The sequence below is a fragment of the Lacrimispora sp. genome, assembly GCF_047605665.1.
Classification (GTDB): Bacteria; Bacillota; Clostridia; order Lachnospirales; family Lachnospiraceae; genus Lacrimispora.
Genome location: NZ_JASGFH010000013.1, coordinates 57,672 through 115,342, shown reverse-complemented (window position 1 = coordinate 115,342; position 57,671 = coordinate 57,672). Strand labels below are relative to the sequence as shown.

Annotated in this window: 50 protein-coding genes (2 of these 50 cut by a window edge); 5 read left to right on the top strand and 45 right to left on the bottom strand. The window is 47.2% G+C overall.

Annotated elements, in window-relative coordinates:
* From dprA to QM657_RS12180, 4 genes are all read right to left on the bottom strand, one after another.
* Nucleotides 1–822 carry the 5' portion of a DNA-processing protein DprA gene (dprA, locus tag QM657_RS12195; protein WP_415066938.1) on the bottom strand. Its footprint begins 279 nt before the window's first position, so 822 of the gene's 1,101 nt are visible here — the first part of the coding sequence; its start codon is at nucleotides 820–822; its stop codon lies off the left edge, out of view.
* Complete coding sequence (locus tag QM657_RS12190; protein WP_415066937.1) at nucleotides 809–2,365, bottom strand: YifB family Mg chelatase-like AAA ATPase; 1,557 nt, start codon at nucleotides 2,363–2,365, stop codon at nucleotides 809–811. Before QM657_RS12190 ends, dprA begins: the two co-directional genes overlap by 14 nt.
* A 206-nt stretch (nucleotides 2,366–2,571) precedes the next feature.
* Nucleotides 2,572–3,351 carry a TIGR03915 family putative DNA repair protein gene (locus QM657_RS12185; protein ID WP_415066936.1) on the bottom strand — a complete coding sequence of 260 codons (780 nt, stop codon included), beginning with the start codon at nucleotides 3,349–3,351 and terminating at the stop codon, nucleotides 2,572–2,574.
* Entirely contained in the window at nucleotides 3,348–4,673 is a 1,326-nt protein-coding gene (locus tag QM657_RS12180; protein ID WP_415066935.1) for a putative DNA modification/repair radical SAM protein, read from the bottom strand. Before QM657_RS12180 ends, QM657_RS12185 begins: the two co-directional genes overlap by 4 nt.
* A gap of 231 nt (nucleotides 4,674–4,904) precedes the next feature.
* On the opposite strand from QM657_RS12180, the gene QM657_RS12175 reads away from it, so the two are divergent.
* The 4 genes from QM657_RS12175 to QM657_RS12160 all read left to right on the top strand — a co-directional run bounded on the left by QM657_RS12175 (nucleotide 4,905) and on the right by QM657_RS12160 (nucleotide 9,135).
* On the top strand, nucleotides 4,905–5,795 hold the full coding sequence (locus QM657_RS12175) for a hypothetical protein (protein WP_415066934.1): 891 nt from the start codon (nucleotides 4,905–4,907) through the stop codon (nucleotides 5,793–5,795).
* Nucleotides 5,796–5,854: 59 nt separating this feature from the next.
* Nucleotides 5,855–6,406, top strand: a complete 552-nt coding sequence (locus tag QM657_RS12170; RefSeq protein WP_415066933.1) for a nitroreductase family protein — start codon at nucleotides 5,855–5,857, stop codon at nucleotides 6,404–6,406.
* 153 nt (nucleotides 6,407–6,559) lie between these two features.
* The gene (locus tag QM657_RS12165; RefSeq protein WP_415066932.1) at nucleotides 6,560–8,233 is read left to right on the top strand and encodes a S8 family peptidase; all 1,674 of its coding nucleotides are present in this window, start codon (nucleotides 6,560–6,562) and stop codon (nucleotides 8,231–8,233) included.
* Nucleotides 8,234–8,376: 143 nt separating this feature from the next.
* On the top strand, nucleotides 8,377–9,135 hold the full coding sequence (locus QM657_RS12160; protein WP_415066931.1) for an AIM24 family protein: 759 nt from the start codon (nucleotides 8,377–8,379) through the stop codon (nucleotides 9,133–9,135).
* 34 nt (nucleotides 9,136–9,169) lie between these two features.
* On the opposite strand, the gene QM657_RS12155 is transcribed toward QM657_RS12160, so the two are convergent.
* The 39 genes from QM657_RS12155 to QM657_RS11965 form a co-directional block, all read right to left on the bottom strand.
* Nucleotides 9,170–10,195 (bottom strand): LCP family protein, encoded by a 1,026-nt coding sequence (locus QM657_RS12155; protein WP_415066930.1) that lies wholly within the window; start codon nucleotides 10,193–10,195, stop codon nucleotides 9,170–9,172.
* A gap of 155 nt (nucleotides 10,196–10,350) precedes the next feature.
* A complete protein-coding gene (locus QM657_RS12150) occupies nucleotides 10,351–11,004 on the bottom strand; it encodes an HAD family hydrolase (protein WP_415066929.1) in 654 nt (217 codons plus the stop codon).
* A gap of 201 nt (nucleotides 11,005–11,205) precedes the next feature.
* Nucleotides 11,206–13,134: a fructose-specific PTS transporter subunit EIIC gene (locus tag QM657_RS12145; protein WP_415066928.1), complete on the bottom strand. Its 1,929-nt coding sequence runs from the start codon at nucleotides 13,132–13,134 to the stop codon at nucleotides 11,206–11,208.
* Nucleotides 13,134–14,051 carry a 1-phosphofructokinase gene (gene pfkB, locus QM657_RS12140; protein WP_415066927.1) on the bottom strand — a complete coding sequence of 306 codons (918 nt, stop codon included), beginning with the start codon at nucleotides 14,049–14,051 and terminating at the stop codon, nucleotides 13,134–13,136. The genes QM657_RS12145 and pfkB overlap by 1 nt, the downstream gene beginning before the upstream one ends.
* Before the next feature lie 260 nt (nucleotides 14,052–14,311).
* Nucleotides 14,312–15,166, bottom strand: a complete 855-nt coding sequence (locus QM657_RS12135; protein ID WP_415066926.1) for a MurR/RpiR family transcriptional regulator — start codon at nucleotides 15,164–15,166, stop codon at nucleotides 14,312–14,314.
* A 29-nt stretch (nucleotides 15,167–15,195) separates the two neighbouring features.
* Nucleotides 15,196–16,776 carry a metallophosphoesterase gene (locus tag QM657_RS12130; protein ID WP_415066925.1) on the bottom strand — a complete coding sequence of 527 codons (1,581 nt, stop codon included), beginning with the start codon at nucleotides 16,774–16,776 and terminating at the stop codon, nucleotides 15,196–15,198.
* Between the two features lie 115 nt (nucleotides 16,777–16,891).
* A complete protein-coding gene (locus QM657_RS12125; RefSeq protein WP_415066924.1) occupies nucleotides 16,892–17,449 on the bottom strand; it encodes a 4'-phosphopantetheinyl transferase family protein in 558 nt (185 codons plus the stop codon).
* Nucleotides 17,450–17,454: 5 nt separating this feature from the next.
* The gene (locus QM657_RS12120) at nucleotides 17,455–18,114 is read right to left on the bottom strand and encodes an MBL fold metallo-hydrolase (RefSeq protein ID WP_415066923.1); all 660 of its coding nucleotides are present in this window, start codon (nucleotides 18,112–18,114) and stop codon (nucleotides 17,455–17,457) included.
* A 101-nt stretch (nucleotides 18,115–18,215) separates the two neighbouring features.
* Nucleotides 18,216–19,511 (bottom strand): phosphopyruvate hydratase, encoded by a 1,296-nt coding sequence (eno, locus tag QM657_RS12115; protein WP_415066922.1) that lies wholly within the window; start codon nucleotides 19,509–19,511, stop codon nucleotides 18,216–18,218.
* Nucleotides 19,512–19,530: 19 nt separating this feature from the next.
* A complete protein-coding gene (locus QM657_RS12110) occupies nucleotides 19,531–21,168 on the bottom strand; it encodes an FAD-dependent oxidoreductase (RefSeq protein ID WP_415066921.1) in 1,638 nt (545 codons plus the stop codon).
* Between the two features lie 13 nt (nucleotides 21,169–21,181).
* Entirely contained in the window at nucleotides 21,182–21,745 is a 564-nt protein-coding gene (gene ahpC, locus QM657_RS12105; protein ID WP_415066920.1) for an alkyl hydroperoxide reductase subunit C, read from the bottom strand.
* 274 nt (nucleotides 21,746–22,019) lie between these two features.
* Complete coding sequence (gene trpS, locus QM657_RS12100) at nucleotides 22,020–23,111, bottom strand: tryptophan--tRNA ligase (RefSeq protein WP_415066919.1); 1,092 nt, start codon at nucleotides 23,109–23,111, stop codon at nucleotides 22,020–22,022.
* A gap of 31 nt (nucleotides 23,112–23,142) precedes the next feature.
* Nucleotides 23,143–25,581 (bottom strand): homocysteine S-methyltransferase family protein, encoded by a 2,439-nt coding sequence (locus QM657_RS12095; RefSeq protein ID WP_415066918.1) that lies wholly within the window; start codon nucleotides 25,579–25,581, stop codon nucleotides 23,143–23,145.
* 21 nt (nucleotides 25,582–25,602) lie between these two features.
* The gene (locus QM657_RS12090) at nucleotides 25,603–26,247 is read right to left on the bottom strand and encodes a vitamin B12 dependent-methionine synthase activation domain-containing protein (RefSeq protein WP_415066917.1); all 645 of its coding nucleotides are present in this window, start codon (nucleotides 26,245–26,247) and stop codon (nucleotides 25,603–25,605) included.
* Between the two features lie 73 nt (nucleotides 26,248–26,320).
* Nucleotides 26,321–27,178, bottom strand: coding sequence for a methylenetetrahydrofolate reductase [NAD(P)H] (gene metF / locus QM657_RS12085; protein ID WP_415066916.1), 858 nt, complete (start codon nucleotides 27,176–27,178; stop codon nucleotides 26,321–26,323).
* Between the two features lie 36 nt (nucleotides 27,179–27,214).
* A complete protein-coding gene (locus QM657_RS12080) occupies nucleotides 27,215–28,186 on the bottom strand; it encodes a hypothetical protein (protein WP_415066915.1) in 972 nt (323 codons plus the stop codon).
* Between the two features lie 14 nt (nucleotides 28,187–28,200).
* Nucleotides 28,201–28,527, bottom strand: a complete 327-nt coding sequence (locus QM657_RS12075; protein WP_415066914.1) for a hypothetical protein — start codon at nucleotides 28,525–28,527, stop codon at nucleotides 28,201–28,203.
* Between the two features lie 69 nt (nucleotides 28,528–28,596).
* Nucleotides 28,597–29,925 (bottom strand): cell division protein FtsZ, encoded by a 1,329-nt coding sequence (ftsZ, locus tag QM657_RS12070; RefSeq protein ID WP_415066913.1) that lies wholly within the window; start codon nucleotides 29,923–29,925, stop codon nucleotides 28,597–28,599.
* Between the two features lie 118 nt (nucleotides 29,926–30,043).
* Nucleotides 30,044–30,772 carry a cell division protein FtsQ/DivIB gene (locus QM657_RS12065; protein ID WP_415066912.1) on the bottom strand — a complete coding sequence of 243 codons (729 nt, stop codon included), beginning with the start codon at nucleotides 30,770–30,772 and terminating at the stop codon, nucleotides 30,044–30,046.
* Nucleotides 30,769–32,019 (bottom strand): UDP-N-acetylglucosamine 1-carboxyvinyltransferase, encoded by a 1,251-nt coding sequence (gene murA, locus QM657_RS12060; protein ID WP_415066911.1) that lies wholly within the window; start codon nucleotides 32,017–32,019, stop codon nucleotides 30,769–30,771. The genes QM657_RS12065 and murA overlap by 4 nt, the downstream gene beginning before the upstream one ends.
* 257 nt (nucleotides 32,020–32,276) lie before the next feature.
* Entirely contained in the window at nucleotides 32,277–33,428 is a 1,152-nt protein-coding gene (locus tag QM657_RS12055; RefSeq protein ID WP_415066910.1) for an FtsW/RodA/SpoVE family cell cycle protein, read from the bottom strand.
* Nucleotides 33,429–33,477: 49 nt separating this feature from the next.
* Nucleotides 33,478–34,830 (bottom strand): UDP-N-acetylmuramoyl-L-alanine--D-glutamate ligase, encoded by a 1,353-nt coding sequence (gene murD / locus QM657_RS12050; protein ID WP_415066964.1) that lies wholly within the window; start codon nucleotides 34,828–34,830, stop codon nucleotides 33,478–33,480.
* Between the two features lie 3 nt (nucleotides 34,831–34,833).
* The gene (mraY, locus tag QM657_RS12045) at nucleotides 34,834–35,802 is read right to left on the bottom strand and encodes a phospho-N-acetylmuramoyl-pentapeptide-transferase (protein ID WP_415066909.1); all 969 of its coding nucleotides are present in this window, start codon (nucleotides 35,800–35,802) and stop codon (nucleotides 34,834–34,836) included.
* A gap of 80 nt (nucleotides 35,803–35,882) precedes the next feature.
* On the bottom strand, nucleotides 35,883–37,643 hold the full coding sequence (locus QM657_RS12040) for a peptidoglycan D,D-transpeptidase FtsI family protein (protein ID WP_415066908.1): 1,761 nt from the start codon (nucleotides 37,641–37,643) through the stop codon (nucleotides 35,883–35,885).
* Between the two features lie 69 nt (nucleotides 37,644–37,712).
* Nucleotides 37,713–39,854 carry a peptidoglycan D,D-transpeptidase FtsI family protein gene (locus QM657_RS12035; protein ID WP_415066907.1) on the bottom strand — a complete coding sequence of 714 codons (2,142 nt, stop codon included), beginning with the start codon at nucleotides 39,852–39,854 and terminating at the stop codon, nucleotides 37,713–37,715.
* Nucleotides 39,855–39,894: 40 nt separating this feature from the next.
* On the bottom strand, nucleotides 39,895–40,377 hold the full coding sequence (locus QM657_RS12030) for a cell division protein FtsL (protein ID WP_415066906.1): 483 nt from the start codon (nucleotides 40,375–40,377) through the stop codon (nucleotides 39,895–39,897).
* Nucleotides 40,378–40,393: 16 nt separating this feature from the next.
* Complete coding sequence (gene rsmH, locus QM657_RS12025) at nucleotides 40,394–41,332, bottom strand: 16S rRNA (cytosine(1402)-N(4))-methyltransferase RsmH (protein ID WP_415066905.1); 939 nt, start codon at nucleotides 41,330–41,332, stop codon at nucleotides 40,394–40,396.
* Nucleotides 41,329–41,754, bottom strand: coding sequence for a division/cell wall cluster transcriptional repressor MraZ (mraZ, locus tag QM657_RS12020; protein WP_415066963.1), 426 nt, complete (start codon nucleotides 41,752–41,754; stop codon nucleotides 41,329–41,331). The genes rsmH and mraZ overlap by 4 nt, the downstream gene beginning before the upstream one ends.
* Before the next feature lie 277 nt (nucleotides 41,755–42,031).
* Nucleotides 42,032–42,949, bottom strand: coding sequence for an ABC transporter permease (locus QM657_RS12015; RefSeq protein WP_415066962.1), 918 nt, complete (start codon nucleotides 42,947–42,949; stop codon nucleotides 42,032–42,034).
* A 17-nt stretch (nucleotides 42,950–42,966) separates the two neighbouring features.
* Entirely contained in the window at nucleotides 42,967–44,055 is a 1,089-nt protein-coding gene (locus QM657_RS12010; protein WP_415066904.1) for an ABC transporter permease, read from the bottom strand.
* A 3-nt stretch (nucleotides 44,056–44,058) separates the two neighbouring features.
* Nucleotides 44,059–45,624 carry an ABC transporter ATP-binding protein gene (locus QM657_RS12005; RefSeq protein WP_415066903.1) on the bottom strand — a complete coding sequence of 522 codons (1,566 nt, stop codon included), beginning with the start codon at nucleotides 45,622–45,624 and terminating at the stop codon, nucleotides 44,059–44,061.
* A gap of 81 nt (nucleotides 45,625–45,705) precedes the next feature.
* Nucleotides 45,706–46,797: a BMP family protein gene (locus tag QM657_RS12000; protein ID WP_415066902.1), complete on the bottom strand. Its 1,092-nt coding sequence runs from the start codon at nucleotides 46,795–46,797 to the stop codon at nucleotides 45,706–45,708.
* 248 nt (nucleotides 46,798–47,045) lie between these two features.
* A complete protein-coding gene (locus QM657_RS11995; protein WP_415066900.1) occupies nucleotides 47,046–47,783 on the bottom strand; it encodes a response regulator transcription factor in 738 nt (245 codons plus the stop codon).
* The gene (locus QM657_RS11990; RefSeq protein WP_415066899.1) at nucleotides 47,761–49,620 is read right to left on the bottom strand and encodes a cache domain-containing sensor histidine kinase; all 1,860 of its coding nucleotides are present in this window, start codon (nucleotides 49,618–49,620) and stop codon (nucleotides 47,761–47,763) included. The genes QM657_RS11995 and QM657_RS11990 overlap by 23 nt, the downstream gene beginning before the upstream one ends.
* 196 nt (nucleotides 49,621–49,816) lie before the next feature.
* Nucleotides 49,817–50,653, bottom strand: a complete 837-nt coding sequence (locus tag QM657_RS11985) for a MerR family transcriptional regulator (protein ID WP_415066898.1) — start codon at nucleotides 50,651–50,653, stop codon at nucleotides 49,817–49,819.
* Between the two features lie 121 nt (nucleotides 50,654–50,774).
* Nucleotides 50,775–51,266, bottom strand: coding sequence for a GNAT family N-acetyltransferase (locus QM657_RS11980; protein WP_415066961.1), 492 nt, complete (start codon nucleotides 51,264–51,266; stop codon nucleotides 50,775–50,777).
* Nucleotides 51,267–51,436: 170 nt separating this feature from the next.
* Nucleotides 51,437–52,132 carry a DUF2461 domain-containing protein gene (locus QM657_RS11975; RefSeq protein WP_415066897.1) on the bottom strand — a complete coding sequence of 232 codons (696 nt, stop codon included), beginning with the start codon at nucleotides 52,130–52,132 and terminating at the stop codon, nucleotides 51,437–51,439.
* Nucleotides 52,133–52,148: 16 nt separating this feature from the next.
* A complete protein-coding gene (locus tag QM657_RS11970; protein ID WP_415066896.1) occupies nucleotides 52,149–52,991 on the bottom strand; it encodes an RNA polymerase sigma factor in 843 nt (280 codons plus the stop codon).
* A 104-nt stretch (nucleotides 52,992–53,095) separates the two neighbouring features.
* Nucleotides 53,096–53,965 carry a GNAT family N-acetyltransferase gene (locus QM657_RS11965; RefSeq protein WP_415066895.1) on the bottom strand — a complete coding sequence of 290 codons (870 nt, stop codon included), beginning with the start codon at nucleotides 53,963–53,965 and terminating at the stop codon, nucleotides 53,096–53,098.
* 191 nt (nucleotides 53,966–54,156) lie between these two features.
* Between QM657_RS11965 and QM657_RS11960 the strand changes: the two genes are divergently transcribed.
* A complete protein-coding gene (locus QM657_RS11960) occupies nucleotides 54,157–54,324 on the top strand; it encodes a hypothetical protein (protein WP_415066894.1) in 168 nt (55 codons plus the stop codon).
* A gap of 59 nt (nucleotides 54,325–54,383) precedes the next feature.
* Here QM657_RS11960 and QM657_RS11955 read toward each other — a convergent pair whose 3' ends face one another.
* Nucleotides 54,384–55,127, bottom strand: coding sequence for a GNAT family N-acetyltransferase (locus tag QM657_RS11955; RefSeq protein WP_415066893.1), 744 nt, complete (start codon nucleotides 55,125–55,127; stop codon nucleotides 54,384–54,386).
* A gap of 506 nt (nucleotides 55,128–55,633) precedes the next feature.
* On the bottom strand, nucleotides 55,634–57,671 hold the final stretch of the coding sequence (locus tag QM657_RS11950) for a DUF4073 domain-containing protein (RefSeq protein ID WP_415066892.1). The gene runs 4,088 nt beyond the window's last position; the window shows 2,038 of its 6,126 coding nt (coding positions 4,089–6,126); its start codon lies off the right edge, out of view; its stop codon occupies nucleotides 55,634–55,636.

Below are 57,671 nucleotides of genomic sequence, written 5' to 3'. Positions count from 1 at the left end.
GATCAGCCGGTTACAACCTGCACTTAAGGGGTCTGTCACCCTGCCCGGAAGGGCAAAAATTTCCTTTCCCTGCTCCAGTCCTAAGTTGGCTGTAATCAGGGAACCGCTCTTTTCCCTGGCCTCAATCACCAGCACTGCATCAGCAAGACCGCTGATAATCCGGTTCCTCATGGGAAAATGAAAGGGCTTTGGCGCTTCCTTTGGCATAAATTCCGTCAGCACACCTCCCTGAAGCGCCATGCGCTCATACAACCCGTAGTTTTCCCTCGGATAGCAGATATTGATTCCGCATCCCAGCACTCCGTAAGTATCTCCTCCCGTCTCCAAAGCTCCCATATGCCCGGCTCCGTCTATTCCTTCCGCCAGACCGCTGATGATCTGTACTCCTGCCCTGGAAAGTTCTCCGGCTATATGAGCAGCCATCTGCTTTCCGTAGCCGGTACAGCTTCTGGCTCCGATGATGGCTGCCGACGGCCGCTCTTCTTTGGGAAGCTTTCCTTTTACAAAAATCCCCATAGGATATCCGTGAATTTCAAGAAGGCGCCGGGGATATTCCTCATCATGGGAAGTGATGAATAAAATCCCTCTCTTTTCCAGTCCCTCCAATTCTTTCCTGCATTTTTCCAGTTCCTTTTTATATCCGTCAAAAAGACCTGCCTCCTTTTGATTTAATATTCCAAGCTCTTCCAGTTGTCTTCCTTCTATATTATATATCCTTTTATAACTTTCCACGTAGTCATGTAGCTTTTTGATTTTCACCGCTCCCAGAAATCCCACATGGCAAAGCCAGTACAAATACTCCCGTTCCTCATGTCTGTCCATAAATGCCTCCCCAATACTTTCCTTCCATGCTTCGCAGGCCTGACGCCTCCACAAGATGTTCCTTCCTTATTCTGGAAGCCCCTTCTAAATCCGCTATGGTCCTTGAAATCTTCAATATCTTTTCATAACCTCTTACGCTTAAATTCATCCTGTCATAAATCTTCTTTAAAACCTCTTTTTCTTCATTTCCGAGAATACAGAATTCTTCCATCTGTCCCTTGCTCATAACGCTGTTAAAATAATTTCCCTGACCTTTAAACCGCGCCTTTTGAATTTCCCTTGCCGCCTCCACTCTCCTGCGGATGGATTCAGAAGACTCCCCTTTCTTTCCTGCTCTTAACTCCTCATAGGGAATTGCGCTTGCCTCGGCACAGATGTCAATCCGGTCCAGCAAAGGCTTCGATATCCTGCCCAGGTACTTTTTAACCTGCTGTTCCGAACATCTGCACCGGGTCCTGTCCGGGTAAAATCCGCATGCGCAGGGGTTCATGGAAGCGGCGATCATGAAGTCAGCCGGAAATTCATAAGCGCCAAACACTCTCGATACGGTGATCTTTCTCTCCTCCAGAGGCTGTCTTAAAATTTCCAGTGTATTTTTTTGAAATTCGGGTAATTCATCCAGAAACAGAACGCCTCCGGAGGCCAGGGAGATTTCACCCGGCTTTGGGATTCTTCCCCCTCCGGCCAGAGCCTGGGGGCTGATGGTGTGATGAGGGCTGCGAAAAGGCCGTCTGCACATGACGGGATTTTCCTGGGACAAAAGGCCGCATACCCCATAAATCTTTGATATGTCTATGATTTCCTCCAGAGATAAGGAGGGCATGATGGTGGGAATCCGTCTGGCGATCATGGTCTTTCCAGTTCCAGCAGGACCGATGTAGAGGATGTTGTGCATGCCTGCTGCCGCCACTTCCGTGGCCCGGCGTAAGAGGAGCTGGCCTCCCACCTCAGAAAAGTCCACATCGTAAGGTTCTGGCTGCCAAAGAGGCAGCTCAGGCTTAAGGCTTTCCGGCTTTTGCCCGCCCGGTTCACCCCAGGAACTGAGCTGATCCGACAATTCTTTTAAACTTTTTACCCCTGTGATTTCAATTCCTTCTATTATCATGGCCTCCCGGACGTTTTCCATGGGAAGGAAACACCGGTCCATTCCTGCCTTTTTCGCTGCCGCAGTAATGGCCAGGGCTCCTTTTAAGGGTCTGATCTCCCCGTTTAAGCCCAGTTCCCCGGCAATCACACAAGCTTTCAGCATAGAAGGCTTTACCATAGATGACGCCGCTAAAATTGCGACAGCAATCGGTAAGTCAAAGGATGTTCCTGCTTTGGGGATGCCGGCAGGCGACAAATTAATGGTGACTTTTTTCGCAGGAAGGCGGAAACCGGAATTTTTCAGGGCTGTTCTCACACGCTCCTGGGCTTCCTTCACCTCAGAAGACAGATATCCCACCATGGAAAAACCGGGAAGGCCGTCACTCACATCGGCTTCCACCAAAATCGGGACTCCCTCCACTCCTGTAATCCCCACACTATGAACTTTACTATACAAACCTGTTTCTCCTCTCCGTACCAGCTTTCGTTACAGTCCGGCCCATGAAATCCCTTCTCTCCGGGCAATCTATCCCCGCAGAAGCCGAATCATAACCTGTCTTTACACATTTGCTCATGGAAAATAATGCAGAAACGCATCAGAATGTTCCTGATCAGGAACCTGCTTTTATGATAAGGGAAAGGCCAAAAAAAGGCAAGCTTTTTCTAACTGTCTTTTAATCCATGAGAAAATTCAGGCATATAGGGACGGTAGCGGAGAGGCATATGATTTCTCTGACAGGCCGGATTGGTCCGTTCCCTGATGGAAATATTTTTTCTGAAACAGCGGTACAGTTCTTCGTATTCATCCTCTTCCAGGGCCTTTTTCAGCTTCCCTTCCCATTCCTCGGAGATGAGGTCCACTAAGAACCAGGGCTTTAAAGCCGGATGAAGAACTGCTTTTTTCCTGTTCTCATCGTATAAAACCCAGTTTTCCCCTGACATCCGGTCAGCAAAATGAGGGGCCAGCAAAACCAGCACATCGTTTCTGGGACCGATTTTTGATACCAGAAGCCCATCCTCCATCTCTGCAAAGCGCACAAAGCCCGTAAGCGCGTGTGTTTCATTGTCAATATAGCGGCACATCTGAAAAATATCGTAGACCTGAGGCACCTGAAGCATATTGACGATGGGAGCTCCCACGTGAAAGCCGTAAATCAGGAAGCGGTATATTTTATCCGCCCGGTCCTTTTCCCTGCTTAAAGCCGCCTTATAGACAGCGGTATAGGCTTCCTTTGAAATCTTCTCCCGGACAGCCTGTACCACCTTGCCCGCATGGACAGCATCAGGGAGAACCTCCTCATATTCGCAGAATAATTCCATGGTATTTTCGCTGTCCGCCAGCTCCAGCTTCACATTGGCATGGCCCTTTCTGCTGGTCCACGCAGTATACACGCCGCTGAGAATCCCTTCCACGCTGTCCTCGCACAAATAAACCGTCTTCATAAGCCTCCTCCTGTTCCTGTCAGGGCCGGCACCTTCATGTCATCAAACAGGGAAAGCTGGCGAAAGGTTCCTGAGGATTCAATATCCCACACCTTCCGATGCTCTTCTCCCACCAGATGACGGGTAATATAATCTTCGTCAATCTTAACCGGATACATCATCCGCCCGGAACAGGTGATGAAATAAACGGCCCGTTTTAACACCACGCCGATCTTTTTTAAGGCATCGAAATCCAGAGGCCCGCTCTTTCTGGCCGCCATGATGCGCTGGGCAGACTTCACCCCCATGCCGGGAACCCTTAACAGGGTGTAGTAATCCGCCCGGTTTACTTCTACAGGAAACAACTCCAGATGGCGCAGGGCCCAATCGCACTTGGGGTCTAAAAATACGTTGAAATTAGGCCTTTCCTCAGAAAGCAGCTCTCCGGCCCGGAATCCATAAAAACGCATGAGCCAGTCCGCCTGATAAAGCCTGTGTTCCCTCAAAAGAGGCGGACCTCCCGGAAGGGCGGGCAGGCTGCTGTCTTCATTGACAGGGACAAAGGCGGAATAAAAAACTCTTTTTAAGTCATAATTCTGGTAGAGAGCCTCTGCCACCATCATCATCTGGAAATCATTTTCCGGAGTCGCTCCCACGATCATCTGGGTGCTCTGCCCTGCCGGAACAAAGGCCGGAGCCCTCCTATACTCCATCAGCTCGTACTGGTTGACCGCAATCTTCTTCTGAATCTGCTTCATGGGAGTTAAAATCTTGCTTCTCGTCTTTCCGGGAGCCAGCTTTTTAAGGCCGTCAGCCGTAGGAAGCTCCAGATTGATGCTCATACGGTCTGCTAAAAAGCCGGTCTTTTCTATGAGAACCGGGTCTGCACCGGGAATCGCCTTTACATGGATGTAACCGTGAAAGTGATACTCCTCTCTCAGTTTTTTTAAGGTCTGGTATATGAGGTCCATGGTGAAATCAGCGCTGTAGAGGACACCGGAACTGAGAAACAGGCCTTCAATGTAATTGCGGCGGTAAAACTCAATGGTCAGGCTGCACACCTCATCAGGGGTAAAGGCAGTTCTCACCACGTCATTGGAACTGCGGTTGATGCAGTACTTGCAGTCATAAATACACTGATTGGTAAATAGTATTTTCAACAGGGAAATACACCTGCCGTCTGCTGAAAAACTGTGGCAGATTCCGGCTGCAACCGTATTCCCCAGGGTTCCCGCCTTTCCTTTCCGGTCCACGCCGCTGGAAGTACAGGCAACATCATATTTGGCGGCATCTGATAAAATCGCCAGTTTTTCCTGAACGCTTAACTCTTCCTGAATTAACATGCTTTCACCTCGAACATTTGTTCTTTTCTCTATTTTAGCACATTCCTTTTTTCTTTTCAAGTATTTTAGAATATATGTTCGACTGTCAATTTTTTCCTGTTAAGGAATTATTAAAAAACACAACATTTTATTAAGGCCTTATTTTATTTCCAAAAGTAACCGATATACTTTTAGAACGACGGATAGCCAGGAATTTGTATCCGTTTCAATAAACACATAAGGATGATTAAGATGGCGAAAAATTCAAAATCCTCTAAACAAAAAACCAAAGAAAAAGGACATCGAAAAAATAAAAAGGCATTTATTTTTCTGACAGTTCTTTTGATGGTTGTGGTTACAGGCTCAGCCGCTGCCATCACCCTGCTGACCCTTGCAAAGGAAAGCCCTTCTGCCGGAAAGGAGCCGGAAGCGCCGGCTTATTATTTTTCCAAAGAGGAAGGAATTTCTTCCGTTACGGAAGTTTTAGGCGCCAGAGATTTTGAAATTCCGGAACAGGAAGAATCAAAGGAAAGCCCGAAACCAGAAGGAGAAACCTACAAATATCTCCATGTGGAAGATGTGTCCGCAGATTTAAACACCTATAAAAAATACCTGGAAGAAGAAAAGAATTTCATCGATGTGACAGGAAACAGTCAGTCTGAGGAATCTTCCTCTTCGGAAGAGCAGGCCGAGATTTACGAGCTGGCCGGACCTTCCTCTGACTCCGGTTCCTATCTTTCCATCACCTTAGCAGCAGAACAAAAAGGATATACCGTGACCGCTCTTAAGCAGAGCCAGCCATGGAGTGCCTATTTCAAAACGATCTGGGATCAGCAGAAAAAGGAACTGGCCGATACCGGCAGTTCTTCCGAGACAAACAGCACCATAGAACAGGCTGAGAAATCCGTTTCCGTCCTGGGGCGGGAAAAGCTGGGACTGCCGGAAGCAGCAGATTCTTACGAGTATATCGCGGCTCCGGGAATCGCAAAAATAGACGGCAGCAATTATTATACCGTCAGAACCTACAAGCGCCAGGCAGACAGCACTTTGATTTACATCACCACCTATTTATCGGATTATTCCACCGGCGATGTGGCTTTTCAGTATGATGAGATCACTGGAGAGGTCACTCCCCTTCCCTGATCCGCAGCAGCGTGATTCACGTTTTCATTACTATAAAAAATTAATAAGGAGACACGACTATGGATTTTTTACAATTGGCTAAAAAACGTCATTCCGTCAGGAAATTCAGCAATCAGAAAATAGAACAGGAAAAACTGGACTTAATCCTGGAGGCGGGAAGAATTGCCCCCACTGCGGCAAATTACCAGCCCCAGCGCATCCTCGTTCTTGACAGCGAGGAGAGTCTGGAGAAATTAAAACCCTGTACTCCCTGCCATTTCCACGCTCCTTTGGCTCTTCTGGTATGCTACGATTCTTCTGCAAGCTGGAAAAGATCCTACGACAACGAAGACACCGGAATCACGGATGCCAGCATTGTTGCCACTCAGATGATCCTGCAGGCTGCCGAATTGGGCGTTGGCTGCACCTGGGTAGCTCACTTTGATCCCCAGCTCACACGGACTGCCTTTGGTCTTCCTGATTATCTGATCCCAGTTGCCTTAATTCCCATGGGCTATCCGGCAGTGGATTCGGCTCCCAACCCGACTCATGAAAACCGTTTTTCTTTAAGCCGCACTGTTTTCTTTAATTCCTTTGACGGAATTTCAAAAGGAAAACCTACTGAAAAATAAACGAAAAAACTTATCCTCCCTCTTTCCCGTGCCCAGGACTTCCTAACAGAATGGACCAATCAGCCGGAAAGAGGGATTTTTTATCTGCCTTCCCGCATACATATGGCATAGTATATAAATATACTGGGTCCAAAAGGGACAGGGGGCTTTGCCATGGAAAAAATACTGGATAACCGATATTATGACCTGATCATTCATAACTCTATGGTGCCGTCATTTGACAGCGGAAATAATATTACAACTTTAAATGAGACTCATTCCCTGCTTCATATACAAAAAAGCAGTATGGATCCTTGTGACCTGGGGCGCCAGCCTTATGACAGCTTTCCATCTCTTTTTACCCTCTCCTCCAAGGTGAGCATGGAGCGGTCAGGCATTAACACCATTCAGCGCGCTCCCCAGCTTGGCCTCTTTGGGTCAGGCATTATCATCGGTGTGGTCGATACGGGCATTGATTACCTTCATCCTGCCTTTCGAAATCAGGATGGAACCACCCGCATTCTCTCCATCTGGGACCAGACAGATGGCAGCGGAAAACCTCCCAATGATTTTACATTCGGGTCTGAATACAGTGAAAATCATATCAATACCGCTTTGAGGTCCGAAACTCCTTTGTCGATTGTGCCGACTACTGATCCCTACCTTCACGGAACAGCCATTACCAGCATCGTCTCCGGCTCTCCCAACGAACAGCACTCCTTCACCGGGATTGTACCCCGGTCAAGGCTTGTTGTTGTCAAGCTGAAGGAGGCAAAGAAAAATTTAAAGGATGTTTTTTTTGTTCAGGAAAATGCCTTATGCTATCAGGAATCGGATATTATGCTGGGAATCCGCTATCTCGTATCGGTGGCCAGGCGGCTTAGCCGCCCCATTGTCATCTGCATTGCCTTAGGAAGCAGTCAGGGAGGCCACGACGGCAACGGCCCCCTCAGCACCTACTTAAACCAACTGACAGCCATGCCTAAAACGAATGTTGTGGTGGCCGGAGGCAATGAAGGGAACAAGGGAAGGCATTATTTCCACAATTGCACAGAGCCGCCCTTTGAACACAGCTTTGAGTTAAACATAGGGCCGCAGGATAAAAAGCTTTTCATGGAAATCTGGCCCTTTCCTCTGGGAAGAATCTCTATCCAAATCACCTCTCCCACCGGAGAGACCATCGGCACCATCTCCCGGCTCACAAGCGACTGCGGAAGATTCACCTTCTCTCACATCAAAACTCTTGTCTGGATCAACAACATTTCGATGGAAGGAGACAGCGGGGATTACTTAATATTGGTGCGTTTTGACAATCCGGTTCCGGGAGTGTGGAAATTCAAACTCAGGAACATGGAATCAGACCCCTTTTCCTTTCACTGCTGGCTGCCGTCCGGCAATTTGATTTCAAATGAAACTTATTTTCATATGCCAGATCAAAACACCACCATTACAGCTCCCGGAAATGCCAGAGTTCCCCTTACCGTCGCCGCCTACAACCAGTTTGATGACACCATTTTGGAGGAATCGGGAAGGGGTTACACCCGGTTTGACCATACTGCCCCCGACATCACCGCTCCCGGCTACCGGATTCCCTGTGCTATTCCAGGCAATGAATACGGAACTATTACAGGCACCGGGGCTGCCGCAGCCCACGGGTCAGGAGCGGCGGCCATGGTGGTGGAATGGGGGTTTTGCAAGGGCAATCTCACCACGGTTACGGGAAACCAGGTCAACCGCATGATAATCCGGGGAGCCCAACGCAGCCATGAGATGATTTATCCCAATCAAATATGGGGATATGGGATTTTGAACTTGCATGAGCTGTTCAAACGGATGACGGTGCTCTAGCCAGGGGCCTAAACAGCGGGAAATGACGGAAAGATTCTCTGATGAAAATTGTGATTGTATTTTCTTTTAATTTTCTGTATAATCAATCCAAAGAAACTCAACTGTCAAAATTTTCATTTAAAGAGAAAAAAAGGAGGCCCCTTATGTTTCAGATTCATAATTTTACAGACAACGATGACATCAAAACCTTAGGTTCCTTAGGCCCTTTCACCGTAATCGAATACCTGCGGGATTTGAGTGTAATGCCTTCGGAAGCTCAGTACGCTTATTTTTGCAATGAAATGAATGTCCGCAAAAGACAGGTCATATGCGACTTATCGAAAGCCGATATCACCCTGCAGGCAGGAGCCATGCAGTGGACCGTTGGCAATGTAAATGCCACTACAGGCATCAAGGGCGTAGGGGATTTACTCAGCAAGGCGGTCCGGGGAAAGGTGACCGGAGAATCCGCCATTAAACCGGAGTACACCGGAGACGGCATTCTGGTGCTGGAGCCCACCTACCGCCATCTTTTACTGATCGATCTCAAGGAGTGGAACGGCTCCATTGTATTGGATGACGGGCTGTTTCTCGCCTGTGATTCCAAATTAAAACATAAAACTGTCCTGCGTTCCAATCTCTCCTCCGCAGTTGCAGGCAATGAAGGTCTGTTCAATCTGGGCGTGAGCGGCGATGGAATCCTGTGTCTGGAATCCTCATGCCCCCGCGAGGAACTGGTGGAAATCACGCTGAATAACGATGTTCTTAAGGTGGATGGAAACATGGCGATTGCATGGAGCGGCAGCTTAGACTTTACCGTAGAGCGCTCAGGAAAATCCCTGATCGGTTCTGCGGCTTCCGGCGAAGGCCTTGTCAATGTTTACCGGGGCACCGGAAAAGTTCTTCTGGCTCCGGTCAGCTAGTCAGCAAATAAAAAAGGCTCAAAGCAGAAACATATCATCTTCTGCTTTGAGCCTTTGCCTGAATCTGCCTGCTGATTTCCTTTACCTGCTCAGAAGGCTGGTAATCCTCCTCCTGGAATAGAAATTCATGAAGCCTTTTTACATTTTCCTCCAGAGTCACCGGGATGACACAGTCTCTTTTTCCGATCATCACGTCCTTTAAATTGGAAGGAAATCCCTCTGTTTCCGTCAAGTGAAACCGCTTCATATTTTTTATCAGAGGCAGCAAGTCCTTCATGCCCACACTGGTGGAAATCTGAGGCAGCACAACGCCCGCCATCTGATTTAAAGTGGAAAAATCCGCTTCCCTGGCCTTTTTTAACACCAAATCCGCAACCTCTCTCTGCCGCTCCGTCCGCTTAAAATCCGTATCTATTTTTCTGAGTCTGGCATAAGCAACTGCCTGGACACCGTCCAAATGGTTGAGCCCCTCTTTTTTCAGGTGATGGGACCCTACTCCGGTGGATTCCACCGTTTCTGTAATAAAGCCATTGATCAGGCGAAATTCCTCACGGCTGATATCCACATCAATGCCTCCCAGGATATTGATGGCATCTGCCACCGCCTTCCAGCTAAAGGAGGCGTAATCATCGATATTCAAATCCAGGTTTTCTTTTAAGGCTTCTATGGCCTGGTTGGGTCCTCCGTAAAAATAGGCTTCGTTGATCTTATCATATCTCCCCTTTTCATTGACCTTTAAATACGTGTCCCGGTAAACAGAAACCAGCCGGATTTCTCCTGTCTCCAGGTTCGCATTTAAAATCATCTGCATATCCGATCTGGTGCCCTTTCCCAGCTCTCCTTCTCTGGAATCCACCCCAAATACGGCTACCGTCCAGTAGCCCTCCATTTTTTCCTGGGTCTCTATGCTTATATTTGTATTCTTAACCTGGGGCATTTCCCCAACCGGAAGCCTTTGGGGCATGTGGATGATGTTCCAGCCATGGCCCAGTATAATGCCTGCCAACGCCGCCCATACAGCTCCTATGGCGATAAATCCCCATCTGTAATGATTTGCCATGATTCCTCCCATATCGTTGATCGGTTTACCGTTCAGCCATGGCATAGATAATTTGGTGGAAATGCACCATTAATTTTTCTGCATGGCTTCGTTATCGCAAAAAAAGAAGAGATAAGTGTTTCTATCTCTCCTTAATTTTCCTTATTTTCAGAATTTTATTCAAAAACCGATTTTATCTCACTGGGATGGTCAATGACATACTTTGGGTGGAAGGATTCCAGCTCTTCCCGTCCCCTGAATCCCCAGGTTACGGCCACCGTATCCATTCCCGCATTGAGCCCTGTCTTCATATCCGTATCCGTGTCTCCGAAGTAAAGGCATTCCTCAGGCCTGGCCTGAAAATGTTCAGCCGCCATCCATGCTCCGGAGGGGTCCGGCTTACACACAACGCCTTTTCCTTCCCCGATGATCAGGTCAAAATATCCCTTTTCAAAAACAGCATCCGCACATTCCACAGCCCTGTCATGGGGCTTATTGGTCAGGATTCCGATTTTGATTCCTCTTCCCTTTAGAAATTCCAAAAGCTCTGGAATGCCGTCATAAGCTTCTGCCCGGTAAAGGCTGTTTTCCTTAAATATTTCCCTGTAAACTCCCAGAGCCTCGTCATAGTGGGTCAGAGCTTCATCTCCTGAGTAAATCAGAGCTCTTTCCACCAGCTTTTTATACCCATCTCCCACAAATACCTTAGTATGAGCCACATCCACATCACCATAGCCAAAGTGATTCATGGTCAGGCTGACAGAACGTGAAAGAGAATCAATGGTATTGACAAGAGTTCCATCCAGATCAAAAATACAGCACTTATACATATTGTTCCCCTTCCTGTTTTGTGAATAACAACTTCATTCCCGATCATACTGAATCAGGAAGTCACCCGGTTTTCTGCAATCTTTCTTAAGTATAGCCCACAGCAGAGGGGTTGTAAAGCCTTTTCCCGGAATCCAAAAAATACGCCTTGATCCGGTCTGTTAAAACCGGATCAAAGCGTATCCCAAGGGTTCAGAAACTATTTATTCTGTCTCTCTGTTCTTTTTCAGAACTGCCAGCACAAGACAGCCGGCCACAGACCCGATTACAATAGCCATCAGATATCCAAAGGGATTTCCAATGGTAGGAAGTACGAAGATACCGCCGTGAGGCGCCCGCAGAGTACAGCCAAGAGCCATGGAAAGCCCTCCGGCCACTGCAGAGCCTGCGATACAGGAAGGAATCACCCTGATCGGATCAGCGGCTGCAAAAGGAATGGCACCCTCTGATATAAAGGACAGTCCCATAATATAGTTAACCAGGCCGGACTGGCGCTCTTTTTCTGTAAATTTCTTCTTGAAAAATGTAGTACAAAGGGCAATTGCAATAGGAGATACCATACCGCCTGCCATAACTGCCGCCATAATGTCAAAGTTTCCTTCTGCAAGCTGGGCTGTTCCAAATACGTAAGCTGCCTTATTCACTGGGCCGCCCATATCCACAGACATCATGCCTCCCAATACGATGCCGAGAAGAATCTTGCTGCTGCCTCCCATGCTGTTTAATCCGTTGGTCATGGCATCGTTGATGCCTCCTACGAATGGATTGATAAAGGTGGTCACAACTGCGGCCAGCAAGATACCGATCAGAGGATATAAAAGAACCGGCTTGATTCCTTCCAGAGATCTTGGAAGCTTGGAAAAAAGCTTTTTCAGCAGAATCACAATGTATCCGCCGATAAAACCGGCCAAAAGCGCTCCAAGGAAACCGGAATTCACATCTCCGCCTCCGGGATTTGCAAAGGTGGAACCCATTTTAGCAATAAGTCCGCCTACAAAGCCCACCGCCAGACCGGGACGGTCCGCAATGCTCATGGCAATATATCCTGCCAAAACAGGAAGCATCATGCCAAAGGCCTGCTCTCCCACAGTCTTTAAATAAGCTGCCAAAGGAGTGTTTTTACCGAAATTGCCGGGATCAATGGAATAATCATCGAACAGGAACGCCAATGCGATTAAGATTCCTCCGCCGATAACAAAGGGAAGCATATGGGATACACCGTTCATCAAATGCTTATAAATAGAACGGCCTATTCCATCCTGGCTTCCGCTGTTCTCTGAGGAAGAGCTGGTTCCTCCTGTGTGGTGGTAAACCGGTGCTTCCCCGCTGGAGGCCCGCTTTATCAGCTCTTCTCCCTTGTGGATTCCGTCTGAAACAGAAGCTACCACTACCCGCTTTCCGTCAAAACGGCCCATATCCACGTTCTTATCAGCCGCCACGATGATTCCATCCGCTGCTGCGATTTCATCTCTTGTCAGAGGATTTCCGATTCCTTCCGCTCCGTTTGTCTCCACCTTAACGGAGATTCCCAGCTTCTTGCCCTGCTGTTCTAAGTTCTCAGCAGCCATGAAGGTATGGGCGATTCCGGTTGGGCAGGCAGTAACGGCCAGAATCCGGTATCCGGCAGCAGCTTTTGAAGGCTCTGCTGGTTTTTCTTCCGTTTTCTTTCCGTAACGCTCTGATTCCTTGTCATCAATCAACTGGAAAAACTCTTCCTTTGATGCAGCTTTCACCAGGTCGCCCTTAAAATCAGGGTCCATAAGCAGAGTGGATAATCTGGCCAGTGCCTCCAGATGAACATCAGCTCCGTCAGCCGGTGCTGCGATCATGAAAATCAGATTGGCAAGAGAACCGTCAAAAGCTTCATAATCCACGCCCTCCGGCACCACCATGGCAGCAAGGCCCGGCTCCTTCACAGCGGCTACCTTGGCATGAGGAATGGCAATTCCATCTCCCACCGCAGTGCTGCCCTGGGCTTCTCTCGCCAAAATGCCTTCCTTGTAACCGGCCTTATCTTTCAGCCTTTTTCCGGCGTCCATCAACTCCACCAGACGGTCAATGGCTTCCCCTTTATTGGAAACCTTTACATCCAGTTCAATGCTTTCCTTTTTAAGCAGTTCCGTAATCTTCATTAAAAGCCCTCCTTTAACAATTCCTCATACAGTTTCATAATATCCTCCCTGCCTGCAAGCCCTTCTGAAAAGGCGCTGGCACTTCCTGCAGCGCTTCCAAGGCGCAGAGCATGCTCATAGCTTCCATTTTCCAGGTAACCGGCAATGAATCCTGCCACCATGGAATCCCCGGCGCCTACAGAATTCTTTACTTTACCCTTGGGAACCCCCATCCGGTAAACCTCTTTGTCTTCAGTAATGAGAATAGCACCGTCTCCTGCCATAGAGATCAGAACATTTCTAGCCCCCCGCTCCTGAAGAAGTTTTCCATAACTGATAATTTCATCTTCTCCGTGAAGCACCACTCCGAACATCTCCCCTAGTTCGTGATTGTTTGGCTTGATTAAAAATGGATGGTAAGAAAGCACATTGGCCAGCAAATCTTTCGTCGCATCCACAGCAATACGGACTCCCCTTCCGTCTAACTGCTTCATAATCCTCTCATAGATGTCATCATCAATGGATTTGGGAATGCTGCCGGATAAAATCAGTATATCTCCCTCTTTTAAACGATCCAGTTTCTCAAAAAGCAGATTTACATCCTGGGCAGTGATCTCAGGCCCCATGCCGTTGATCTCTGTCTCTTCCCTGGATTTCAGCTTTACATTGATTCTGGACATTCCCTTTTCCACCCGGATAAAATCCGACTGAAATCCAAGGCTCTTTACTCCCTGTTCGATCTCCCGTCCGGTGAATCCAGCCACAAAACCCAGGGCGGTATTTTCATACCCCAAAGCCGCCAAAACCGCAGATACATTCAGCCCTTTTCCGCCATAATAGATGTTTTCCTGCTCGGTTCTGTTGACCGCTCCCAACGTGAACTGGTCCACCTTTATGACATAATCCAGGGCAGGATTAAATGTTACGGTGTAAATCATATATCACCCCTCCTTTAATATATAAAATTTTATTTCTTATCCTGTTTATAATATAATACGATTTCTTCATTTCGTCAATACGTTTACACAAGAAAAAATATTTCTTGTGTCATTTCAGCATTTTATCCAATCCTTGAAAAGCATTCGAAAGATATCTTGCATTTTTTTATGCAAACTGCACTCTTCCCCCGGTTTTTCTGAATAAAAAAAGCTCCCTTCAAGGTCATGCTGCAGTATGCCGTACCCAGGGAGCATTTCTTTCATGTTTTATCGTCGGAAATAGTGATCTCATGGCGCCTGATGCGGTCATGGGAATCCTTTATGCTGACAGATAAAAACAAATATAATATTTCAATCACAGCAGTGGCCGTCACCCTGGAGAAACAGAATTCTCCCAGAAGAAGCTTCTCCCTTGTAGCCGTTGTAATGTGAAAGTCACACACTTTTCCAAGGGGGGAGGAGGCATTGTTTGTGATCGCTATAGTTTTTACATGGTTTTCCTTTGCCACTGCCACAAGAGTCATAAGGCGTTTGGAAAATCCGGAATTGGATATGATGATGACTGCATCCTCTGCCCTTAAATTGCAGGTATAAGCCACCTGGGTTTCCCAGATAGACCCTGACACAGCGGGAATTCCCAACTGATTGAACTTAAAAGCACCATCTAAGGCAACGGGAGTGGTATTTCCCACGGCCACGAGCTGCACCATCCTGGCCTGTTCAATCACCCTTAAAATCTTTTCCAGGTTCCCCTCCTCCATCATGGATATGGTCTGGGTCAGCTCCGCCACCTTATTGGCAAGAATATTCTGGAGGGATTGGGCAATGTTGTCACGGCTGATGTCATTGGAAACCTCAATGGAATTCCCCCGTTCCTCAGCCACTTCTTTTGCCAGATTGATTTTTAGATGATGGAAGCCGTTAAAACCGCATCTTCTGCAGAACCTGGACACCGTGGCATCGCTTGTACCGCTTGCCAGGGCCAGTTCCGCCACCGTCATGTCAATGATTTCACTCTTATGCCCTAAAATATAATCCGCAATCTTTTTTTCCGCCTCAAAAAGCGAATCATAAGATGAACAGAGAACACCGGACACGCTGATATTTTCCTGCATAAACAACATTTCCCTCATTTCATGTAATATTATTTCACCATTATATCACGATATGAAATACATTGTAAAGAGGGTTCATACTGCCACTGATTATGATCGCGCCCCGTATCCCTTAAAATCTCATCAATCTCGACAAAAAGTCTGCTGTCAGGCAGGTTTCTCTGCCACAGGCGGAACGCCTCCCCGGACCGCACTGCCTTTGCATCAACCGGAATTCCCGCACAGTAATCCCTGTTTATATCTCCGTAAAGGTCCGCCATCTTCTGCATCTGCTCCTCCGGCAGATTGCGAAGCCGGTCATATATCTGGCGGCTGACTACCTCCTTTAGAAAACCGGAAGCATATTCCTTAAAGGAAAGCAGGTTTTCATCCGAAATCCCCTGCTGTCTGGCCCAGCCCTCCACGTCTGTTTCTCTCGTTTCATAGGACAGGCCGCCGTTTTCCGTCCACTTTAACACACCGTATCTGCAGGGCGCAACCGGAAAGGCATCGGCAACCACCTCACTGATGCGAAAATCACTTTCATCCTCTCCCGGTGACAGCTTATTCCTCTTGGTTTTTCGCAGATGGAGATGCCCGCTTATATAGAGGGGAACCTCATAGCTTTCTAACAGCTCCGCCACATCATAGCTGTTTTCTAAGGTACAGTCCACCGGATAGAGAATGCTCTCCTTTAACAGGTTGTGATGGGCGATGGGAATTAAGGAAGCCCCTTCCCGCTTCGCCTCCTCCAACTGCTCTTTCATCCAGACCAGAGTCTCTTCCGTGATGCGCCCTCCCACCTTGTTCACAGGCTCATACTGGGCTGAATCCAGCATCAGGAGCCAGTTTTTCTCATCCAGCTCATAGACATAGCTTAAGGAGGCTTCATCAAGACTTCTGGCCTGGTCATAGCCAAACCGGCGGTAAATCTCATAAAACTCCTCAGGCCCGGCCATCCTGGCCTCACCCTTTTCTTTGCCGAAATAAGAGGCAGCGGCGTAATTATTGATATCGTGATTTCCGGGTATGACAAGCACCTTGACGCCCTTTTCCTCCAGAATCTTCAGCTTTTGTGCCAGGGCTTCGTGGCTTTCCAATTCTCCGTTTAAGCTTAAGTCTCCGCTTAAAATTACGGCAGAGGGACCAAGCCTTTCCATATCAGCCGTAAAGGCATCCATGAGCTGGGGAGTGTACTGGACCAGCTTTCCGTCATCCTCTTTTAACATGGTTTCAAAGGCTTCCCCGTAATCGGTCAGCGTTGGGGAAAGATAATGGATATCTGTAATCACAGCAATGACCGGAGGCTTATACACCTCCGGCTGTTCCTCTTCTGCCTCAGGAAAAGGCATTGCCGGCTTTTGGGCTCTCTCTGCCTGTTTATCCGGAGATGTCTTTCCTTCCTCATATTCTTCTCTTTTTTCCCCTTCTTCGTCCGCTTTTTCTGTCTCTTCCCCTTCCGGCCTCTCAGCCTGGCTTTCCGGCACTTCTTCCAAAAAAGAGCCGGAAGATTCCTTCCCTCCCGGCGCCGGGGAATGAAGCCTGCCAATTGCCAGCACCATGCCAAAGCATATAATGAGGGTTCCTATATAGATCAGGGCCAAAAGGCCATTCTTCTTTTGTCTGCTCATGTTGTCCCACAAAGAGTCCTTTCCACATCCTGTCAATTTTTCTCCATGGAATCATAACACGCTTTTTAAAATAGGGCAACCCTTTCTCAATGGCATCTGGTGAAGGGAAACCTTTTCATGCTTTTATAATCTGAATCTCCTCTTCCTCAAAGGTACAGACTGAGAGCACATATCCTCCCTCCAGCATTTCCTGGTGAAAAAAGGCGCTGGAATCCGAACCGGCAGAAATATCAGCCAGAGGCACAGTAATTCCGCAGCCCAAGGCTTTCACATAGCTCTCCTTTAAGGTCCACATGCGAAAGAAATAAGAATCCCGCTCCTTTTCTGGCAGCTCCTTCATACGGCGCTTTTCCGCAGACGAAAAAACCCTTTCCGCAACACTTTCCGGAAAGGGCCGTATCCGCTCCACATCGACTCCAAGGCTGCTTCCTCCCAGCCCGCAGGCCGCCAGGCCCTTTGTATGGCTGATATTATAATGAATATGGGAGAAATCCTTCAGGTAAGGCTTTCCATGCTCCCCCTTTAAAATCACAAGCTGATCTTCCGGCTCCGGGACAATCCCATACACTTCCTTAAGCCCCTGATAAAGAAGGCGTTTTCCAAGCAAATGCTCTGCCTGCCGTTTTTCTCTTCCATGGGCAGCCTCACACTGCGCCAGATAAATCCGTACCATCTGCCTTACCTCTCTGCATCGTCATTTCCGCGGCTCCAATCCCGGTTCTCCAACCGGCAGCCATGGCCGAAATATACCGTTCTGGACCCAAGGGCGCTGATCTTATCCGCACTTTTTAACATGGCTTCCCGGTCATAATAAGTCATGGAAACGCCGGGATAAAACATGTTGGTCAGAGCATCTCCCACGATCACAGCTTTTCCATCTATATCAAGCCCAATAGAGCCCCCGGTATGTCCCGGAAGCTCTATGACTCTGGCGTTGATTCCATAATCCGTCAGCCAGTCCCCCTCATTTAAGAGGATTTCCGGTGTAAATTCCGGTATGCGGTCTGTCTCCATGCTTTTAGAAGATATCTCCGCAACCACCATTCCCAGAAACCCCTGATAACATAAGGGTTCTATATTTTTATCTTTTATAAGGCTCAAGTCTGCCCTGTGCATGGCCGCAGGCACTCCCAGGACAGACTTTAAATAAGCCGCATTCTGTACATGATCCACGTGACCGTGGGTGAGCACGATCAGTTCTACCTTTGTTTTACGGCATTGGGCCAATATTCTTTCTTCAAAACCTTTCCGTCCTGTATCCACAAGAATGGCTCTTCCATGGTCCTCTACCAGATAGCTGTTGACGCTTCCGCACCTGATACGCTTTATTTCTGCCATCTTTTTTTCTCCCCTTCAAATACTTGGATTCCCTGCCGGACTGCCTCCGGCAGAAGTCTTTCCTATTCATTGTATTGAAAGAGAGTCAAGTATATTCCTTATTACCGTTTAATATGAAAGGCATCAAGGCCTGGATAAACGGCTCCCTTGCCCAGCTCTTCCTCAATTCTGAGAAGCTGGTTGTATTTTGCCACACGCTCGCTTCTGCTGGGAGCTCCCGTCTTGATCTGGCATGTATTCAAAGCAACTGCCAGGTCTGCGATGGTGGTGTCCTCAGTCTCGCCGGAACGGTGGGAAGCGATGGCTGTATAGCCTGCGCTGTGAGCCATCTTAATGGCTTCAAGGGTTTCTGATACAGAGCCGATCTGATTGAGCTTAATGAGGATAGAGTTTCCGCTTCCCTCTAAAATGCCCTTTTTCAAACGCTCTGTATTGGTTACAAACAAGTCGTCTCCAACGAGCTGAATCTTGTTTCCAAGTGCCTGGGTAAGCTTCTGCCAGCCCTCCCAGTCCTCTTCGTCAAGACCATCTTCGATAGAATAAATAGGATATTTTTCACACAGGTTTTTCCAGTGCTCGATCAGTTCCTCTGAGGTGAAATGCTTGCCGCACTTAGGAAGGATATACTCTCCCTTATTTGCGCCCTTCCACTCACTGGAAGCCGCATCCATAGCAAGGACAAAATCGCGTCCAGGCTCATATCCGGCTTTCTTAACAGCTTCAAGGATCAAGTCAATGGCTGCCTCGTCGCTTTCCACGTCAGGAGCAAAGCCGCCCTCATCGCCTACGGCTGTAGCCAGACCCTTGGATTTTAAAATGCCTGCCAGACAGTGGAATACTTCTGTACACCAGCGAAGGCCTTCCTTAAAGCTGGAGGCGCCTGTCGGCATGATCATAAATTCCTGAACGTCTACCGTATTGGCTGCATGGGCTCCTCCGTTTAAGATGTTCATCATGGGAACCGGAAGCCTGTTTCCTGTAATTCCGCCTAAGAAGCGGTATAACGGCACTCCCAGGCTGATGGCTGCTGCTCTTGCAGCGGCAATGGATACAGCCAGAATGGCGTTGGCACCCAGCTTGGACTTATCGCTTGTCCCGTCTGCTGAAATCATGGCTCCGTCAATGGCATAAATATCAGAAGCATCCATTCCAACAAGAGTGTCATTGATTACGGTGTTGATGTTGTTAACCGCCTTTGAAACGCCTTTTCCTCCGAAGCGGGTCTTATCCCCGTCACGAAGCTCCAGTGCCTCAAATTCACCGGTGGAAGCTCCGCTGGGAGCTGCTCCTCTGCCAACAGTTCCGTCGGCAAGGTATACCTCAGCCTCTACCGTAGGATTTCCTCTTGAATCAATGATCTCCCGTCCTATTACTTTCTCAATTTCCAGATAATTCATCGCTTTTTCTCCTTTTCTTTTAAATAGCTTCCAGAATAGAAAGAAGGTCCTCTACGGATTTCTTTCCAAACTCAACCGTTTCATCATTGATGATAATACAGGGAACGCTCATGATCTGGTATCTCTCTTTTAGATCAGGATACAGGGCCAGATCGTAGGTCTCGACCTTTACCATATCATTTTCAGCAGCGATCCGGCCTGCCGCCATGACCGTAGTCGGACACATGGTACAGGAAAGGGAAACCGCCACCTTGATATCGGCAGGCTTTTTGATTGCCTCTATGCGGGACTGTTCGTCCGCAGAAAGGGCCTGTCCCGGTCCTGCCACGTTATAAAGCCCTATGACAAAGGAATTAAACTCATGGCCTCCCGGAATTCCATAAAACCGGATTCCCGATTCACTGCCGTCTTCCTTGAATACGGCAATAGCCGGAAGGGTTTCATCTGCCTCAGTTTTTTCCGATTCCCAGCTGACCAGGCATTCCACCTGCTCAGAGATTCCGGAAAGCTCCTTTAAAAAGCCCTCCATCTGACCAGCCAGACTGCTTTTATCAAGCAGGGCCTTTACCGTCACCTTACTCTGGAATCTGCTGAATAAATCCTTTAGCTGTCCCTTCATCTCTGAGGAGATAAAGCCTTCCTCAGACTCCGTTTCTTCTGCCCCGGCTTCCTGAGAAACCACGGTCTCATGAACAGCCTCTCTCTGGGGAAGACCCAGCTTTTGGCTGATGTCAGAAACGTATTTTTCCAGGGAAGTGGCTGCAACTGCTCCGTCGGAAACAGCCGTCACAACCTGCCTCAAATCCTTTACACACACATCACCGGCTCCGAAAACGCCTGCCGTCTCAGTCATCTGGTTTCTGTCTGTCAGCAGATATCCATGGTCATCAAGGGGAAGCTTTCCCTTGATCCACTCCGTATCAGGCACATAACCGGCAAATACAAAGATGCCGAAGGACTGGCCTTCCAAAGCCTCATACTGCCACTCCTGCCCGGTCTGGTTGTTCCTAAACTTCGCGGACCGGAGCATCCTGTCTCCCACAGCCTCCACGATTTCCGTCTGATAGTGAATCTCGATCTTTTCGTGATTCTTGGCCTTGTCAGCCACAGCACCGGCACAGGTAAAATCTTCATCCCGGACAATGATGGTCACCTTTTTTGCATACTTGGTGAGAAAAACAGCTTCCTCAGCGGCGGCAAATCCGCCTCCGATTACAAACACATCCATTCCGGTAAAGAATTCTCCGTCACAGGTAGCGCAGTAGGCCACTCCCCGTCCTTTAAATTCCTTTTCCCCTTTAAAGCCAAGGGATCTTGGATTGGCGCCGAGAGCCAGGACGATTCCCAGGGTCTGAAAATCGCCTTTATCCGTCTTTACCAAGCGGATATCCCCGGACAAATCCAGATCAGTGACCCGTGCCACCTTAAACCTGGCCCCAAAAGCTTCCACCTGTCTGCGCATCTGCTCTGTCAGTTCTTTTCCATCGGTTTTTCCGATTCCGGGATAGTTCACAATTTCAGAAGTGATGGTGATCTGGCCGCCTATGGCTTCCTTTTCCAGCACCAACACCCGGAATCTGGCCCTTGCGGCATAAATGGCAGCGGACAGGCCCGCTGGGCCTGCTCCGACTATCACCACGTCATACAATTCATCCATTCATATCCCACCTTTACAGTAGACCTACCAAGTCCAGGCTGGGCTTTAAGGTCTTGGCTCCGGGCTGCCACTTAGCCGGGCAAACCTCGTCGCCGTGCTCATGGACAAACTGGGAAGCCTGTACTCTGCGGAATAACTCGTCTGCATTTCGTCCCACATTTCCTGCGGTCACCTCATATGCCACGATCTTTCCTTCCGGATTGACGATGAAGGAACCTCTCTCTGCCAGCCCTTCTGATTCGATCAGCACATCAAAATCTCTGGCAATAGCTCCTGTAGGGTCTGCCAGCATGGGATACTGAATCTTTTTAATGGTTTTGGAGGCGTCATGCCATGCCTTATGGACAAAATGGGTGTCACAGGATACGCTGTAGATTTCGCAGCCGATCTTTTTGAATTCTTCGTACTTATCAGCCAAATCCTCCAGCTCTGTGGGGCACACAAAGGTGAAATCTGCGGGATAGAAGAAGAATACCGCCCATTTTCCCAGAATATCCTTTTTAGTTACCTCTTTAAATTCTCCGTTTGCAAAACTCTGTACCTTAAAATCACTTACTTCTTTTCCAATGAATGACATACCATCCATCTCCTTTCCTATTTTTCGCCATGTTTTCTGGTATAATGGAATTCCCGTAGGGTGCTTCCTTTATTCCCGCCATGTTCTCAGTATAATGGAATACACGCAGGATGCTTCCTATATTATACCAGATTATTATGGTTTATTTCTACATTTTTTATGAGTTAGTTATTACTAATCCACGCATTAATCATAGCACGTTTAATTGGAAATTTCAAGAAATAATATCGATAATAATTATTGTTTTTTAACCTGAAAATTTTTAAGGGCGCATTTATTCCTGGCCTTTATACTTCTTTGCCTGTTCTTCAATGAACCCCAGATCGTCAAAGTAATTGATCTTCATGGCTTCCTTTACACCCTGAAGGGTCTGGGCTGCCACTGATTCCGCTTTCTGGCTTCCCTCCTTTAATACCTGGTATACGTAAGGGATGTTGGCCTCATATTCTTTTCTTCTTTGACGGATAGGCTCTAACTCTGCCTGGAGAACACTGTTTAAGAACCGTTTCACCTTCACGTCGCCCAGTCCGCCCCGCTTATAGTGATCCTTCAGCTCGTCTAAATTCTTGTAATCAGGAAGGTATTTTTCAAAATCCTCCTCTTTGCAGAAGGCGTCGAGATAGGTGAATACGGTATTTCCCTCCACCTGTCCCGGATCGGAAACCTGGATGTGGTTGGGGTCTGTATACATGCTCATGACCTTTTTCTTCACTTCTTCTTCTGTATCGGATAAATAGATGCAGTTTCCTAAGGACTTGCTCATCTTGGCCTTTCCGTCTGTTCCCGGAAGCCTTAAGCAGGCTTTATTATCCGGAAGGAGAATATCCGGTTCTACCAAAGCATCGCCGTAAATGGAATTGAACTTGCGCACAATTTCCCTGGCCTGTTCAATCATAGGCTCCTGGTCCTCTCCTACAGGCACTGTCGTGGCCTTAAAGGCTGTAATATCAGCCGCCTGGCTGATGGGATAGGTGAAAAAGCCTACAGGAATGCTGGTTTCAAAATTCCTCATGGCGATCTCGGACTTCACAGTAGGATTGCGCTGAAGTCTGGATACGGTCACCAGATTCATGTAATAAAAGGACAGCTCAGTCAACTGGGGAATCTGGGACTGGATGAATAAGGTGCACTTTTTCGGGTCCAGCCCGCAGGAAAGGTAATCCAGAGCAACCTCAATGATGTTCTGGCGGACCTTTTCCGGATTGTCCGCATTGTCCGTAAGAGCCTGAGCATCTGCAATCATAATAAAAATTTCGTCAAATTCACCGGAATTCTGCAGCTCCACCCTGCGCTTTAATGAGCCGACATAATGGCCGATATGAAGCTTTCCGGTGGGGCGGTCTCCCGTCAATATAATCTTTCCCATGTGTTTCTACCTCCAAGTGTATATTCAAAGTTTATTTTCCTGCAAATAATCCTTCCGCATAGTTTACGGAAGCCATGGCATCCCGGCAATACTGGTCAGCCCCTATGGTTTTGGCATATTCTTCCGTCAAAACGGCGCCTCCCACCATCACCTTTACGTGAGGCGCTTCTGCCCGAAGCTGGCGGATGGTCTCTTCCATGCTGGGAACTGTGGTGGTCATAAGTGCGCTTAAGCCCACAAGATTCACCCCATCCCTTACAGCCGTTTCCACCACGGTTTCCGGCGGCACATCTTTTCCCAGATCGATCACATCATAACTGTAATTTTCAAGAAGCACCTTAACGATGTTCTTTCCTATATCGTGGATGTCACCTTTTACCGTAGCCAGGATGATGCGGCCCTTTTTCTCCTGTGCCGTTCCGCTCATAGCCATCTGTTCCTTTATGACCTCAAAAGCAGCCTTGGCCGCTTCTGCGCTCATGAGTAGCTGGGGAAGGAACACGGTCCCCTTTTCAAAGCCCTTTCCCACCCGGTCCAGGGCTGGAATCATCTCTTCGTTAATGATGGTCAGAGGCTCTTTTTCCTTTAAAAGCTCCTTTACCGCAGCATGGGCCCTGTCTTTTAAGCCCTTGGCAATGCTTTCCGCCAGAGTGATCTCACCACTGGAAGCATTTCCCGTACCAGAACCGCTTCCCGGCTTTACAGTCTCTCCCAGAGTGGCTACCTGACCGCTGTAGACGGCAATGTAATCACTGCACTGGGGGTCTAAGTCCGCAAGAGCTCTGTAGCTGTAATAAGAGCGCATCATTGCCTCTGAATTGGGGTTAATGATGGCAGCGCTCAGGCCATTTTGCAGTGCCATGGCAAAAAAGGTGGCATTGACGATTTCTCTCTGGGGCAGACCAAAGGAAATGTTGGAAACTCCCAGAGTCGTCCTGCCGCCCAGCTCATCCCTGATCCTTCGCAGGGTTTCCAAAGTGACCAAGGCACCCTGGCTGTCAGAGCTTACGGTCATACAAAGGGCATCGATCACAATATCCTTTGGAGAAATGCCGTACTCCTCTGCATAAGCGTATATTTTCTTTGCCACCTGGATTCTGCCCTCCGCAGTCTCCGGTATTCCGCCTTCATCAAGGGCAAGAGCGATCACAACGCCTCCGTACTGCTTTACAAGGGGAAAGATGGCATCCATCACTTCTTTTTTGCCGTTTACGGAATTGATCAAAGGCTTTCCGTTGTAAATCCTCATGGCCTTTTCCATAGCTTCGATGTTGGAAGTATCGATCTGGAGAGGAAGGTCAATGATGCTCTGAAGCTCCTTTACCACTTCCACCATCATGGAAGGCTCGTCGATTTCAGGAAGTCCCACATTGACATCCAGCACATGAGCGCCGCTGTCCTGCTGGGCAACTCCCTCTCTTAAAATGTATTCCAGGTTGTGATCTCTCAAAGCCTGCTTGAATTTGGCCTTTCCCGTGGGATTGATCCTCTCCCCGATGATGACCGGATCGCGGCCGATGACAACGGCCTGGGCATAAGAGGACACCACAGTCCTGTTCTTTTTATCCGGCATTTTTGCAGTTAAATCCTTGCAGAGGGCGGCAGTCTTTTCAATGTGCTCCGGTGTGGTTCCGCAGCAGCCTCCCACCACACAGGCCCCCAGGTCCACGATCTCCTTCATGATAACAGCAAATTCATCGGCGTCAATATCATAGACCGTCCGCCCGCCTTCACTTCTTGGAAGACCGGCGTTGGGATTGACAATGACCGGCACGGAAGCCACTTTCATGATGTCGGATAAAATCCCCTTCATCTGCACCGGGCCGAGGCCGCAGTTGATTCCAAGGGCATCCACTCCGAGGCCTTCCAAAAGAGCCACTGTGGACTCCACATTTCCGCCTGTCAGAAGCTTTCCCTTTTCATCGAAGATCATGGTCACAAATACCGGAAGGTTTGAGTTTTCCTTGGCAGCCAGAACAGCCGCCTTGGCCTCATAGCTGTCGCTCATGGTCTCAACCAGCACCAGGTCCGCCCCTTCCCGTTCTCCAATCCTCACCGCCTGGGCAAACAGCTCATAAGCGTCTTCAAAGTCCAAATCTCCCAAAGGCTTTAAAAGCTTTCCCGTAGGTCCTATATCAAGAGCGACGTACCCTTTATCCTTTCCGGAGGGGTAAGAAGCCGTTTTCACCGCCTCTTTGGCATTTCTCAAAGCCCCTGTCACCACATCCTCCAAGTCAAACTCAGCGCCTGGATAGAATTTCAGGCCATTGGCTCCAAAGGTATTGGTGGTGATAATATCCGCCCCTGCCTCCAGATAGTCCCGGTGGATCTTTGTAATGATTTCCGGATGGATGACATTCCAGGTCTCCGGCAGCTCTCCCGGCTTTAAGCCATTGGCCTGGAGAAGGCTTCCCATTCCTCCGTCAAAAAATACAATCCTCTTCTTTATCTCTTCCAAAATCCCTGTCATACGTTCCTCCGTCTGTTGTTCCTAGCTTCTTCTATAAGCACAGTCTGTCTTTGCACACGCCTCGCAGCCCTTCACATCGCAGAGATGGGGCTTTTTGCTGACTCCCATCACGGCGGTGACCGACTTGGAAGGAGTCATGAGAAGGCTGTCCGTCAGCATGATTCCCACCCTCTTAGAGGTCTCTAAAACTGCTGTGATATTTCTCTGGCTTTCCAGGGGAAAATCCCCGTAGCCCGGACTGAACCTGGGCCTTAAATACAGGCCCTTTGCTTCATATTCCTGCTTTAAAAGCCTGTTTTCCTCATCGCAGTATTCCTCAATCATGGCGGCTGCCGCTGCCTGCATAATCACAGCTTTGCTCATTTGAAGCTTTGTATACTTATGGAGCAGCACATCCACACCGGCTCCCAGGGTTGCGGCAAATAAAATCACCTGATCGCAGTCCTTTAAATTCTTTGATAAGTTCCTGCTCTTTGCCTGAAATACCGTAAAATCAATTTCATAATCCGGGAGCAGCCGCAGGGGATAGACCCTGCTGATGCTTTTGGGAGAGGCTGCGGCTGTAAGTTCTTTTAAGCACTCTTCAATCAGGGCATTTACGGTTTCATCCCCTTCATTTCCCCCGTATCCTAAATATCTCCGAATTTCTCTCCGGCTGATTTCCATTGCCATTCCTCCCTGTCAGCTTTTAAAAATGGGACCGGACCCTAAAAAAGGAACCGGACCCATTTGACGTAAATCACAGTATCTCAGAGAGGTTCTCCTTGATTTTTAAAGCGATATCCGGCTTATTCAGGGAATAGACGTGGATGGCATCCACTCCGTTGGCGATGAGATCAATGATCTGCTCTGTGGCATAGGCGATTCCCGCCTGCTTCATGGCCGCCGGATTGTCTCCGAACCGGTCTAAAATCGCCTTGAACCTGGAAGGCAGATAGGTTCCGGAAAGCTGGCAGATTCTGGCGATCTGCTTTACATTGGTTACAGGCATAATTCCTGCCACCACTGGAACCGTAACCCCCTTTTCCCGGATGCGGTACAAATAATTGTACAGTATATTGTTATCAAAAAACATCTGCGTGGTGACAAAATCACATCCTGCCTCCACCTTCTGTTTTAAATAATCCATATCAATGGTCTTGCTCACAGACTCCACGTGTCCCTCCGGATAGCAGGCTGCACCGATGCAGAAATCTCCTGTCTCCTTAATATCCCGGATCAGCTCTGAGGCGTAACGGTAATCCGTGGCTACCGGGCCATTTGGGGGAATATCTCCCCTGAGAGCCAGCACATTTTCAATTCCTGCTTCCTTTAATTCCTTAAGGACCTGGCGGACCTTTTCCTTTGTGGAAGACACACAGGTCAAATGAGCCAGAGCCGTCACGTTATAATTGCGGTAAACGCCGGAGGCGATATCCACTGTATACTGGCTGGTACCTCCGCCTGCTCCGTATGTAACGCTCATAAAAGCCGGATTCAGCTTTGCGATCTCTGATGCCGCCTGTTCTACAGACTCATACTTATCCTCTGTTTTTGGAGGAAATATTTCAAAAGACAGGGTTGGCTTTCCCTGGCCCAATATTTCTTTTATCTTCATTCTGTCTGTCTCCTATTCCTTGCTTCCTTTAATTTCTCATAATTCCTGATCTTCTATTTCCACGGGAGCTCCGCATTCCACAAAGACCGACACTCCGTCTTCCTCCTGGTAAATGCTGACATAAAACAGCCCTTCTAAAACGTAACCCTCACCGTTTTCTGCAAAATCCGCCTTAGCCTTTTCCATGATGCCGGAAACGCTGCTTTCCTCTTCCGGTATGAGGGCCAGAGACTCTACAACCCTTAAAAACTCCTCCAAAAAGGCGAAAGACGCTTCCTGGCTATTAAGAAATGACGAATACTCATGAAGCTCGCCTGTGGCTGTATCGTAGTCTATGTCCGCATACTGGTACACATACTCCTCACCGCCCGCTGCTTCTCCCTCCGCCACTCCATCCTCAAAGTAAAAGCTTTCCAGAGTCTGATAATACGTGACAACGCCGGTCTCCTCTTCAAAGCCATAGTTGTCTGAATAGGCCTCTTCCCGCTCCACCTGATATTCAAAGTGGGATTCGATGAAAAAACGGTTCATGGCATCGGCAGCTTCTTTTCCGTTTACGGGAAAATGCTGGTATCCGGTACACGATATGCCGGCGGACTTCACGTCCTCCTCTTCAAATTCCAGATAGTCCGAATCTTCGTAATACCCTTCTTCCCAATTGCCCCCGATGTCCACCGTGGACTCCTTTGCAAGCATAATGCCTATAAAAAATGCAGAAACCACCAGCATAAGGAATATCCCGGCGGCTATGCCGCCATAAATATAAATCTTTCCCGGTTTTCTGGCAGCAGAAGTCCGGGACTGATTCAGAACGGGAACAGGTTTCTGCTGCAAAACAGCGTTCCTTTCCGTCTGTTTTTCTCCGTCAGAGCGCGATTCAGGGCGCATTTCATTCAAATAATAATCGGCATTGCGCATTAACGGCTGCCTCACCACCCGCCTGCATTGCCTGCAATAATTAGTATTGCCAAGCAAAGAGTCGCATACCGGACAAATCTTTTTCATCATGGACACTTCCCCCTTTATCCCAGCACCAGATGGGCCACAGCAATTTCATCGTCCTCCCGAAATCCCTGGGCGCAGACCTGGATGTCGTAAACGTATTTTTCATCGAGCCCGGTCAGGGACGCGATTGTTTCAATGCTGTTCCCCTTCTGAGCCAGGGCCAGCACCTGACGCACATCTGAAATGGTCTTTTTTAACAGCTCATCAGAAGGACTGCCTGTGCCAAACCCTTCCTCCCTGGCGTCAGACTCAGAAATAAAGTCCTCCAGAGACAGCTTCTTTTCTTCCCCATTTCCTCCGTAGTATTCCTCGGACAGTTCCCAGTCCGCTTCTTCTTTGAACATGGTCTGCCACTCCTTTCAAAAACAGGCAGGTTCCCGCGAACCTGCCTCATTATTTATTGGGTATACTTATTATCTCTTATTTCTCAAAAAATCCGGAATATTGATCTGTACTTCCTTATTCACCGTAGGACGGTAAGGCTGACCGGCTGGCTGACCAGCACCCTGTCCGCTGTTTTGTCCCTGGTAATTCGGCCTTGTATAACCGCCCTGAGCTCCGTAATTGGGGTTCTGGCCGTTGTAGCCGCCACTGTTATTATTGGGGTTATTATAAGCCGGATTGGAATAATTAGCATTTCCGTAATTAGGATTATAGTTCTGATTGTACTGAGGAGCTGCTGCCGTAGCCGCTGCTTCCTGATTTACGGCCTGGTTAGGGACCGCTTTCGGCTGTTTAAAGTTAGGATTGGAAAAATTGGTCATCACTCTGGATACAGGAGTTTCCGCCTGCTTGTCCTCTAAACCTGTTGCAATGACTGTGATGCTGGCTTCGTCATGAGCATTCTCATCGTACATGGCACCAAAGATGATGTTGGCATCATCTCCTGCCATCTCCTGAACATAGCTGGCCGCTTCATTGGCCTCGATCAGGCTGATATCGCCGGAAATGTTGATGATCACATGGGAAGCGCCTTCAATAGTGGTTTCCAGAAGAGGGCTGGATACGGCCTGCTTCACTGCTTCCAGAGCCTTTTCATCGCCTTTTGCCCTTCCGATTCCGATATGTGCAATGCCCTTGTCCGTCATGACGGTCTGAACATCGGCAAAATCCAGGTTAATGAGGCCGGGAACATTGATCAAGTCAGTGATTCCCTGAACGGCCTGCTGAAGAACTTCATCGGCCTTCTTTAAAGCATCAGGCATGGTAGTACGCCTGTCCACGATTTCCAGCAAACGGTCATTGGGGATGACAATTAAGGTGTCCACATTCTCTTTCAAACGCTCAATACCTGCAATGGCATTGGTCATACGGGTCTTTGCTTCAAAGCGGAAAGGCTTTGTCACAACACCTACTGTCAGGATTCCCATATCCTTTGCGATCTTTGCCACAACAGGGGCTGCACCTGTACCGGTACCGCCGCCCATACCGCAGGTGACGAATACCATATCCGCACCCTTCATGGTCTGAGCCAAATCGTCCGCATTCTCTTCGGCTGCCTTTTCTCCGACCTCCGGCTTAGCGCCTGCGCCAAGTCCTTTTGTCAGTTTTTCTCCGATCTGCATAGCAGTAGGGGCCTTGCAAAACTGCAACGCCTGCTTGTCCGTATTGATTCCAAGAAATTCCACACCAGCTATATTCTCATCTATCATGCGGTTGACCGCATTGTTTCCAGCACCGCCTACACCGATTACCAGAATCCTCGCGGCATTGTCCGCCTCATTTATCTTAATCTCCAACAAGATTATATCCTCCTTTAACCATAAACAGCTTACTGTATAAACCTATCTAATATAATATTTGATTTTCCAAAAAATATCAACCATTTTTTAAACAAAATTCCAAGCAAAATATGTAAATTCAGGAATCCTTCACAAACCGGTAAGAAGTGACTGTTTCCGCCTCGTTATAAGTGTCCAGATAAAGGGTTCCCGACAGCCCCTCCAAAACAGGCAATTGGTCCTTCAGCTCTGAAATTTTTCCATTCATCTGGTCATTGCTTCCAAGAACCACCCGGACCTGCCCGATGGTTAAACTGGCGTTGCCATGGGCATCATAACGGACTTCATCCACCGTGATCTCATGGGTGGACAGCATCTGGGTCAGAGTGAGGATTTCATCAAAGACCCGGCTATCTTCCACCGGCAGGGGCTGGTGGAGGGCAATGTGCCCGAACTTCAGCCCCGCAATCCATGGAATGCCCTCTAAGCGGGCGCTGAAGCTTTCCACCACGATCCCGTCCTTATCAAAATATAAGTAGCTGCCCATATAGGAAACATAGCCCACCACCGATTTTTCATAAACAATCACTTCCACTTTAAAAGGGCTTGTGAATACGATTTTATAATCCTCTACAAAAGGAATCTGCTCATGCTCCTTAAACCGGTCCCGGTAAAAACATACAGCCGCATTCCGGCTCCAGCCATCCTGAAACAAAAGGCTTTCAATCTGTTCTGCCGTGTATTTTTTATTACCGGTCACCTTGATTTCCTTGATCTGAAGGAAAAAAAACAAGACGGCTCCCAAAAGGAGCACCGATACTGCTGTCATTAATTTTGCTTTTCTTCTGCTCTTTTTTGTATCCTTCATTCCATTCCTCTGATTGCTGCCCCAAGACTGGTCAAATCCCGGCAAATATCTTCATATCCCCGCTCAACGTGATGGCATTCGTGAATTTCCGTTATTCCTTCACTGGCTAAACCCGCTACCACTAAAGCCGCACCACCCCTTAAATCCGTGGCTGTCACAAAACCGCCTTTTAAGGGATGCTGTCCATGGATGACAGCCTTTTTTTCCTTTACTATAATGTCAGCCCCAAGCCGCCGCAGCTCCTCCGCTGTCTTAAACCGTCCTTCAAAAATCGTCTCAGAAATACGGCTGGTTCCTCTGGAAACAGCCATAACAGCCATAAGCTGGGACTGAAGGTCCGTAGGAAATCCCGGATAAGGCTCTGTCACCACATCAATGCTGTCAGGCCGCCCCATCATGGATACCTCCAGATGATTTTCATACTCCCTGATCTCTGCCCCCATCTTTTCAGCAATACGAAGGGCAGACCTTAAATCCTCAGGCAGAACGCCGTTTAGTACAATACTTCCCTGTGCCGCCATAACAGCCGCTAAGTAGGTCCCGGCCACGATCCGGTCTCCTGCTACCGTAAACTCGGAATCGTGAAGCTCTTTTACTCCTGTAACCGCCAGCCTGGAGGTCCCGGCTCCGTGGATTCTGGCACCCATGTTGTTTAAAAAACTGCACAGGGACTTAATTTCCGGCTCCTTTGCAGCGCCATGGATCACCGTGACCCCTTCTGCATGAACCGCAGCCATCAGAGCATTCTCCGTGGCTCCCACGCTGGGAAACGGGAAGTAAATGTCAGCGCCTTTCAGTTTCTTTGCCGAAACAATCAGCTTATCCCCTTTTTCTTTAACTCCTGCGCCAAGGGCGCGAAAGGCCATTAAATGCAGGTCGATGGGCCTCTTTCCTATGGAACAGCCGCCGGGAAAGCTGGTGACTGCGCTGCCGGTTCTGCCAAGGAGGGGACCGGACAGGATGATAGAGGATCTCATGCTCTTTATATATTCCTCCGGAATCTCTGACTGGGATAGGGAGGCGCCGTCAATGGTCAGCTTGTGGCCGTCAAGACTGCAACTGCATCCAATGCTCTGAAGTATCCCCAGCATACAGAACACATCCTGTATCCTGGGGACGTTATGGATCACTGTCCTGCCTTTGTGAAGAACTGCCGCTGCCATTATGGGCAGCACCGCATTCTTGGAACCCTGAACTTTTATCTCACCTTCTAAAGACCGTAACCCCTGGACCTGTATGATAGACAATCCGCTACCTCCCGTGGCTTCTTATATACTATCCTATGTAAAAAGCGAGAGAATGGTTTCATATCTCATCAAAATCGTTACAGTTCGGCCATGCCATTCATAATTTGGCGGGCCTCACTTATTATCTAAATCCGAATTAATTGGCCGCCAAATTATTCATGAGGGCATTCCGCCCTATAGAACACCGTATAACTTGTGCTTAATGAGCAAGCTCATACGCTCAAGTTCCACGATGTTCTGCATGGCAGAACTTTAACTCAAACTTCCAGACGTATCTGGTTGGAAACTCCCAGGACCATGCCTATTTCCGCCATGAGGAAAAGCACTGAGGTTCCTCCGTAGCTGATAAAGGGAAGGGTGATTCCCGTATTGGGTATGGTGTTGGTAACTACTGCTATATTCAAAATGACCTGAATGGCAATGTGGCCCATGACTCCTACAACCAGAAGGGACCCCATTAAGTCCGGCGCATTGTCTGCAATGAGCATAAAACGGTAAATCATGAAGAGGAAGATCAGGATGACGGAAACCGCTCCGAACAATCCAAGCTCTTCACAAATGATGGAAAAGATCATATCATTCTGCGCCTCAGGAACAAAGCCCATCTTCTGTATGCTCTCTCCCAGTCCCCTTCCCACCAGACCGCCGGAGCCAATGGCATAAAGGCCCTGAAGCACCTGAAAGCCTCCGGTAGAGGGGTATGCTTCCGGCTCCTGCCATACTAAAATACGGCTGAGCTGGTAATCGTGGAGAAGGTTGATCTTCACCAGAAATTCGGCAATGGGCCCGGCAAATGCTAAAAGAGCCACTGCAAAAAATCCGCAGGCAAAGAACGGCCACTTCTTTTTGCAGGCCACAAACAGCATGACAAAGGCAATTCCTATAATGATGATGCCGGAACTCAAGTTATTGGCAGCTACAATTCCCGCAATGGGGACCGTAGCAAGGACCACTGACATGACTCCCTTTCTCGTATTGATATTTCTTCCCATCTGAACGATCATAGCCGCCAGCATGACGATCAGGGCTATTTTTACAAATTCTGTCGGCTGAAAGGAAAGGCTTCCCACGCCCAACCATCTTTTTTTTCCGTTCCTCTCCTGTCCCACAAGGGATACGGCGATCATGAGAACGTAAGAAAGGACGTAGGCCAGCAGGGAGAACTTAGCGTACCAATGGTAATCCATCTTGGATATGATGATCATAACAACAAAACCGCCTAAGGCGATCATGGCCTGCCTCTCCATGAAATAAGCGGCATTGCTGAATTTAATCTGGGCTGCGTAGGAACTGGCGCTGTATATCATGACCAGTCCAAAAACAGTCAGGAATATAACGGTAAACAAGAGGCTGTAGTCGTAAAAACGGCGGGGTTTATTTTTTTTCTTCACTGGCCTTCTTTCTGCCATGTCATTCCTCCTTGCCATCTTTTATTTCATTCTTCCATGCAATCCGTTTCTACAGCTTCCGGACACACTCTTTAAAGATTTCGCCCCTCTGTTCATAATCCTTAAACATTCCCCAGCTTGCACATGCCGGAGATAACAGCACATAATCGCCCCTGTTGGCATAGGATGCGCAGACTCTTACCGCCTCCTGCATATCCTCTGCATACATCACATTGTCAAAGCCGTGTCTGGCCGCACACTCTGCGATCTTCTCCCTGGTCTGGCCCAGAAGCACCATGTAGCGGACCTTTCCTTCAAAAGATTCGATCCAGGAATCGTATTCGGAATTTTTATCATATCCGCCTGCGATGAGAAGAGTCGGGCCGGGCATGGCCTTGATAGCCTGGATAGCCGCATCAGGGTTGGTTCCCTTGGAGTCATTGTAATATCTCACTCCTGCCTTTTCCGCAACAAACTCAATTCTATGCTCTACCGCCTTAAATTCACAGACAGCCTTTTGAATCACTTCCAAAGGAACTCCCATTTCCGCCGATATGGCAACGGCAGCCATAACATTTTCGTAGTTGTGACGGCCAAGGAGCTGAAGGTCGTGAACATTTACGATTTCGGTCCGTTCTCCTCCATGGCTGCGGATGATCACATCCCCATCCAAGCAGTACCCGTCATCCAGCAGTTTCGTGCTGCTGAAATATACAGCTTTAGGCTTTAAGGTTTTCCCAAAATCCCGCAAAACAGGGTCGTCGTAATTTAAAACACAGGAGTCCTGTTCTCTCTGATTTGAGGCAATGCCTTCTTTCACTTCTATGTAGCATTCCATTGTTTTATGACGGTCCAAATGGTCCGGCGTAATATTTAAGACAGCGCTGACATCAGGCCGAAAGTCTGTAATTGTCTCCAACTGAAAGCTGCTGATCTCTGCCACTGTCACGGATTCTTCCGTCGTCTTTAAGGCTTCCTCTGTATAGGGAATCCCGATATTTCCCACCACAAACACCTGATCGTAATAAGCCTTCATGATGGCCCCTGTCAGGGCTGTGGTCGTGGTCTTTCCGTTGGTTCCCGTAATTGCCGCCAGCTTTCCCTTTGCATGGTAAAACGCCAGCTGGATTTCACTCCAGACAGGAATATTTTCTTCTTTTAAAACAGAGACAAAAGGAGCCTCCAAAGAAATTCCGGGGCTGATGACGCAGAGATTCACGCCTTTTAAGTCCTCTTTCCTCAGTTCTCCCAGTAAGATTTCAACCTTACCCTCTTCCCCAAACCGGCTGCCCAGCGCATCCCTGTCCAGGGCAGCATTGCTGTCATAAAGAATCGCTTCATTTCCGGTTTCAAGAATCAGCTTAACGGCTGCTATGCCGCTTTTTCCGCTTCCTGCAACTAATATTTTCTGAGCCATAATTATCTCCTATAATCCAAGGTATGCAAACAGGCAGAGCAGGGCGGTCACAATGGCAAATACAGCCACTACCCTTGTCTCCGACCAGCCCGAAAGTTCAAAATGGTGGTGAATGGGGGCCATCTTAAAAATCCGTTTTCCGCCTGTTCGTTTAAAATAAGTCACCTGAATGATGACCGATAGCACTTCAACCAGATAAACAAATCCGATAATCGCAATAAAAATCGGAAGCTGCATCATAAAGGCGCTGGAAGCCACAAAACCTCCCAGGCCAAGGGAGCCGGTATCTCCCATAAACACCCTTGCCGGGTAGACGTTAAAGAGAAGAAAGCCCAAAAGACTTCCCACCACCGCACCGGTAATGGGGCTGATGCCGGTATTTTCCCCAATGGCTACGACAGTCAGAAACGTTGCCACCAGAATGGTCACGCTGGTGCAAAGACCGTCTAAGCCGTCTGTAAAATTCACTCCGTTGTCGGTTCCGATTACAATGAAAAACACAGCCGGCACAAAAAATATGCCCAGATTCAAATACAGTCCCGTATTAAATCCGCCTGTAAAGGGAAGGAGCATTCCCGTTCCCACGTCATTTGAATGAATCAGGTAATAAGAAAAAATTCCTGTGATGATTAACTGCCCCGCCATCTTCTGAATAGGGGTCAGCCCTTCTGAGCGCTTCATAACGATCTTGATATAGTCATCGAGAAAGCCCACAATTCCAAATCCCACGGTCACAAAGAGTACAGGTATGATCTTCGGATAGTCCCTCACATAAAACAGGGAGGTAATGATGATGCTGGTCAATATAATCAGTCCGCCCATGGTGGGGGTTCCCTGCTTTTTCAAATGGCTTTCCGGTCCCTCTTTCCGGACCTCCTGACCAAATTTCAGCCTGTGAAGAAATGGTATTACTATGGGGCAAAGTATGGCGCTGATGGCAAATGCTATGATGATCGCCAGAATGGTTTCGTTAATCATGTCACACCTCAATATTTTATGTATTGTACGTTAAAATCCCTGGTACACAATAAGTAGTATACGTCTTTTTTTCCGAATAATCAACTATAGATTCGAAAGGAGGATACAGTTTTTTCCTCTTCTGGATCAATTCCCAGGTATGGAAGAATATTCTTAAAAATGTCTCCAACCACCGGTGCAGCTATGGTTCCGCCGTAATAAATCCCCTCCGGTTCATCGATGGTAATGAGGATAATGACCTTGGGATCATTGGCCGGAGCGAATCCGATAAAGGAAGAAATATACTTTTTTAAGCTTCTTGGAAGCTTTTCAGAAGTGGCTGTCTTTCCTCCGATGCGAAAGCCCTCCACACCTGCTTTTTTACCGCTTCCTTCGGCCACTACCTGCTCCAGAATATAGCGCATGGTCTCGCTGGTTTCCTTGGAAAGGATTCCCTCCTTTACCGGGTAGTCAAAGGAATGAACCCCTTTCCCGTCAGAGGTGACCGCTTTTAAACCAAAATGAGGAGTGACCCTGTTTCCGCCGTTTACGATGGAAGAAGCTGTCGTAATGAGCTGCATAGGGGTGATCTGAAAGGACTGGCCGAAAGAAACCGTCGCCAGCTCCACAAGGCCCATATTATCCTTTTTGTGCATAATGGTAGATGCCTCTCCCGGAAGGTCGATTCCTGTCTTCCCCTTTAAGCCGAACTGCTCAAAATACTTGTAATACTGGTCAACGCCAAGACGCTGTCCCACATCGATCAGCACAGGGTTGCAGGAGTTCATCATGCCGTGGAGGAAATCCTCGGAACCATGGCCTCCCACCTTGTGACACCGGATTTTTCTGTCCTCCACAATCCGAAAGCCCGGACAGGAAAAACGGTCCTCCAGCCTCACCACTCCCGCTTCTAAACCTGCGGCGGCCGTCACAATCTTAAAGGTGGAGCCGGGCTCATACGTATCGTTGATGCAGGGGTTTCTCCACATCTGGTTTAACAGGTTCTGCCGTTCTTTTTCAGAAGCCGGAGCCGGGATATCGGCACTTAAGGCAAAAGGATCGTTTAAGTTAAATTCCGGGGCATTGACCATGGCCATAATTTCCCCGTTTTGCGGATTCATGGCAATAATCGACACCCTTTTTGCGCCCTTTTTCTCCAGGGTCTGATAGGCAGCCTGTTCGCAGTACCGTTGAATATTCACATCCAGGCTGATGTAAAGATCCTGTCCTGCCACAGGTTCAATTCTGTCCTCTGCCTCATTTTCAATTTCCACTCCCGCAGCATCGGACATGGTTAAGATTTTCCCGTTCTGGCCTTTTAAGTATTCTTCATACTTCACCTCCAGGCCGATGATTCCCTGGTTATCCCCTCCTGTAAATCCCAGGACTGTGGAAGCCAGAGTATCGTAGGGATAGTAACGCTTGTAATCCTCATCCACCTTGACCCCGGCCAGATGATACGTTCGTATCTGATCGCCTAAAGCCTTGTCTACATTTGTCTTAATAATCTCCCTGGAGCTGTACTTTTCCACCTTCTTGCGGACCTCTTCCGGTTTAAGCCCCAGTTCTCTGGAAAGAATCTCCACCACCTCATCCGGTTTCCTGATCTGGTTGTGTATGACCGATATGGTACAGACTGTCCGGTTGGTGGCAATGACCGTGCCGTTGGCATCTATGATATTCCCTCTGGCCGCCTTGATGGTTCTCTCCCTCTGGTGAAGGTCCTCCGCCATTGCGCTGTAATGCTCGGAACGGTAGACCATTAGAAAAATAAGCCGCCCCATAAGTCCTGTCACGGCAAGAAATAACAGGAAAAACAGGAGGGCTATTTTCTCTCTGTGATGAGTCTTATTTGAATTCATATGCTGCTCCGCTGTCATCATTATTACAGTATATGAATTTGCGGACTTTTTATGAGCTTTTAGAGCAGTTTACTCATGTCCCGACTGGCTTGGAAGGGCAGCCGGCAGATTGGACCCATCGTCTTCCTCATTGCGGTTTACATACTCTTCCGATGGATTTAAATACTCCTCAGGAACCTGTTCTCCATTTTCCATAGTAGGAGCCGTACTTGGGTCTTCTTCTCCCGCTGTACTCTCTTCTCCGGGAGCGTCCTGTGTCTCGCTGGTGATTCCCTCCTGATCAGGCAGTTTTGCCTCTTCCTCGGAAGGAAGCTGGGATTGTGCATCACTGTCAGGAAACACATTTAAATAAGGAAGAATGTCTGTCATGATCTTCTGGAAAATACCGCTGGCATAAGTGCTGTGAGGCTGATCATCCACGTGAGGCTCATCAACCACCACGTATACAAGCACCTGGGGATTGTCGGAAGGAGCATAGCCTAAAAAAGAAACCAGGTAGTTGATCTTATCCCTGGGAATCTTCTCCGCAGTTCCTGTCTTTCCGGCAACTTTATATCCGGTGACCTTGGCAGCGCCTCCGGTTCCGCCCTCCACATTGACCGTTTTAAACAGGGCTTCATTGATGAATCGGGAGGTGGATTCTGATACGGTTTCCCTCACCAGTACAGGCTCCGCCTTTTTCACAACGGCTCCCTGCTCATTGAGAATCTGCTTCATCACATGAGGCTCATAATAAGAACCTCCGTTTATAACAGAAGAGTAAGCGGCAGCCATCTGAATCATGGTGCTGTTAAAGTTCTGTCCAAAGGAATTGGTTGCAAGGTCTGTGGGGCCGGCTGTTTCCGCCGTATACATAAGAGCCTTGTTATCGGCCTCTCCCGGCAGATCGATTCCTGTCTTGGAACCAAATCCAAACATCTTCTGGTATTTGTAGAATTTATCCTTTCCCATCTGCTGGGCAATCCGCATCATGACCACGTTGCAGGACTTCATAAGGCCTTCTTCCACCGTGATTAAGCCGTGGCCGTAGCGGCTGGCACAGTTGATTTTATGGCCTCCCACTTCCAGGAATTTGTTGCACTCATAAGTTTCATGGCCTGTAATGGCTCCTTCTTCCAGGGCTGCGGAAACCGTAAATATCTTTTCCGTTGACCCCGGCTCATAGCCGTCACTGATGGCGAAGTTACGCCACGTCTGATTCCACGCCACCTGGGTTCCCAGGGAAATGATCTCCTCACTGCTGTAGTGGTCCGGTACTGTTTCCGGAGTCAGAGGCTGGGCATTTTTATTCTTTCTCTTGTAATCGTCAATAGCTTCTTTGATCCCCAGTTCCCGCAGCACTTGTGCAGTGTATTCAGGCCGAAGCTCACGGGGATTGTTTAAGTCAAAGGCCTTGTCATTTGCCATGGCGAGAACTTCTCCGTTATTGGGGTCCATGACCACCACGCCTACCCGCTTGCTGCCTGTCTGCTGCTCCCATTCGCTGATGTACTTTTCCACGATTTTCTGCACATTGGCATCCATGGTGGAAACCACTGTATTTCCGTTAGAGGCAGGCTTGATCACCCGTTCCAAGTTGGAGTCGTCATTTAAATAGCCGTATTCTCTTCCGTTGGTTCCCATGAGGGTGGTATTGTAAAACTGCTCAATGCCTCCGGTTCCATCCATCCCATCCCCGTTGGCAAAGCCGATGATGTTGCAGCCCATGGAATTATAGGGGTATACTCTCTTATACTCATCCTCAAACCAGATTCCCTTGATGGCTTTGCGGCTGCTCTTTAGTTCCTTTGACTTTTCTTCTTTATACTTTTCGTAATTTTCCTTATCCGTATAGGTTAACTGCTTTGCATAGCGGACATACTGCTTATCCTTTTTCTCCTGGATCAGGTTCATGATTTCCGTCCGGTCATATCCAAAGCATTCCGTCAAGGCAGCCACCGATGGCTCTAAATAGGCTTCCGCATCTGACATGATCTGCTTGGGGTCCAGGATCAGGTTGTAGACCTTTTCGCTTGTCGCCAGATAAGTTCCGTTCCGGTCTAAAATGTCCCCCCTCCGGAAGGGAATGACCCGGCTGTCATACTCCTGCTGGGATAAAACGATCTGGTTGAAATCGTCCTTTTTCTTTGTCATCAGATTATAAAGGCTCATTACCAATGCAAACAAAGCCAGCGTAATTACCAGAACAGTAATCGCCAGCTTCTCCTGCATATAACGAGGGAATACCTTATTCTTTTTATTTCGTTTTCTGTTAATGTTTCGGGATGTCCTCATTCTGTCTTACATACTCACTTTCCGTTTTATCATAGTGAAGGATCTGATCCTTATTGGCATAGACCATACCTAGTTCCTCTGTCGCCACTTTATATACGTGGTCCAGATCAACGGAAGTATTAATACTCATTTCCAATGCATCATTTTCAGCTTTCAGCTTTTCCAGCTCTGCCTCCTTGGACTCAATAACATGAATGCTGGCCGCAATGGAAGACTGCAGGTGCAGATAATGCACGCAGAAAGCCAGAGTGATAACTACGGCAAAAGTCATTAAAACAACGTAGGGAAGATCCATCTGCAAGGCTTTTTCCTGATTTCGTCTGACCTGGTGATTGACGACAGGCCGGCGGGCTTTATCTGGTGTATGTACCGGCATGGAAGCCGGCATGGCCTTACGGACAGTATTTCCCTGTACATAAGCGGTATTTCCATAAGAACGCACATTTCTTCTTGCAGCCACTTTCTTTTCCTCCCTCTCAGTTTCGTTCAAAGACGCGAAGCTTTGAACTCTTTGCTCGTTTGTTTCCTTCTATCTCTTCTTCGTCTGGTACAATCGGTTTTCTCGTGATGACCTTTCCCTTGCTCTTCTTTCCGCAGACACAGATTGGAAAGTCCCTGGGACAGGTACATGGGTCTTCATTGGTTTTAAATCTCGTCTTTACAATCCGGTCCTCTAAGGAATGGAATGTAATAATGGAAAGCCGCCCTCCCGGATTCAGTAAATCGATCATCCCGTCAATGGAACGGCTGAGAACCTCCAGCTCCTGATTCAGTTCAATCCGGATGGCCTGAAATGTTCTCTTGGAGGGGTGTCCTCCCACTGCCCTAACCTTTGCCGGAATCGCTGCCTTAATAATCTCCGTCAGCTCCCCTGTGGTCCTTATGGGGCCGGCTTCTCTGTTTTTTACAATGTGTTTTGCAATGTTCTTTGCAAATTTATCTTCTCCGTAATCTCTTATGATCCGGTACAGATCAAATTCACTGTAGGTATTGATGATGTCGGCTGCGGTCTGTTCCTTTCTCTGGTCCATCCGCATATCCAGGGGAGCGTCATCCTCCCGGTAAGTAAATCCTCTTTCCGGCATATCAAGCTGGTAAGAGGATACTCCCAGGTCTAAGTAAATTCCGTCCACCCTTTTAATCCCTAAGTCATCTAATACCGTCTGTATGTTTTCGTAATTGCTTCTTACGATTGTTACCTTATCCTTGTAATCCTTCAACCGTTCTGCAGCAGCCTTAATGGCATCCGCATCCTGATCAATTCCGATTAATCTTCCGTGTTCTCCCAGACGTCTGCATACCTCCAGGGCATGTCCGCCGCCTCCCAGGGTGCCGTCCACATAAATTCCGTCCGGCTTTACATTCAGGCTGTCAATGGTCTCATAAAGCAGCACTGACTTGTGTTCAAACATCATATACCAAGTCCTTCCATAGCTTCCGCGATTTCTTCCATATCATCATACGTATTGGCTGCCGTCCATGCATCCTTGCTCCAGATTTCAATACGGCTTCCCACGCCTACAAGCACTGCATCTTTGTCAATGCCCGCATGTTCTCTTAAAACCGATGGAAGCAGGATTCTTCCCTGCTTGTCCACCTCGCAGGAGGAAGCTCCGGCCAGGAAGAATCTGGAAAACTTTCTGGCATTGGTGTTGGTCAGCGGCAGGCTTTTTAACTTCTCTTCCAGGGCGGTCCACTCTTTATTATCATACACAAATAGACAGCCGTCCAAGCCCTTCGTCACGACGAATTCTTCTCCAAGCTGCTCTCTGAACTTCGATGGGACAATGAGACGTCCCTTTGTATCGACTGTATGATTGTATTCACCCATGAACATATCAATCACCTGCTTGTACACCGAGGGTTTAAACCACATTCCCTCCATTTTCTACCACTTCGTACCACTTTCCACCACTTGTACCTTAATTCTAGTACATTTAGGCGGAAATAGCAAGGATAATTTCAAATAAATTTCATTTTATATGGAGTATTAGAGGCTTTGTAACAATATTTTCCATTATTCCCTAAAAATGGGTAAAAAGGCACCCTTTAACCGGTTTATATGCGATTTCCGGTCAAAGGATGCCTTCTGAATTCAGTATTTAATTTTCTGTTTAATTTTCCTTGCTGTATGCCGTTCCCAGCCTGGCCGGCACGTTGAAATTCTTTCTGGACACTGTAAGAACAATGGTCAGGATATAAGGCAGTGCGATGAATAATTCATTGGGGAAATAGCTCCCTCCACCCACCGACTGCATATAGATGGCAATGGCCTCTGTAAATCCGAATACCACTGTGCCTGCCACCGCACCCTTGGGGTTCCAGTTGCCCAAAAAACAGATGGCAAAAGCGATCCAGCCGCGGCCTCCTATCATATTGGTGGTGAACATTCCCAAATATCCCACGGAATAAAAGGCACCTGCAACGCCTCCCAGCATTCCGGCCAACAGCACCGTAAAAAAGCGGACTGCATTGACGTGAATACCTGCCACATCCACTGCCTCCGGATTTTCTCCGGTGGAACGGATGGTCAGACCCAGAGAGGTCTTAAAGAGCAGAAAATAAGAGGCAGGAATGAGTAAATATACGGCGTAAGTCAATATATTCTGCTGGAAGAAAACCGGCCCCACAACAGGAATCTTACTGAGAAGCGGAATGGCAATCTCAGGCAAAGGGCTGATTTTTAAAGGCGTAGTGGGGATTCCAAAGAGCACACGCTGGAGATAAGTGCAGACCCCGGCTGCCAGCACGTTGATGGCCGTTCCAGTCACAACCTGGTGCTGTTTTAAGAAAATGCAGACCACACCGTAAACAGCCGCTGCCGTAAGCCCGGAAGCCATGGCCGCCAAAATGCCGATCAATGGGCTTCCCGTGAGATAAGTCCCCACAAATCCGCCCCAGGCTCCCATGAGAAATATCCCTTCAATGGCCGTTACCATCATGCCGGAACGCTCTGCAATCACTTCGGCAATGGAGCCCAGCAGCAAAGGAGTGCTCATCATCAGTGCGCGTTTTAATAAGCTTACGATCATAACCATTTTCGCCCTCCTTAAGGTGAATTTGCCCTGCGGGCAGAGACAGGGTTTTGCAGCTTGCGTTTCTCTCTCCTGATTTCCATATAATGCCGGAAGAAATAGGATACGATAACGAACAGCATAACAAATCCCTGCATTAAGTCCACAATGCTGGCAGGAACATTGACCCCCGGCATACGGCCCATCAGATTACCCATAACGCCCAAGGCTCCAAATAAGATGGAGGCAAAAATGATGCCGATGGGATTGGCATTAGCCAATATGGCAATACCCAGTCCCGCAGAGCCTACGCCTGTATTAAAGTCCTGAATCAGCATATGCTGCACACCGTTGACCTCGGTAAACCCGGCCATTCCCGCCAGAGCACCGCTGATAAAAAATGCCGTCACAAAAATTCTACTGGAATTGATTCCCGACATCCTGGCCGCAGAAGCATTGCTCCCCACTGCCCTGATCCGATATCCCAAAGGTGTCTTATAAAGCAGCACCCAGATTCCGATGGCAACACAGACTGCCAGGATAAATCCCGCATGGAGTCTGGTACCCTTTATAATAGAAGGAAGCCATGCAGCTTTTGTGATGGCGTCGGTCTGGGGGTACTCCCCTTTGGACTCCTTTAAAAAGGTGCGCAGCAAATAGTTCATAATGGCAAGAGCCACATAAGTGGACATCATGCTGACCAGAAATTCATTGGCCTTATACCTGGCCTTTAAAAATCCGATCAAAGCCCCTGTAAGCCCTCCGGCCAATGCCGTTGCAAGGCAGACAAGGATCAGAAGAACGGGCCCCGGAACCTTTCCGTCAAGTCTGAGGGACAGAGAAATGGCTGCAATGGAACCCATGTAAAACTGCCCCTGGGCTCCGATGTTAAACAAGTTCGCCTTATAAGTAAAAGCAAAAGCCAATGCCGTAAAAATGAGAGGTGTTGCCTTTAAAAACACTTCTCCCATGGTATACTTATCTGTAAACATGGTTTTCAAGGAGTATACAAATACTTCTGCCGGATTGATGTCCAGCAGCAGAAGCATCAATCCGCTAAGCCCTAATCCGGCGGCAATGGCAATGGCATTTGTCACGATCATATCCCTGATTTTTGCATTCATCTGCTATGCCTCCTTTTCCTCTTTGTATCCGGCCATCAAAAGACCGATCCGCTCTGTACTCAACTGGCCGTGATCGTAAATTCCCATAAAAGTCCCTTTGTAAATGACGGCAATCCTGTCACAAAGCTGGAAAATCTCCGACAGCTCTGTGGATACCAGGAGGATTCCCTTTCCATTATGGGCCTCAGCCAGGATGTTGTTGTGAATGTTATTGATGGCTCCTAAGTCAAGGCCTCTGGTGGGCTGGTCCATGACCAGTACCTTTCCTGCATTTCCCACTTCCCTTGCCAGAATGACCTTCTGCTGATTGCCTCCTGACAAACCTCTGATCTGGGCATCAGGCCCCGGTGCCTTGATGTCAAATTCTTCAATGGCTTTCTGGGTGTCATTTTGAAGTTTTTTCTTATTTAAAAAACCGTGAGTCGTCCATTTCTTATCAAAGCTGGTCTTCAGCATCATATTTTCAGCCAGAGTCATCTCCCCTACCATCGCATCCCGGTAGCGGTCAACCGGAACATATCCGATTCCTAAGTCAATGCGCTCCCTGACAGAAGTTCCTGTAATATCATCTCCGCCTAAAAACACCTTTCCGGAAGTAATCGGAAGGGCCCCGCTGATCACCTGGCACAGCTCTTCCTGGCCGTTTCCGCTGACTCCTGCCACTCCGAAAATCTCACCTTCCATGATCTGAAAGGACAAATCGCTTAAAACCGGCGTTTCTCCTTTGCGCTGTACGGTAACGGAGGACAGTTCCAGACAGACCTTTTTTTCCTTTTCAGCCTCACCCCCCAGGGGGCCCTCTCTTTGCCCTCCGGGCAAATTCACCTTGCCTCGTTCCCGCTTTGCGACGGTCAGCTCTTTTCCCATCATCAGTCTGGCAAGAGCCACTTCATCGGTATCCTTTGCAGATAAGTCTCCGGTAAGCCGCCCGCCCCGCATGACCACGATCCGGTCTGCCACCTTCATGACTTCTTTCATTTTATGGGTGATAAAGATGACGGAATTTCCCTTGGAAACGTATTCCTTGACAAACTCCATCAGCGTGTCGGCCTCCTGAGGCGTTAAAACCGCGGTGGGCTCATCCATGATCAAAAGGCTTGTCTTTAAATACAGAGCCTTGAGGATTTCCACCTTCTGCTGCACACCCACTGCCAGGTCCCCGACTTTTGCATCCACTGGAATGTCAAAACCGTACTGCCTTGACAGCTCCTCTACCTCTTTCCTGCACTGCGCATAATCAATAACGCCTTTTACATTGCCCAGAATGATATTTTCCGTCACTGTGTGGGCAGGCACCAGGGAAAAATGCTGCTGTATCATGGAGATTCCAAGAGCCATGGCATCCTTTGGGGAAGTGATTTTCTGTTCCTTCCCATCCATGAGAATCTGCCCTTCATCAGCCCGGTAAAGGCCGTAGAGAATTTTCATGACCGTACTTTTTCCCGCCCCGTTTTCTCCTAACAGCGCCAGTACCTCTCCCCTGTTTACAGAAAAAGAAATATCCTTGTTTGCCACCACTCTGGCAAAATATTTTGATACATTCTTTAATTCAAAAAACGGTGTATCCACAAAGTACCTCCTTTTTCAAAGCAAAAAGCTGCTGCAATTAAACATTTTTCTTTTTAACTGCAGCAGCCTGACCCTTATCCCTTATTTTTCAAACAGAGCCTGTAAATCAACTTTTCCTTCTTTAAATTCCTCAATTCCCTTGTCAACTGCATCTCTTATTTCCTGAGAAATGTGATCCGTATATACGGGTACAAAAATATCCTCGCTGATACCTGCCTCATGAACCCTGTTTCCGGCAAGTCCGCCTTCCATATAAAGGCCTAAAGCCCAGGTGTAGAAATTGGTAAAATCAAAGTTAACGGAAGCCACTACCGTGTCAGGATCAATGGTGGTCTGGTCGCTGGAAAAGCCGATGAACTTAGCGCCCTTTGCCTTGGCTGCTTCAATGCTTCCAAGCCCAACCTCGTTGGCGTATACGAATAAGGTGTCCGCTCCATTGTCAATCATCTGCTCTGCCATCTGCTTTCCAAGGGCAACGTCATTCCAGCTATTGGCATAAGCTCTCGTAGCCTTTGCACCGGAAATGCCCCGGCTCGCTGCAATGTCAACAGAATTCTTCTCATATACATCCATCAGATGCTCCATTGGCTCATTGGGGAATCCGCCGATGGTGGCGAAGTTTCCGTTTTCCGTCACATTTCCTGCGATGATGGAAGCGATATAACTGGCTTCATACTCTTTGGGGAAAATGGGAGCCACATTGTCTCCGTCATACTTGGAACCGTTTACCACGCAAAATGTGGTATCAGTGTAATTGGGGGCAACTGCCGCCACTGCCTCATCAAACTGGGAGCCCGCTGCCATCACCAGATCATAGCCCCGTTCTGCATACTCCCGGAAGGTTGATTCATAGTCGGAAGCCTGTACATTTTCCACGTATTCCATCTTGGTTCCCAGGTTCTCGTTGCAAGCAACAAGTCCTGCATAGTTTGTGGCATTCCAGCTCTGGTCATTGATGGGGCCTGGAAGGATCAGGACGATCTTATAATCCGCCGCGCTCTTTTTGTCTGCCGCCGCCTTTGTTTCTGCGGCCGCTTTGGTTCCTGCCTCTGCCTTTGTCTCTGCGCTCGTTCCTGCTGTAGTCTCTGCCTGCTTTGAAGAACCGCAGCCGCTTAATACGAGAGCCGCCGCCATTGCCGCTGCAATGAGTGATGTGCCAAACCTTTTCTTCATGAATAAATTCCTCCTCTTTTGGTTTACCTTCATTAATATCTGACACTTGCTTTTGATTGGTACGGTTCACCGACGTTTCCCAATCTTTGTATCAATAGATTATCATTCTTTCACATTCATCACAATTCTATCAGATTACTATTTATTCCAAAATATTATGTTCTTTGTGATTATGTATAAATAAAATAAAGACAGGAGATGATTTTTCGTCATTTTTCCTGCCTTTTGCAAAATAATATAAAGCCGGTCTACCGCCTGTTCCGGTACTCCAGAGGTGTCATCCCATACGCCTTTTTAAAGGCACTGCTAAAATATTTCGCCTCCTTATAGCCCACCATTTCCGCTACCTCCCCCACCCGGTATTCCACATGGTTTAAATATGTCTTCGCCTTTTGCATCCGGTATTCCGTCACGTATTCCATGAGATTTTTTCCCGTATGGCGCTTAAAGAGCTCGCATAGATAATTGGGGGACAGATGAAGCTCCTCCGCCATATCCTTTAAGGTAATTCTGCCCCCGTAATGGACTTCAATGTATTGAATGGCTTTCACCACCAGCAGATTTCCCACCTCATTTTCTCCGTCAGGCCTCTCATCAGAGCCTGTTTCCGCAGCTTTTGGAATCAGCTCCCGCTCCATTTCCTTTAACAGGGAAAGAAGCTCCCTTGGGTCAGTGGGCTTTAATAAATATCTGGTCACTCCCAGTTCAATGGCTTTCTGGGCATAGGAGAAATTGCTGTATCCGCTGAGGATAATGATTCGGATATTTAAACTCCTCTCCCGTATCTGGCGGATCAAATCCAGGCCCGATACCTCCGGCATCTTTATATCCGTAATGATCACATCAGCTTCCAGTTCATAAAGGTCTTTTAAGGCGGAAGGAGCATCTTCGTACACTCCAACCACCTGCCAGCCTTCCTGTCCGCTTAACAGTTTAAAAAGTCCTTTTCTGATCTTCGGCTCATCATCCACGATCATCAGTTTCATCTTTTAAACCCTCTCCCTTCTCGTCTGTAAACTGAGGCTGTCTTAAGGTGAATTTGTCCCCAGGAGAAAGAGAGGACTCCCTGGGAGGTTTGGGAATTCGCAGGCGCACCAGAGTCCCTTTCCCGTATTGGCTTTCTATGGAAACTCCGTACTGCTCCCCGTAGTGGAGGCGGATTCTCCGGTCCACATTTCTGAGTCCTATTCCCGTATGCCCTTCCTTTTCTGTGTCAGGCACTTCATCCTTTAAATGCTTAAGCTGGTCCTCAGTCATGCCGATTCCATTGTCTTCTACGGAAATAACCATGGTTTCCCCCTGATCCTCTATGCAGATGCGTACTGTTCCTTTTTTATTTCGCGGCTCAATTCCATGGGTTATGGCATTTTCTATAATGGGCTGGAGAATCAGTTTAGGAACCTTTTCTTCCATTAGACTTTCCTGGGACTCTACAGAATATTCCAGCCTGTCTTCCAGGCGGTTTTTCTGGATTTTCAAATAACAGAGCACGTATTCCACTTCCCTTTTAAGAGGAACGAAAGCATTTTCATCCTCTATGCTGTAACGCATTAATTCTCCCAGGGAAATGACGATATCGCTGATATCATATTCTTCCCGGTCAATCAGCATCCAGTTGACCGAATCCAGGGTGTTATAAAGAAAATGAGGATTGATCTGGGCCTGGAGAGCCTGAATCTCCGCATTCTTCTGTGCAATTTTTTCCTGGTAAACCTGTTTGATGAGAGTGTTGATCTCATCTAACATGTAGTTGAAAGATTCCGTCAGCTTTCCAATTTCATCTTTCCTGTTCCCCGGCACTCTGACAGCAAAATCTCCTTTCTGCACCTGCCCCATTGCCATGGAAAGCCGCTTGATCGGCCTTGCCATGGCGTAAACCAAAAGGGCAATGACGACAGCACTTCCAAAAGCGCTTCCAAGGACCACCAGCCATATGGAACTGTTCAAGGCCCGCGCCTGAGGAAACAATCCTTCTATAGGAATGACAGAGTAAGACCTCCAGCCTGTAATTCCGTTATACTGTCCGCAGACATAATACTGTTTTCCATTCCATTCCAATTCAAAACGGCGGTTTCCCCCTTTAAAACGCTGGTCAATTTCGTCCTGCCACTGGTTGTTCACCTTGGGATTGCTGCAGATCACATGACCTTTCTGATCTGCGATGAATAAGTATTGATATTGAAACAACCCCTGGTTCCCCAAAAGCAGGTTGCTGAACATGTCCGGGTCCAGTTCCATGATCACGATTCCCAGATTCTTTTCCCCGTCCCCACTCGGAACTGCCCGTATTACAGTAACCGCCTGATCCTCTTCTTCCGGCTGGGAAAACAACTTGGGCATAATGCCTGTCCACACCGCTTTATTGTTTCTGCTCCCCATGGCAGAATAATAGGTGCCCAGAACCTGTTCTGAAACTGCTTTTGGAACGGATTCTTTAAGCCCAACTGTCGTATACATCACCTGGGAAGCATTAATGATGGAAATATCAATGTCCTCTCCAACGGAGCGGATAATGCTTTTGCAGTAATCGTCAAGATAAGCCCGCGTGACGCCCCCATCCTCCTGGTCCCAGCCGGGAATACAGGCATTCTGAACGAGCTGGCTCTCAGACGCATTGTCGAGTATTTCCATGATATAGCGGACCTTTACGTTGATGTTAATATCAATGCGGTTAATGGTATCCGACATTTCCTGCTTTTTATTCTTCACAACAATGGCTTTGCTGTGGGAAAAAGAGAGGCTCCCAATAATAGCCCCTTCAATCATGGCTGCCACGATGAACACCAGCGTCAGCTTCATTTGAAACGACAAATGCTTTGTCAAAGGGTTCTCCTCCTCCCGTTTTTTTCTGTTTCTGTTTATACAAAAATAGTGTTCCCATACTTTTTATCCGTTACAGGAAACGTGCTTATTTTTCAAATTATACCATGCATATAACGGCTTTACCACATATTTTGCGAAACCTGTCTGTATTCAAAAAGCCGGAGATTCCTCCCCGGCTTGTGCTCGCTTTTTCTGACTATGATTTTGATGAATCTTCACCTTTCTTTACCGGATAGCACACCTCTGTCACGTATTCATCCGGATTCTGGGTTTCATGAGGGCTCACATGATAGATGAGGAAAGAAAGCCCTGCAAATTCATATCCATTATCCTGAATCCACTTGGCAACCGCCTCATTGACCTGCCCGACCTGCTCATAACTTCCTTTATAAACAGCGCTGGCAATTTCTACAGAGGGTATTGTTTTAAATTTCACATGCTCCGTATCCTCATATGTGCCAACAACCGATTTCTGAACCTCCACATCCACATCCTGCTCCTTGTATTCTCTGTCATGAAAAACTGCCAGTGTGTAGCAGGGGGACCCATCCTGCATATGAAGGGGCGCTGTTTCCTCCATCAGAATTCCCCACAGCATTCCTTCGTCTGCGTAAGAGGGGATCACCTTTCTCACACTTGCTGCATACCGCTTCGGCAGAGTCTTTAAGCTAACGTCATATCCCATGATATTCCCATCCTTTCTCAGCCATTCAATGGCATTGTCAAGAAGGCGTATCCTCTGATGAAGCACCTGCTCCTCGTCTTCCATTTCCTGTCTTTTGATCACAAGAAACTTCTCCATTTCCCTGGCATCTTCATATTTATCAAGGATTTCCCTGATAACAGAGAGCCCAAAGCCCAAGTCTTTTAACGCCTGAATTCTTCCGGCTAAGGGAAGCTGCCCTTCGCTGTAATGCCGGTATCCGGTCATATGGTCGACAGCAGCGGGATGGAGGATTCCGATTTCATCATAATGCCGCAGCATACGGATGCTGATTCTTGACAACTTTGAAAAATCTCCTATTTTTAACATTGGTTTCACCTCACATATATGTGTATTTCTGAGCTCAATTTCACTTTAAAGCATACCACAGTGTGAGAGTCAATCCCTCTGCCGTATATTTTTCAAATTTTATTTCGGAGGAAATGCATCATTACAGCGTATGATAATGAGGAATAATGTCCTGATAGGTTCCGTCCTTCATGAGAAAGCCTCCGGGAATGACACCGAGCTGAACGAATCCCAGCTTTTTGTACAGGCGCAGAGCTGCCGTATTGGTGCTTACCACTGCATTAAACTGCAATATCCCAAAGCCAATTTCTTTTCCCTTTTCCAGACAATGCAAAACCAGTATTTCGCCTATTCTCTTTCCTCTCTGGCCGCTTTTTACCGCATAGCTGGCATTTGAAATATGGCCGCATCTTCCCACATTATTGGGGTGCAGGATATACAGACCCACAATGGTATCCGTCTCTTCTTCAACCGCAACACCGGTAAATGACTGGCTTTCAAAAAACTCCAGGCCCGTTTCCTCATCTAAAAACTCTGTCTGAGGAAAGGCGACTCCTTCTTCAACTACCTCATTCCAAATGGCAATCATATCCTTAATATCCTTGTTTGTAAACTGTCTGACTGTAATTCCCATAACCAGCTTCATTCCTTTCGTTTGGCCCAGGCACAAAACATTATAACACCGGTTTGTCTGAGCGATTTATTCTCTTATAGCAGTAAAATACTTCTAAACGGATTATATCACATACCAAAGGAGGCAGAAAACCGTAATATAAAAATTTACCAGAATTTCTCTCGATCGAATCAGGCAGGCCCTTTCCTTTCCGGCATCTGAAAACCCTTAAGCCCGCGATTTAAGAAATTATTAAAAGGCTCCATCAGAGTAAAAATCTTTACTGCTTCACATATAAATTTATCAGCATCTAAAACCACACAATCCGGTATAGGATATTCTAAATACCAGCTTTTATTTTTCAGATATTCAGCCTGGACATGGTTCGCATCATAGCCTGACGGTACATTTTTTAATGCTTCCCCCATCACGGTAAAGTGTTTTGTGAATTCGGGGGCAGTAATTATTTCTTCAAACTCTCCACCATTTCGGGATATGTGATCCCGAATCATGGTTGTCGCTGTTTTGAACATCGGTGCAAACAAACCGCAGCCTAAAAAAGAGCGGTTATCGGGTCTGAGGAAAACAAAATATCCCACAGGTATGGGCACTCTTCCCGCTGATGATATATGCGCTCTGAAAGCGGGATTATAGGGTGATTTGTCTTTGCCAAACCGGGTGTCCCGATTGAGCTTAAATATTAAGTCTCTGGCTTCTAAATAAGCGATAGAATGGTCGACTTCTGCAACGCATAAAATCAATTCTTGAACAAGCTGAATAAAAATATCTCTTGAAATCTGATATTCCTTTTTATTCTGCGCCATCCATTCAAAAGAATTATTTTTCTCCAGATCCGAAAGGAATTTCATCATTTTTTCAATGTCCATGTAAGACCTCCGTATTTTAGAAATCCTGTATCGCCTTCATGGAAGGCGATTTTAACAATTGGCTGATAAACTCTTTTGCAGACACAGGAGACTGATAATCGGGCAGATCAGAAAAAATCATAGCACTTTCATCAAGAGCCTCCATATTTTCCATATAGCTTATTAAAGCTTCCTCATCATACTTTTTCAGCCTGCTGTACTCTAAACTTTCAGGATTAAGGCGGTTATGCTGAATTGCATATCCAATCCGGCGGTCACACGAACAGATTCCCGTCTCTGTTAATCCGCAATAGCTGGATAAAAACTCCGCCATTTTACGTCTGATCCGGCATAGCTTTTGTCTGTAATTTTCCGGCGTCATATGTAAGATTTCTCCTGCGACCCGGCTGTCAATTTTGAACATTGTACCAAGAACAAAAATACAGCGGCTTTGCGGGTCAAGGCATTGCAGCATAACGTTCGTGCATGACAACTTAAGTTCCAGAGCCAAATCCTCTCTGCTTACGCCCATAAGCAGCTCATCCGCATTTTCTACGGTGCCGGCTTCTATATCTTTTCCATAGTATTCAAAGCTCAGAGGGCGATGGGAAAACATGGATTTCTTATAGTTTATCAGATAATTAACAGCTATACGGTATACCCATGTTGTAAATTTGCTCTCTCTGCGAAAAGTGGATAGATTTGTCATCACTTTAATCAGTATTTCCTGGGTTGCATCCTCCGCATCACTGACCGTTCCCAGCATTCGCAAAGAAAGATTAAACACAAAATCCTGAATCCCTGCAAGCAACTCTTCCAAAGCAGCACCATTTCCACCGGCTGCAGGATCAATTAATTCATTTACCTTTGACAATTCCAATATTTCGTCCCCCTTGTCCTTTTACTATATTGGACAACATCTCTCTGCCTTTGTGACAGATTCTGAAAAATATTTTTTAATGCCCCGGATTTTTACCATTCTGATCAGGTATGAAAGATTTCCGGAAATATCAGCTCTTGGCCTTCAAAGATATTTTCTTTGCTTTTTAATACAAACAAAGCGTTATCGCTGTCATCCACCGGCTTGATTTTATAACTCAGGCCATCTTTTGGCGTAAATCCCAAAATCACTTCATTTATGCCCTCCGGGGCCGCCAAACGGATCATATCATTCAGATTTTTACCGCCATCGCAAAAAATCTCAAAACAGTGAAACACACTGCCCTCCTGTTCCCCTATGACAACAGCATCACATTGAGGTATGTAATATACGCTGTCTTTCATAAAAGAGCTGCAATAAAACATCAATACACTATAATTATTGACCACCTGTAAATTTGAAAAAGGATTGGATTTTAAATAATACTTTTTCAGCATCTCTCTGTCCTGCAGGCAGCTCATGTCCATTTTTCTTCTTAAGCCCGGTGCCTTATCAACCCTGGTGCTGTACCGGTACTGTTTCTCCCTTTTGAAACCAAATTTCGGGTAAAAATCCAAAACTCTTTTATTCGCAAAAAGAAAAATCGCATCACATTGAGTTTCCCAGTCTTTCATTATTTCATCCATAAGAAGCCTGGACAAACCCTGATTGCGATAAGAAACATCTGTCATAACAGTGCCTAGCTGTATATAATTGCATTTCTTTCCCTGCCAAATCAACTCCATTCTGTTAGCAGAAACATTTGCCACTGCTTTTTTACCATCAAAAAGCGTATAAGGCATATTCGTTTCTTCCCAGTATCCATCCTGATACCAGTTTTCAAATGACAGTTGAAAAGTTTTATCTGCAAGCTCGTTAAATGCCTTTCTCCTGGCATCATTGCGCATCACATCTTTGCATAGCTGATAATTCATTCTGACCACCCTTTTATATATTTTTTTGTAGTAACTTCTTAATTTTCAATCCTTTAAAATTCCGTCTTTTTCCATCCTGCTGTTTCCTGAAATATCTTTCATATATTCTCATATACTGTGACAAAATACCTATACTTAGCCTTAATCCTGTGATAAAATTAATTACTATACAACACTGAGAGGAGAAATCTATGAATAACTTTCTTAATCGTGAGTGGAGCTCCTGCGATTACAAGCTCATCACAATCATCGCTTTTTTATCAGGTATCATTATTGGGTTTATGTTCTCTCCAGTCAAAAAAGGAATTTACTGCGGAAACCACAACGGAAATACCCAGACTACTGAAAAAGACATTTAACATTCCCGGATTATTGACCGTTCTTACTGTAAAGGAGCGGTCATTTTCTTATCAAAATTTCAACGATCAGCCAGAATATAGGTTACATAGGGATGATCAAGGTGATATCCCAGTTTTTCAGCTAAAGCGACGGAGCGCAGATCGTGAGCATCCCAATCCGGATAAATATTTCTTTGCAGGCATTCTAATATCAGTTTAGCTCCGCATACTGTCGCAAGCCCCTTACGTCTGTATTCGGGTTTTGTATCTATCTCAATTTCAATACCGCCATTATATACTGCATAAGGTGAAGCTCCTGCCACCAGCTTTCCCTGATGTAAAATCGCTGTACCTATTGCCCTCTTTTTATAATCTGCGTAGTCACTAAACTGGGAACATAAGTCAACGGACCACTTTTCACTTTTTGCCATTTCAAAAATTTTCCGGTCAAACAGCTTTAGCTCATAACAATGATCCAATGCTTCTATATAATTATTCAGCTTTTTAACATCAAACACATCCGGCTCTTTTTTAATTGCATAGCGAAAAGTCCTGCTCACTCTGCTGCCATAAAAATCTTCTATTAACTTCTCCCAAGGCTCGTCTTTGGGGATCAGCAATTTTTCTCCACTTAAGGCATTCAGCAGTACATCATTGGGAACTCCTGCAAAAAAGCAAAAATCACCAATATCAATCAGTGCCGATGCAGGATTCTCCTCATCATCCAAAATGAGTTTTCCCATATGGCCTTGTAAACAGGACCATATCAACCCATCTTCCCAGCCGCGGAACAGTACGGCTGCTTTGTTTTTATCAATACTCATTCTATTTTCCCCCTTTACAGCTCAAGATCATATGATAATCACAAACTCTGCCGATTCGTATTTTTGTTCATACATAATAAACACGGCCCGCCTTAAAACATTTTCTGATTTCCAATTGTCATTTCCGGTTTCAGTTATGGCATCTATTATACCATAGGAAAACCCCTTTTGCAGACCAAATATTTATCTGACAGATTTCCGGGCAGAAATATAACAGGTGCTTAAAAAAACGGCTCAACCGGTTTTTCAGGCAAAGTTGCAAGAGGTTCCTGGATTTTTGGAGTAGGTTTTCTATTGGCTGCCGGAATATTTATTTTCATCGGAATTATATGGGATCAATGGGACCCCGGCTGGATTGTATTTCCTGTTACCGCTTTATTGTGTACTGCGATTACTGTGTGGAAAACTCAAGGGAACCGTAACATTTGGCGACAGTCATTTCATCAGGTGAAAAAAAGGCGATAAGGATTTGGGGTTATCCATTTCCTTACCGCTTTTTTGCTTATTTATTCTGTTTCTCTTTTCTTGCTGTTTGACAGGTAAATACCTGCTGTCATCAGAACTGCCAGCGCCAGCATCATATAGAACAGTCGGAATGTACCGTTATCTCCTGTTTTCGGAAGACCGGCTAATTCCTTATTGCCTGTTTTTGCACCTCTCGCAATCGGGTTGTTATCAGTAAAGTATAAAGTGGTAATTGCACCTGACGGTACATTTCCATCTGCTTTTACTCTAACCTGTACAGTGTGATTGCCGCTTAAATCGGGGGCATTTGCCGGATCATAGACAAGCCAGTTTCCGCCGTCGACGGAATATTCCATGGTGCTGTCAACATTCTTCAGCACATTGACCGTATCGTCAGCAATCACTCCTATGGCATCAATGGCTTTCGGAACTCCCGGCCCGCCGATATTAACGGTTCCTCTGGCTCTTACGCTTCCTGTACTGCCGCCACTGCCTGAACTACCGGAGTTTTTGCCGCCAGCAGGTTCCAGTTCTACATCGTAAAGCACAATATCCACTCCTACTGAGATCGGTCCGCTTGTATGCGTCACATACCCGTCTTTTGTCACAACCAGATAATAGTCCGTATCAGGATATACCATATAAGCATACTTTCCGCTTGCGTCACTCTTCTGGCTTGGGCTTAAATTATCATTAGGAGCGAAGCCGGGAATTGCAGGCAATGTCACCTTAGTTCCTGGGGTGATGCCCTTTGCTCTGTTTCTTGGCGTATCAGCATAATACAACGTCACTTCCGCATTTTTGATAGCCTCTTTGGTATTTTTATCCGTAATGGTTCCGTAGGGGTCAACCAATTCCTCAGAAATATTCAGCTCACCGTCTGCCTTCACATTCAGCTTCGCCTCTGCGACAACCAGTTCCTGGCCCTGTCCAACTTCACAGCGCACTTCCATGGTGTATGTCTGTTCGCTCAGGCCTGAGGCTGCAAAGGTACCGTGCACCGGGTCCAGAGGGAATGCCTTAGGCACACCGTTTTCCTTAACATAGTTTCCTGTTTCGTCTTTTAAGTAAACCTTCATCTTGCTGCTAAGCTCATTGCCCAGCTTGGAGGTCTGATTATTCGGCTGTTTAAAGAGCACAATACCCACTGCGGTAATGTCGGCAGGAATCTCTTGTCCTTCCATAACAAGGCCATTGGTATCTGCCTTTTGTGTGAAAGGAATAGGAGTAGACACTCCCCCGATCTTTACCTTCTTAAAATATGTAATAGTGTACTCTTCATCCCGGTTTACCGGATAACGGTATTCGCCGTTTTCATCGGTTTTTATTGTTACTGGTGTTCCGGTTTTTTCGTTCCGCACCGTAATTTCTGCGTTTGGTATGATCTCACCGGTGGTGTTGTCCCGCAGGATTCCAAAGAGTTCCGCAGGGGCTGCCAATACCTTTACTTCATTGGATTTCTTATAGGGAACTCCGGAAGGACTGGTGGCAGTGGTAACTGCCGTAAATGGATATTCCTTCTGAACTGTATCCACTACCTTCGGGGGAATCCAGGAATATTGGGCTTTTCCGTTGATATCTGTGATCGCAGTCCCAATCTCTGCACCGTCCTTGTCATAAAACTTAACCGTGGCATCCTTAACCGGTTTTCCATTTTCATCCACCAGAGTGGCAATCAACAGCGCAGGATGTTTTCCATCACCGGGCACCTTGGATGAATCTTTCGGCTCTCCCGGATCAGAAGCAGGTTTTGTTTTTAATTCAAGAGTACCTGGCAACTGGCGCGAATTCACAAAAGGCGCTTTTGCTGTCTGCTTTGTTTCGATTGTTCCTGTATATATCCGGGAAGACGGCTCTGTTATATAACCCTCAGAGGTATAATCATCTTCCGTAACAGTGTATACCGTATCTTTTAGGATATCTTTAATGGTGATGCTTTGTCCATCCTTAAGTTTAATCTTGTCTCCGGACTTGATGGTTCCTTTGGTGCCGTCCGACTTGTCATAAGCATAGCTGCCATCCTTACCGGCTCCATCAAATGCAATGGTATATTCAAAATCCTTACTCTTATCCGAACCA

What these genes read in the sequence shown, in the direction of transcription:
- QM657_RS12145 (WP_415066928.1), bottom strand. Translation starts at nt 13,134, where the DNA reads ATGAAGATTACGGAACTGCTTAAAAAGGAAAGCATTGAACTGGATGTA.
- QM657_RS12010 (WP_415066904.1), bottom strand. Translation starts at nt 44,055, where the DNA reads ATGAATGCAAAAATCAGGGATATGATCGTGACAAATGCCATTGCCATT.
- eno (WP_415066922.1), bottom strand. Translation starts at nt 19,511, where the DNA reads ATGAATTATCTGGAAATTGAGAAAGTAATAGGACGGGAGATCATTGAT.
- QM657_RS11995 (WP_415066900.1), bottom strand. Translation starts at nt 47,783, where the DNA reads ATGAAACTGATGATCGTGGATGATGAGCCGAAGATCAGAAAAGGACTT.
- QM657_RS12135 (WP_415066926.1), bottom strand. Translation starts at nt 15,166, where the DNA reads ATGCAGGAAAATATCAGCGTGTCCGGTGTTCTCTGTTCATCTTATGAT.
- QM657_RS12160 (WP_415066931.1), top strand. Translation starts at nt 8,377, where the DNA reads ATGTTTCAGATTCATAATTTTACAGACAACGATGACATCAAAACCTTA.
- pfkB (WP_415066927.1), bottom strand. Translation starts at nt 14,051, where the DNA reads ATGATTTACACCGTAACATTTAATCCTGCCCTGGATTATGTCATAAAG.
- metF (WP_415066916.1), bottom strand. Translation starts at nt 27,178, where the DNA reads ATGAAGATAAAAGAAATATTGGGCCAGGGAAAGCCAACCCTGTCTTTT.
- rsmH (WP_415066905.1), bottom strand. Translation starts at nt 41,332, where the DNA reads ATGATGTTTGAACACAAGTCAGTGCTGCTTTATGAGACCATTGACAGC.
- QM657_RS12165 (WP_415066932.1), top strand. Translation starts at nt 6,560, where the DNA reads ATGGAAAAAATACTGGATAACCGATATTATGACCTGATCATTCATAAC.
- QM657_RS12075 (WP_415066914.1), bottom strand. Translation starts at nt 28,527, where the DNA reads ATGTTCAAAGAAGAAGCGGACTGGGAACTGTCCGAGGAATACTACGGA.
- QM657_RS11965 (WP_415066895.1), bottom strand. Translation starts at nt 53,965, where the DNA reads ATGAATTATCAGCTATGCAAAGATGTGATGCGCAATGATGCCAGGAGA.
- QM657_RS11975 (WP_415066897.1), bottom strand. Translation starts at nt 52,132, where the DNA reads ATGGACATTGAAAAAATGATGAAATTCCTTTCGGATCTGGAGAAAAAT.
- QM657_RS12090 (WP_415066917.1), bottom strand. Translation starts at nt 26,247, where the DNA reads ATGGAAATCAGCCGGAGAGAAATTCGGAGATATTTAGGATACGGGGGA.
- QM657_RS12150 (WP_415066929.1), bottom strand. Translation starts at nt 11,004, where the DNA reads ATGTATAAGTGCTGTATTTTTGATCTGGATGGAACTCTTGTCAATACC.
- QM657_RS11960 (WP_415066894.1), top strand. Translation starts at nt 54,157, where the DNA reads ATGAATAACTTTCTTAATCGTGAGTGGAGCTCCTGCGATTACAAGCTC.
- QM657_RS11985 (WP_415066898.1), bottom strand. Translation starts at nt 50,653, where the DNA reads ATGTTAAAAATAGGAGATTTTTCAAAGTTGTCAAGAATCAGCATCCGT.
- QM657_RS12015 (WP_415066962.1), bottom strand. Translation starts at nt 42,949, where the DNA reads ATGATCGTAAGCTTATTAAAACGCGCACTGATGATGAGCACTCCTTTG.
- QM657_RS12110 (WP_415066921.1), bottom strand. Translation starts at nt 21,168, where the DNA reads ATGGATGAATTGTATGACGTGGTGATAGTCGGAGCAGGCCCAGCGGGC.
- QM657_RS12130 (WP_415066925.1), bottom strand. Translation starts at nt 16,776, where the DNA reads ATGAGCAGACAAAAGAAGAATGGCCTTTTGGCCCTGATCTATATAGGA.
- QM657_RS12125 (WP_415066924.1), bottom strand. Translation starts at nt 17,449, where the DNA reads ATGGTACGGATTTATCTGGCGCAGTGTGAGGCTGCCCATGGAAGAGAA.
- QM657_RS12055 (WP_415066910.1), bottom strand. Translation starts at nt 33,428, where the DNA reads ATGGCAGAAAGAAGGCCAGTGAAGAAAAAAAATAAACCCCGCCGTTTT.
- QM657_RS12065 (WP_415066912.1), bottom strand. Translation starts at nt 30,772, where the DNA reads ATGAAGGATACAAAAAAGAGCAGAAGAAAAGCAAAATTAATGACAGCA.
- QM657_RS12155 (WP_415066930.1), bottom strand. Translation starts at nt 10,195, where the DNA reads ATGGCAAATCATTACAGATGGGGATTTATCGCCATAGGAGCTGTATGG.
- QM657_RS11980 (WP_415066961.1), bottom strand. Translation starts at nt 51,266, where the DNA reads ATGGGAATTACAGTCAGACAGTTTACAAACAAGGATATTAAGGATATG.
- QM657_RS12095 (WP_415066918.1), bottom strand. Translation starts at nt 25,581, where the DNA reads ATGACAGGGATTTTGGAAGAGATAAAGAAGAGGATTGTATTTTTTGAC.
- QM657_RS12040 (WP_415066908.1), bottom strand. Translation starts at nt 37,643, where the DNA reads ATGAATTCAAATAAGACTCATCACAGAGAGAAAATAGCCCTCCTGTTT.
- mraY (WP_415066909.1), bottom strand. Translation starts at nt 35,802, where the DNA reads ATGATTAACGAAACCATTCTGGCGATCATCATAGCATTTGCCATCAGC.
- trpS (WP_415066919.1), bottom strand. Translation starts at nt 23,111, where the DNA reads ATGGGAAAGATTATATTGACGGGAGACCGCCCCACCGGAAAGCTTCAT.
- QM657_RS12180 (WP_415066935.1), bottom strand. Translation starts at nt 4,673, where the DNA reads ATGTTAATTCAGGAAGAGTTAAGCGTTCAGGAAAAACTGGCGATTTTA.
- QM657_RS12170 (WP_415066933.1), top strand. Translation starts at nt 5,855, where the DNA reads ATGGATTTTTTACAATTGGCTAAAAAACGTCATTCCGTCAGGAAATTC.
- ahpC (WP_415066920.1), bottom strand. Translation starts at nt 21,745, where the DNA reads ATGTCATTCATTGGAAAAGAAGTAAGTGATTTTAAGGTACAGAGTTTT.
- QM657_RS12120 (WP_415066923.1), bottom strand. Translation starts at nt 18,114, where the DNA reads ATGGCAGAAATAAAGCGTATCAGGTGCGGAAGCGTCAACAGCTATCTG.
- QM657_RS12185 (WP_415066936.1), bottom strand. Translation starts at nt 3,351, where the DNA reads ATGAAGACGGTTTATTTGTGCGAGGACAGCGTGGAAGGGATTCTCAGC.
- QM657_RS12080 (WP_415066915.1), bottom strand. Translation starts at nt 28,186, where the DNA reads ATGATGAAAAAGATTTGTCCGGTATGCGACTCTTTGCTTGGCAATACT.
- QM657_RS12175 (WP_415066934.1), top strand. Translation starts at nt 4,905, where the DNA reads ATGGCGAAAAATTCAAAATCCTCTAAACAAAAAACCAAAGAAAAAGGA.
- QM657_RS12000 (WP_415066902.1), bottom strand. Translation starts at nt 46,797, where the DNA reads ATGAAGAAAAGGTTTGGCACATCACTCATTGCAGCGGCAATGGCGGCG.
- QM657_RS12035 (WP_415066907.1), bottom strand. Translation starts at nt 39,854, where the DNA reads ATGCAGGAGAAGCTGGCGATTACTGTTCTGGTAATTACGCTGGCTTTG.
- mraZ (WP_415066963.1), bottom strand. Translation starts at nt 41,754, where the DNA reads ATGTTCATGGGTGAATACAATCATACAGTCGATACAAAGGGACGTCTC.
- QM657_RS11955 (WP_415066893.1), bottom strand. Translation starts at nt 55,127, where the DNA reads ATGAGTATTGATAAAAACAAAGCAGCCGTACTGTTCCGCGGCTGGGAA.